This window comes from Frankia nepalensis (assembly GCF_016786325.1).
In the GTDB taxonomy this organism is placed as follows: domain Bacteria; phylum Actinomycetota; class Actinomycetes; order Frankiales; family Frankiaceae; genus Pseudofrankia; species Pseudofrankia nepalensis.
Genome location: NZ_JADWYU010000109.1, coordinates 1 through 45,083 on the forward strand (window position 1 = coordinate 1; position 45,083 = coordinate 45,083).

Consider the following 45,083-nt stretch of genomic DNA (forward strand, 5'->3'; position numbering starts at 1 on the left):
CTGGACGGGCCGACGTCGAACGAGGCCCCGCAGGGCGGCGTCGCGTTCCACTCGCTGCGCGACTACGTCCGCGGCGATGACCTGCGCCTGGTCCACTGGAAGTCGACCGCCCGCGTCGGGACGCTGAAGGTCCGGCACAACGTGGTGCCCAACGAGCCGACCATGATGGTCCTCCTCGACACCAGCGCCGCCCCCTACACCGACGACTCCTTCGAGGACGCCGTCCGGGTCGCCGCCTCGCTGACCGTCGCCGGCCGCACGCATGGCTTCCCCGTCGAGCTGTGGACCACCGGCGGCGAACGCGTCGCCGCTGGCCGGGGCACGGACTCCGCCGACGTCGCGCTCGACCTGCTCGCCGCGGTCCGGCCGCGCGCCGACGACCCGGGCTTGGCCGCGCTGGTCGGCATGTCGCCGAGTTCGGCTGGGGTGGCTCTCGGGGTGGTCACCGGCCAGGCGCCGGCCGACCAGCTCGCCGCCGTGACCGCCGTCCGCTCCCGCTACCAGATGGTCAGCGTCGTGCAGGTGGGCGAGCGGTTCGGCCGGCCCGCCTCGCCGCTGTCCGGCGCCATGGTGATCAATGTGCGGAACAGCGACGAGTTCGCCGCCGTCTGGACGTCCAAGGCACGTCGATGACCCGGCCGCCGACCCCCACCGGCGCGACGGCGCGGCCGTCGTCGTCCGCCGTGCCTCCGCCCGGCTCCGCCTATGCGCCGACCGCGCCCGTCGCGCCCACGCCGGTGCTGATCGTCGCGATCGCCCATCTGCCGGCGGCTTTCATGCTCGGCGCTTTGTTCGACGGCGCTGGCTACCTCGTGCCGGTCGCCGGCGCCGTGGCTGCCGCGGCCCTGACGGCGTGGTTCGCGGCGCGTCGCCTGGCGAGTCTCGAGCTCGTCGCATTCGTCGGCGTCGTGTCCGGCCTGGCCTACGGGACCATGACGAAGGCCGGCCGCGTCAGCCTGGTGGCGCGCGGGCTGCGCGACGGCTGGGGCGCGCTGCTGAGCGCGCCGGTGCCGGCCCAGCCGGAGGCCGCGCTGCTGATCGCGCCCGCGGCCGCGCTGTGGGCGGCGGCGTTCGCCGCCGTCGTGCTGGCGCTGCGTGCCCGGGCGGTGCTTGCGCCGGCGGTCCCCCCGCTGCTGGCGCTGGTCGCGGTGTTGGTGCTGGTCGGCGACGCGGGCGCGGGCGACGCCCGGACGCGCGTGCTCGCGACCGGTGGGTTCGTGGCCCTCGTGCTGGCGATGGCCGTTGCGCGCACCGCGCTGCCCGCGCCGGCATCCGGCCGCGGCCTGACGCGGCGCGGCCGGCCCACGCACGCCGCGACGGGACCGGTGGCCCCGGTAGCCCCGACGGCCGCGGCGGGCGGCGGGTCCGCGCCGCCGCGCGGCTCCGGCGCCCTGATGTTCGGCCTCCCGGTGGTCGTCGTGATCGCCGCGCTCGGCACGCTCGCCGGCACCGTCCTCCCGGTCGGGGACCATCGCCGCTTCGACCCGCGCGACCACTACCACCCGCCGGTCGGGGACGTCGCCGTGCTCAACCCGCTGGCGCGGGTGCGCTCCCAGCTGGAGACGTCGCCCCCGGCGACCCTGTTCACCATCCGGCTCGCGTCCGGCACCGGCAGCCTGCCGGTCGACCGGGTGCGCCTCGCCGCCCTCGGCGAGTTCGACGGCGCCAGCTGGCGCGACGACGGCCACTTCCTCCGCGTCGAGCGGACGCTGCCGGAGGCGGACGAGCCGCTGCCCACGCTCGTGGCCCGCGTCGACGTCCGCGCGGAGGTCACGGTCGGTGGCCTCGAGGGGGTCCTGCTGCCCTCGCTGGGCCGGCCCAGCTACTTCGACTACGCGGGCGACGGCCGCGGCGGCGCCTTCTCCCCGGCCTCTGGCGCGCTCGCCGCGCTCACGACGCCGCGCCAGGGCGACCGCTACGAGCTCGCCACCCGCGTGCCCGCGCCGAGCCGCGAGCAGTTGGCGGCGGCCAGGCCGGCGTCCGGCCCGGCCGCGGCGCCCTATCTCGGACTGCCGCCCGGCCTCCCGCCGGCACTGGTGGACATAGCCGCGCAGGTGACGGCGTCCGCCGAGCGGCCGTACGACAAGCTCGTCGCCCTCGAGCGGTTCCTGCGCGACGACACCCGCTTTCCCTACGACCTGTCTGCTGCCCCTGGGCACTCCTACGGCGTGCTGAGCCGGATGATGACCGGCACCGGTCCGGCCGACTCGCGGGCCTACGCGGAGCAGCGGGCCACGGCGTTCGCCGTGCTGGCGCGGACCAGCGGATTCGCCACCCGCATGAGCGTCGGCTACCTGCTCGACCAGGGCCGGGAGGACGACGGCACCTTCACCGTCACCACCCAGCAGGCGCATGCCTGGCCGGAGGTGCTGCTCGACGGCATCGGCTGGGTCGCCTTCGAGCCGACCGACGTCACCCAGCTCACCCGCACCCTGCCGCCTCCGTCGGTGCCGACCGCGCCGACGGGCGATGCCGGCGCCGGCAGGACCGTCACGCCCGAACCGGTTTCGCCGATCATCGTGCCGACGCTCGACGACTCGGGCGCGCCCGACCGGCGAGGCGCGACCGGCGGCGGTCTGGCCTGGCCGTGGACCGTGCTCATGGTCGTCGGCGGTGCGCTGCTGCTCCTGCCGTCGCTGGTGGTGGCGGAGAAGGCGCGCCGCCGCCGCGGCCGGCGCGGCGGCGCGGTGCCGGCGCGGGTGGTCGGCGCCTGGCTGGAGGCCCGCGACCGGCTGGCCGAGCGCGGCGTCGCCCGGTCCGACGCGCTGACCCAGCGGGAGGTCGTGGGCCTCGTCGTCGAGACGCCGCTGATCGCGCCGGCGGCGGGCCCGCTGCGCCAGTTGGCCGCCCTGGCCGACCGGGCGATGTTCGCGCCCGCCGGTCCGGGCGCGTCCGCCGGTGTCGACCCGGCCGAAGCGTGGCGGCTGCTCGACGAGATCCGCCGGGAGCTGCGGGCGAATGCCGGCCTCGGCACCCGGCTGCGCGCCGCGGTGGACCCGCGCCCGCTGCTGCCCCGGCCCCGCCCTGGCCGCCCGCCCGCGGCCGCCCGCCTGCCCCGCGGGCCGGCGCCGGCCCCTCTTGGCCTGCCCCCGCCCGTCATGGTGGCCGTCGGCGGCCAGCCGGCGGGGCAGCTCTACACAGCAACGATCACCATGAGAGTTTCGGAGTGAGTGCGCCGGTGCGGAATCAGGGGACGAGGCGGCCCGCGGCCCGAGGGGCGTGGCTGCCACGGGCGGCGCTGGCGCTGCTGGTGGTCGGGGCCGGCGCTGTCGTCACGGTAGTGGGCGAACCCGGCCAGCCACGGGCCCACTCGATCGGGCTCGACGAGGGCTCGGCCTGGCTGGTCTCGTCGGCCGTGGGGCAGGCCACGCTCGTCGACGGGACGACCGCGCAGGTCGTCACCCGGGTCGACGTCGGGCCCGGCCCGCTGTCCGGCGCGCAGTCGGGCGCCGACGTGTTCGTCGCCGCCGGCGACGGCACCGTGCGGCGCGTCGACGGGGCGACGTTCGAGCCGTCGACACCGGTGTCGTTCTCCGCGGCACGCGAGCCCGTGTCCGTGTACCCGGCGGGCGGCACGGTGTTCGCCGTGGACCGGACGACCGGCCGCGTGACAGCCGCCGACGCGGCGACCCTGCGCGTGCGCGACGCGTTCTCGCCGGTTGGCCGGGTGCCCGCGGGTGGCGCGCTCGCCGACGAGGACCCCGAGGCCCCGGGCGGTGCCCGGCTGTGGCTCGTCGACGGTGAGACGGGCGACGTCCTCGGCATCGACGGCGGCGGCGAGCGGGTGCTCGAACGCGCCGTCGACCCGGCGCGGACCGTCCTGGTGCCGGCCGGCGACCGCCCGGTCGCGGTCGACCTCTCGGCCCGCCGGGCGTGGCCGCTCGACTCCGCCGGTGGCCACGCCGCCTGCCTTGCCACGTCGCCAGGGGACGACACGGTGACGGTCGGCGGGTCGACCACCGCGCCGCGGGTGTATCTCGCCAGCGGCCGGGACGGCCGGCTCCTCGTCAGCGACCTCGCGACCGGGCGCTGCGACAACGCCGTGGCGGTGGCGGCGGCCGGTCACCGGCTGGGCCAGCCGCGGGAGGCGGCCGGCCGGGTGTTCGTCCCGGACCACAGCGCCGGCGACGTGATCGTCGTCGACGTGGCGGCCGGCCGGGTGGCCGCGCGGGCCCACGTGCTGCCCGACGACACCGAGTTCGAGCTGCGCGGCGACGGTCAGGCGGTGTTCTTCAACGATCCGGCCAGCGAGCGAGCGGGTGTCATCGGCCTCGACGGCACCCTGCGCATGGTGACGAAGTTCGACCCGGCGGGCGTTCTGGTGGCCGGCGGCGAGGGCCGCGTCGGCGCTGGTGACGAGGGCCCGGAAGGCGCCGGCCTCGACGGGCAGGCGGCTGGGCCGCTCGCCGGGCTGAACCTGCCGCTGCCGGCCGGGCCGACCGCCGGGCCAACCGCCGGGCCAACCGCCGGGCCGACCGCGGGGCCGACCGGGCCGACCGCCGGGCCGACCGCCGAGCCGACCGGGCCGCTCGCCGGGCCGGCGGCCCGGCCAGAGCCGGTCGGCTCGCCCGCCCAGCCCCAGGGGACCGTCGATCCCGTCTCCCTCCCTCCGGCAGGTGCCCCAGAGGCGCCCGCGTCGCGGGCGGCGCCGGCTCCCGGTGGGCCGGCCGGCGACGCTCCCCAGGAGCAGGCGGGGCGCCCGGACGCGCCGGCCGACGTGTCGATCGAGGTGTCGGCGGCCCAGGTGGCGGTCGGCGCGCCGGTCACCATGCGGGTCGTCGCCCGGGGAGCGGTCCCCGTCAGCGACGCGCGGTGGACGTTCGGCGACGGCCACAGTGCCGACGGCCTCCGGGTCACCCATGCCTGGTCCGAGCCGGGCGCCTACCAGGTGATCGCGTCCGCGCGGCTGGCGAACGGCCGGGTGGTGGCCCGGGCGGTCACGATCGCCGTCCTGGCCCAGGCCCCGCCAGCCCTGCCGGGGACCACGACGGGGCCTGGCGTCGACCCGCCGTCCGGAGTCGGGACCACCCCGCCCGTGGCAACGACGCCACCCGTACGGACGACGCCGCCGTCCGGAGTCGGGACCACCCCGCCCGTGGCAACGACGCCACCCGTACGGACGACGCCGCCGCCCACGACGCCGGGTTCCACCGGGCCAGCCGGCGACCCTTCCCCGAAGCCCACGGGGTACCAGTACGTCGCGGGCAGCTCAGGCAGCCTGATGGTCGAGCTGTCGACGCCCCGGACGGTGGTCGGCGCGCCGATCACGATGCGGGCCTACACGACGCGGATATCCCCAGTCAGCGACGCGCGGTGGACGTTCGGCGACGGCCGCGGCGCCGAGGGCATCCAGGTCGCCCATGCCTGGTCCGAGCCAGGCGTGTACCAGGTGGCCGTGTCCACACGGCTGGCGAACGGCCAGCAGATCGACGGGACGGTCGCGATCAGCGTCTCGGCGCCGGCTCCCCCGACCACGCCGCCGCCGACGGGGTCGGTCGTCGCGCCGACCGCGTCGCTCCGGGTCCTCACGGCTCCCGGAGATTCGACGACGCGGCAGGCCGGCGTGGACGCCTCCGGGTCGACCGGCGGCGGCCTGACCTACCGATACGACTTCGGCGACGGCGCGACGGCGGGACCAACCTCGAGCAACGTCACCTGGCACACATACGCTTCCGCCGGCACTTACACGGTGACGCTGACCGTTACCAATGCGGCCGGGTCGGCGACGGCCTCGGCCTCGGTGACGGTCAACGGGCGCGCGCCCGCGACGCCCGGCAACGTGGCGATCCTGGCGGTGAGCGCCTCGGAGGTCCGCCTGTCCTGGACGGATGGCGGCCTGGAGTCCGGCTACGAGGTGAGCGACGGCGCGCGCACCTGGACGCTGCCCGCCAACTCGTCGTCGTTCAGCAAGACTGGGCTCGCCGCGGGCACACGGGTCTGCCTGCGGGTGCGGGCGGTCAGCCCGTCGGGCGCGTCCGCCTGGGCACCGGAGCTGTGCGCGACGAGCGCGGACCCGCCGCCGCCGGCCCCCATGAAGCCCGGCACCCCGAGGGATGTCGCGGCGACCGTACTGGACCAGCACCGGATCCGGGTCACCTGGACGGACCCTGGGGACAACGAGACCAGCTTCGAGATCCGTAGCGGCGAACACCTTTGGGTGGTGGGCGCGAACACCACGTCGCACGTGATCAATGGGCTGAACCCCGGTGACGTGATCTGCCCGACGGTCACCGCGGTCAACCAGGCAGGCAGCTCGCCCGCGGCGTCCGGCAACTGCGCGATGATCGTCGAGACCGCGCAATAGCGCTCGAAGGACCGAAGGACCAGAGAGGGCAGCGGACGGAGCGGGCCCCGACCGCGGGCGATCGGTGCATGGGCTGTGGTGCTCGAGGAGGAGGTTTTCGGCACCATGGCGCCTGGGATCATGGTCGAGTACCCCACGGGTCATGGCCAGCCGCTCGTCGGGGCCACGCCGCTCACCGGTCACGAGGTTTCCTCCAGCCGGAGGGTCCCGTCATTGCCTGATCTGGCGCACGGGCCGGAACATTCCGGCCTGTGCGGCCAGCCCCGAAAACGGGAACGGCCCCGACCGAAGTCGGGGCCGTTCTGACGCGACCGTTCAGGTGTCGCGGGCCGTGCCGTCGTTATCCCGGTCCAGGCCGCTCCGGTATCCCGACCCGAGGAGCCCTGTCATGAGTGTCTCCGTTCCCACCATGTATGAGGTCCGGGTCGACGGCCATCTCGACGACCGCTGGTTCGGCGGGCTCGACGGCCTCGTCATCGCGCGGGACACCGGTCACACGAGCACCCTCGTCTGCCCCGTCGCGGACCAGGCGCAGCTCCACGGTCTGCTCGGACGTCTGCGGGATGTCGGGGTCACCCTCCTGTCTCTCCGTGTCATGCCACCAGTGGACGGTGCCACGGCGGTGGGTAGCCAGCCGGCGCTTGGGCGGCCGCTGCGGACTGACCGGCTCATTCTTCGGCCGGCCGGGATCGACGACGCCGACGTGACCTGGAGGTACCGGCGGTTGGAGTCGGTCACCGAGTGGACCACCAGTGCTCCCGCCGACCTCGACGCCTACCGCGGGATCTTCGGGAACCCCGCCCGCCTCGCGGCCACGGTGGTCGTCGAACTCCACCAGGGAGCACCCGTCGGCCAGGTCATCGGGGACCTCATGGTCAGGCGCGAGGACGCCTGGTCCCAGCGCGAGGTGGCCGGCCGGGCCAGGGGTGCCCAGGCGGAGCTCGGGTGGGCGCTCGACCCCGCCCACAGCGGGCACGGATACGCCACCGAAGCCATGCGGGAGCTGATCCGTCACTGTTTCGAGGATCTCGGTATCCGTCGGGTGGTCGCGAGCTGTTTCCTCGACAACGAGGCCTCGTGGCGGCTCATGGAGCGTCTCGGTATGCGCCGGGAGGTCCACGCGGTCCGTGAGTCGCTCCACCGCCGCGGACAGTGGCTCGACAGCGTCGGCTACGCGCTGCTCGCCGAGGAATGGCCGACGGCCCCGTGAGCCGCCGCGTCCAGCCAGGACGACGCGTGAACACCGCGCACTGCCGCCACGGTCGGCTGCCCAGCGCGGTGAGGACCGGTGATGTCGGTCATCGCACTGTCTGGGGTGAGAATCGATGGTGTGGCGGTTGACGGAGGGCCCCTTGAACGGGTCGTCAGGGAGCTGTGTGGCCGCCCTTCGGACCTGGCTGATGCCGCGATGCTTCCGGCCGAGCCTGGTCTCTACGCCTGGTGGGCGTCGGTCACCGTCTTCCCGGAGCTGCCTGGCCAGCCGAATCTGATCATCGGGGACGCGCGGCTGCTCTACCTTGGGATTGCGACCCGGCTGCGTACCAGGGTCGTGTCGAACCACCTCGCGCGTTCCGGGAGTTCGACCTTGCGCAGGACCCTCGCTGGCCTTCTCCTGGCCCAGGAGGGCTACCGCACGCGGTGGACCGACAGAGTCGTTCTCCTACCAGACGACGAAATCCGGCTCACCACCTGGATGCACCAGCACCTGCGCCTCACCACGGCCCTGCATCCCGAACCCCGCGCCATCGAACGGCAGCTCATCGAACGCCTGCGTCCACCCCTCAACATTGAGGGAACCGCCGCGGGCGCCACCCGGACGGTGATTCAGGCCGCCCGGAAGGCGTACAACGCGAGCGCGGGCCCCCGCCCCAAGAAACCGTAACCAGGCCGCGGAGCACAGCCGCGGGACAAGCGTTGCCGGCGGATCGGCGGCCGGCCGCCCAGGGCGCTCAGCTGGCCCGATGACACCGGCACATCAATGACGGCGCCGAATTGTCCGTGGTGGCCTGGACGGGGTCTGCCCGGCCGAGCGTGAAGCTCCGGGCGGGGATGGGACGATATGGATCGCTGGCCGTGCCTGTCACCGGTTCCGTGGAGCGGGAGGCTGTGGCTCGGCGGCGTCGGGGGATCTCATGGAGGCTGACGATGCGCGCTCGGGGGGCGTCATGGCCGGTCTGGCTGCGGCGGTCGCTGTCGGTATTGCTGCTGGTAGGCGTGGGCGCGGCATTCGCCGCGCTGGTGCCTGACCCGCCGGGCGTCCGGCCCGCGTCGGTGCGGCTGAACGACGGCGCGGCGTGGCTCGTGTCGTCGGCGGTGGGCCAGGCGGTTCTGGTGGACGGTTCGACGGGGCAGGTGGTGACGCGCGTCCGGGTGGGCGCCGACCATCCGTCCGGGGTGCAGTCGGGCGTGGACAGTTTCATTTCCGCCCAGGACGGGACGGTGCGTCGGGTCGACGGCGCGACCTACACGGTGTCGCGGCCGGCGTCGTTCGCGAAGGCGAGCCAGCGGCTGGCGGTGTACCCGGGCGGCTCTGCCCTGTTCGTGGTCAACCACACGACCGGCACCGTCACCGTCGCGGACCCGCATTCCCTCGCTCCGCGGGGGGAGTACTCGCTGGCGGCGCGGGTGCCCGTCGGGGCGGTGCTCGCCGACGAGAAGGCCAGTCTGTGGGTGGTTGACGGCGACAACGGCGATCTGATCCAGGTACGGGGCGAGGGCCGAAAGGTCCAGCCGCGTGCCGTCGACCCGACACTGACCAGGCTGGTGGCGGCCGCCGGCTGGCCGGTGGCCGTGGATCTCGCCGCCAGGCTGGCGCGGCCGATCGGCGGTGGTGGCGTGACCGGCGCCGGCGTCTGCGTCGACACCCAGGGCGGCGATGACACCGTCACGGTCACCGGCGCCGCGCTCGCGCCGGAGGTGTACGTGGTGAGCGGGCGGCGAGGTTTGCTGGTGTTCAGCGACCTCGAGACCGGCCGTTGCGACGAGATCGTGAACCTGGGCGTGGCCGGCCATCGCCTTGGACAGCCTGTGGAGGCCGGCGGCCGACTGTTCGTGCCTGACTTCAGCACAGGCCAGGTCCTCGTGCTCGACCTCGCCGCGCGTTCCGTCGTCTCGAGGCCCAAGGTGCTGCCACCGGACACCTCGTTCGAGTTGTCCGTCGAGGGGCCGTGGGTGTTCTTCAACGATCCCGCGAGCACCCGCGCCGGTGTCATCTGGTTCGACGGCACCTTCCGGTCGGTGGAGAAGTACGAGCCCGACCAGCGGGGTGACCTGACGCCGAGTGACCCGGGCGCGGGCCCCGCGCCAGCGGTGCCGGAACAGGAGGACGCCGGCCCGCCGGGATCCGGCTTCGAGCCGGAGCCCGTCGAGACGCCGGGGCCCAACGACGAGCCCGCGCCCGGGCCCGCGCCCGGGCCGGCCTCGCCGGCGTTTCCCCCGGGCGGTGACGACTCCACTCCGCCGGCCGGCGAGAACTCCACTCCGCCGGCCGTGGACGACTCCACTCCGCCGGTCGAGGATGATTCCACTCCGCCGGCCGTGGACGACTTCACTCCGCCGGCTGGGGATGACTCCACTCCGTCGGCCGACGAGGCAACTTCGCCGGTAGCGATCGAGGTGTCGGCGGCAAGGGTGGCCGTGGGCGAGAGCGTCTCGCTGCGCGCGGTCGCGACGCGGGCGGGCGAGGCGGTGACCGCGGCAACCTGGTCGTTCAGTGATGGTAGCGGCGCCGTGGGCATCCAGGTCAGCCACGCCTGGTCGGATCCGGGCACCTACCAGGTCGTTGCGTCGTCGCGCCTGGCCGACGGCCGGACCGCCCTGCCCGCCGTCGACATCGTCGTGACCGAGCGCCCGGAACCCGAGATCCCGTCCGTTCCCGGGCAGCAGCCGGACCAACCAGACCAACCAGATCAGCCGGACCAGCCGGATCAGCCGGATCAGCCGACCGACTCGGGGACCGGCTCGGAGAATGATCCGAACCTCCCCGGGTCGGCGAGACCCGTGGCCGCGCTCCAGGCCACGGCGGGGCAGGGAGCGGACTGGGCGCTGGTCACCGCGGACGCGGCCGGGTCGACGGGCGCGGCGCCGTTGACCTACCGGTTCGACTTCGGGGACGGGACGACCACGAGCGCGGCGCCCGGCGCGACCGCGAGCCACACCTTCCCCCGAGAGGGCACCTTCACCGTCACGGTGACGGTGACCGACACGGCCGGGCAGACCGACCAGGCGACCGCGAGCGTGACCGTCCAGATGCCGGTCCCGAGCTCCGATCTGCAGGTAGTCGTGAACACCAGCCACGAGGGCGGCAGCAGGGCTGAGTCCCCGCTGCCGGTCACGGCGGCGGTGACGGCGTCCGGCGGGGTCGGGGCGATGACCTACGAGTTCGACTTCGGCGACGGAAGTCCGACCGTCGGGCCGCAGTCCGCCGCCACGGCGACCCACACCTATACGCGGGCCAGCGCGAATCCGGACTCCCCAGGCGGTTACCAGGTGACCGTGACGGTACGGGACTCCACCGGGGCGACAGCCACCGCGACGGCCTGGGCGATCGTCTACCCACATCCGCCGGTCCCGCGGCTCACGGTGACGCCCCAGTCGGGTTCCGCGCCGCTGACGGTGACACTTGATGCCTCGGGGTCGACGCCTGGCGAGTACGGGATCGTGGGCTACAGCTTCACCGTCAACGTTTCGGGAAGCTTCGTCGAACCCGTGACGGTGCCGCGGCAGGCGTCGCCGACGGCGACGGTCCAGTTGCCGGTCTCCGGGACCTGGTACGCCACCGTTACGGTGTGGGACCCCTACCAGGGTGGAGACAATCTCGAGACGCCGGTGCCGATCACCGTGAGCAGTTCGGGACAGGAGCCCCGGATCACCGTGAGCTCGGCGACTCCCGTGACGCCCTGCGCCAGCGCCCGCTGCGGGCAGGTCGTCATTTCCAGTTCCGGCGGGATTCCGCTGGTAGTCAGCGAGATCATGGAGTTCGGCGAGGTCACCCTCATCGGTTCCGGGAACTGCGTGGGGACCCTGGCGCCGGGTGCTTCCTGCAGCTTCACGTTCTCCGACGACCGGAACTCGGGCAACATGATCAAAATTCGCCACAACGGCCCCGGCGGATTGGAGGACGTCGACCTCTCCACGGCCTAGTCCCATTAGGGCGCGTATCTGGTTGTCATCAATGGGAGGTTTTCCCGGGCTGCTTGACCCGGATCAAGGAGGCTCGGGGAGTGGAGACCGGCGAGGTGGCCGCGCGGGGTCTTGGCCTGGCTGGTCTGGGGCGAGTGGCGCGGGTGTTTTCGGAAGACCGACCGCGGCTGCGATGATCGACCGGTGAGGTGGACGACTGACGACTTCCGCGTCGGCTACAGCCAGTACTACCTGTGCGATTACAACGTGGTCCCCGAGGGTGCGGGCCTGAGCCAGGCCTTTCAGGGGAACTCGCTCGTCGGGGCGGGCGGAGGGCACCTGGCCGTGGTCTGCGGGACCGACTACGGGCGGATCCGGATCACCGTCGACGTCCGCGACGACGAGCCCGCCGCTGCCTTCGACGGCTGGCCCATGGTCGTGGACATCAGCCATCACAGCAACGCGGGCCGGACCTGGCTCGGCGACATGGACACGGGCGGGCCGCCCGAGCTGGGGAACCTGACGCCCGGCGGCCCTGGCTGGTACCGGGTCCGCGTGCGGGCGAGGGGTCGCGACGCCGCGCGAGCCGCCGGTATCGCCTGCGTCGACGCCGACCCGCCGCTCGAGGAACACGCGGTGAGCATCTGGCCGGCGCCGCCCGCGCCCGACGTCGTCCACCGCGCCGACGACGAGGTCGCCCGCGGGCCGCGGCCAGCCCCGGGCGGTCCACTGCCCGCTTTCTACCCGGAATGCCGCGCTGGCTGGGCGCCGCCGCCCGCCAGCGACGAGCCCACGGAACTGGTACCGCAACGCGTCGAGAAGATCATTGACTGGACCGTCGCCCACTATCCCGGGGCCCAGCTCGTCGGCGCGCGCCTCGCCGGCCGGGACCTGACGTTCGCCGACTTCATGGCGGCCCGTCTTACCGGCGCGGACCTCACGGGCGCGGTACTCGTCAAGACGAATCTCATCGCGATCGACCTCGCCGGGGCCCGCCTGTCCGGGGCCGACCTCGACGGCGCGGACCTCGCCAACGCCAACCTGACAGGTGCCCGGCTCGACGACGCCGTCCTGACCGGTGCCCATCTCAGCGAGGCCCGCCTCGTCGGCGCGATCCTCACGCGCGCGAACCTGCACCGGGCCGGTCTCGTCGGCGCGGACCTCACCGGCGCCGACCTGACCGGCGCGCGACTCGACGGCGTCCGCTGGTCGCGGTCCCCGGACTGGCCGGAGACGACCCGCTGGCCGACTCCAGCCCTGGCCCAGCACATCCGGGCCCATTCCGATGCGTCCCCGATCAAGCCCACCGACTTCACCGTCCGCGCGCTCACCCTCTGACAGCCGAGACCCCGCCTCCCGGATCACCGAGGCGGGCGCGCCGGCCGGCAGCTCCCACCCGGCCCCACCGTGGCCGAGTACTTCCCACTCATGGACGAACAGTGGGTTGGACGAACAGTGGGTGACCGCCGTCGGCGAGTCGGTCAGGGGCGGGGGCACCACGGCCGCGTCATCGGCGCGTGCCGGGGTCGGCGGGCCCCTCGGAACGGTCGGGAAAGAAGATTTCCTCGATGGTCAGGTTGAAGATGCCGGCGAGGGTGAACGCCAGGGGCAGGCCGGGGTCGTACCGTCCGGTCTCGATCGCGTTGATGGTCTGCCGGGATACCTGGCACCGGTCGGCCAGGTCGGCCTGACTCCACCGGCGCTCGGCTCGCAGCGTGCGTAGCCGGTTTCTCACCGATGCAGGCGGGTGCGCAGGTCCGCGATGACGAACCAGATCCCCACGCCTCCGATGACGATCGCCTCGCTGAGGGGGCGCAGCCCGACGATGTCGGTGGCATCGAGCAGGACGGCGATCTGAAGGCCCACGAGGACGACGGCGAAGGCGATCGCCATGCTCTCCAGCTGGATCTTGCGCTGATACTCGTCGGCGCGGTGGAAGGCCCGCACCAGGACCCACACGACGGAGAGCGTGAAGGCGCCGGTCACGCCGATCCACCAGGCCTTGTCGGCGGTGGACTGGTCGGGTGAACTGCCCAGCGCCAGCGCGATCGCCCCGAGGAGGGAGACCGGGATGCCGTCGATCATGATCGCCCTGCGGGCGTCGCGCGTCACGTTGTCCTGCCGAGTCTCGTCAACCACGAGCCCAATGTAAAGTTTGCTTTCCAGCTAGTCAAGGTTGCTTGTCATCCCGGCACGCCCAAGGCCTCGGACTTTCGCCTGGGAGGCTGACGGACGCCCGGCCTCGTGGCTGTCCCGCGAGGCCGGGCGCATGGAGCTACGGCCGCTCGCACTCGGGCACGGCGAGCGGGCACTCAGGGTCGTTCGCCGGCGGCGGTTCCTCGGTGGGCGGGTCGCCCGGGACCGGGTTCGGGAGCGGCTTGGCGACCTGTTCCGGCGGGGCGATGACCAGGTTGAAGTCGTAGCCCGCCGCGAACGAGCCGACCCCCGTGAGCCCCGGGATCTGGAGGGCAATCGGCTCGGTGAGCCACGGCGTGCCGAGGCCCAGCTGCCCCGACTTGTTGGAGCCCCACGACCACAGCGTTCCGTCCTGGCGCTTCGCGAGGCTGTGGTCCTCCCCGACCGCGAGGTCGACGAAGTCCTCCGGTGCCCAGACCGCCGCGGTCGGAGTGGCCGTGTCCTGGTAGGTGCCGATTCCGAGCTGCCCCAAGTCGTTGCAGCCCCAGCCGAGCACCTTGCCGACGGTGCCGCCGTCGGTCGACAGGACGAGGGTGAAGTCCCCGCCGGCCGCGGCCATGGTGACGTCGTGCAGCCCTTCGATGAGGACCGGCAGCGTCTCGAACGTCTCCTCCCGGCCGGGTATCAGTTGCCCGCACCGGTTCGTGCCCCAGGCCCAGACTGTGCCGTCCGCGCGCACCGCGACGCTGTGGTGGTAGCCCGCGGCGACCTGGACGACGTCGTCGAGGCCGTCGACGCGCACCGGCTCGAACCGGTTCTGCTGGTCGCCGGCGCCCAACTGGCCGTATTCGCCGTATCCCCAGGCCCAGACGGTGCCGTCGCTCCTGAGCGCGAGGGTGTGCCCCTGGTTGACGTCGATCTGGGTGACGTCGGTCAGGCCGGGCACCTGCACCGGGGTGAGGCTCTCGGTCGTGGCGCCGCCGTCGCCCAGCTGCCCGATGGTGTTGTTCCCCCAGGCCCAGACGGTGCCGTCCGCGCGCAGCGCGGCGCTGAACGCCCATCCGCCCTCGGCCTGGACGACGTTGTCAAGGCCGGCTACCTGGACCGGCGCGGTCCGGTGGGTCTTGGTCCCGTCGCCCAGCTGGCCGTGGTAGTTCTTGCCCCAGGCCCAGAGCTGGCCGGCGTCGTCCACCGCCAGGCTGTGCCGGCCCTCGGCGGCGAAGACCTTGTCCCACCCGCCGACCGTGCCGTCCACCTGCCTCGGGATGTCGGACGACGGCCCGCTGTATCCCCCGCCATACCCCCAGGCCGCCACGGCGCGGAGCTGGCCGGGAGCGTAGGTCGAGTCCGCCGCCGCCGGCCCGGCGAGAGCGACGGACGTGACCGCGACGGCCGCGGCGGACCAGACGGCAAGGCGCCGGCGCCGGGTCCCGGCCCGTGGCCGGGTCGCCTGGGACGCCGATGGCCCCGGTCGGGCCGACACAGGGGTAAGGGCCACCCCCGAGGGGCGTGATCGAAACACTGTCCATCTCCTCGCGCGCAACGCGGTCGCGGTCAAGGAGGCCGGCTGCCGTGCGCCAGCGCCGCCAGACCCGCGGCGTAGCGGGCGGAGGGGCGCCAGCCACCGCCCCGGCGCGTTGCCGGGGCGATCGCGACGTTACGGACAGCCCCCGTTTGATTCCCGTCAGCATCGCCACGGCGACAGCGCGCTCACACGGGGCCGGTGGCGGGGATGGCGTCACCGTGTCGTGCGGCGCTCGCCGTGCCGGCCGGGTCTGCCGGGTCGGCGTGGCGGTGGCGGGGCCAGCGGAAGCGGGGGGTCAGCGGAAGGCGCCGAGGTTGTCCCGAGCCCAGGCCGCGAACGCCCGGCCGGGGCGGCCGAGCACGGTGGTGAGGTCGGGGCCGACGGCGCTCTCCTCGGCCGTCGGGCTTCCGAGGATGGTCAGGGTGTCGTCGGCGACGGAGGCCGGCATCCACCCCACCATCTGCTCGCGGGCCTGCTCGCGGGAGATCTCGACGAAGGTCACCGGTTCGCCGAGGGCCACGCCGAGGGCCGTCGCCCGGTCGCGCGGCGAGGTCGAAGGCCCGGCCAGGACGTAGATCTGGCCGGCGTGGCGCGGGTCGAGCAGGGCCGCGGCCGCGACGTCGGCCAGGTCGGCCGGGTCGACGGACGGAAGCGCGACGTCGCCGTACGGCGCGAACACCGTCCGCTGCGCCTGCACCGAGGGTGCCCAGGCGAGCGCGTTGGAGTGAAAGCCGCCTGGTCGCAGGATGGTCCACTCCAGGCTCGACCCGGTCACGGCGTCCTCGAGCGCCCGGAACCCGTCGTAGGCCGACAGGTCCGGACGGGTGCCGGCGGCCACCGACGACAGGAGCACCACCCGGTGGACACCGGCGGCCTGGGCGGTGTCGAGGATCGCCGCCGCGTCGAGGCCGTCGCCGGAACCGTGGACGAGCAGGAACAGCGCGTCGGCTCCCCGCAGGGCGGGGGTGAGGCTCTCGGGTTCGGCGAGGTCGGCGCGGACGGCGGTGAGCCCGGCGCCGACCGGTAGGGGCGCCGAGGCGCCTCTCGACACGGCGGTCACTGTCTCGCCGGCGGCGAGCAGGTTCCTGGCGAGGTGGCGGCCGATGTTGCCGGTCGCGCCGGTCACGACGATCACGGGGTACCTCCGGGTCGGGTTCAGGCTGACCCGGGGCACGCTACATTCGTGTGGATAGTAGGTTCCCCATGGAAAGTATCGAGAGCAGGAGCCTGCATGACCGCCACCGCCGAGGCGTCGACCGGTGTCCGTCCCTGTCCCATCGGGCCGGTCGTCGAGCTGGTGTTCAGCCGCTGGACCACCCCGATCCTCTGGGCGCTGCACGAACGCGGCCCCCAGCGTTTCGTCGAACTCGAGCGAACGCTGGGCATCACGCCCAAGGTGCTGACCCAGCGGCTGCGGCAGATGGAGCGCGACGGGCTCGTGGTCCGCACCTACCACCCGGAAATGCCGCCCCGGGTGGAGTACGAGATCAGCGAACTCGGCGAGAGCCTCGCCCCCGTCTTCGCCGCCCTCACCCAGTGGTCCGAGCAGCACCTGCCAGCCGTGCACCAGGCACGGGCGGCGTACTCCGGGCCGCTGCCACGCTGAGCCCGGCCGCACGCCGGCCGCGCACCCGTGACGATCGCGAGTCCCGTGAACGCGCCGGCGCCGCACAGCCGACGCGGTCCTGGTCGCACCGGTGCCGTTGCCGCGACGCGCGCGCTTAGCTGTCGAGGCGAGTCCGCGGGCGGTCCGCGGCGGTCAAAGTCGTCCCCGTCGCCGGTCGGCCGTTTGAGGTGACGGTCCGGATCGTAGAGAGCGAGTAGCGAGGGTGTGATCCCCAGGGAGCGGAAGCCGTATTCCAGCTGCTGGTACCAGGCGCGTTCCCTCTCGAGTTCCTTCGACACCTGGACGGGAACACCGAACGGCTGGTCCTCCGCCGACGCCATGACCACGAAGGATTTCCCCGCGTCGGCCGGGTCGGACGGTCTGGGGAGCACGCTGAACTCCCAGGTCGCCGCGCCTGGAACTTCCAGGCCGGAGTGGAGATGCCGCAGGACGAAGGTCGGCTGTCGTAGCAGCACCACGGACTGGGCCCGGATCGCGAACGCTCGCCGTTGGACGACGCGCCAAGGCGGCTCCGGACGGAAGTGGTGGAGGTCGGAGAACAGCTGTTCGCGCAGCTCGGAATAGTCGGCCGCGGTCTTGGCCAGTCCTCTGGTGTCCTCGGCCAGCTCACGGCTCGTGTCGCAACTCGCAAAAGTCCCGGCGAGCGAGTCGAACCTGCCACGGATCCACGGTTTGAGGAAGCGGTCCAAGGCGCCCAGCCGGTAGGCGGACTCGGCGGACTCGGCGACCAGCGTCGCGCCGTGCATCAGGGCCTGATAGCGCTCCGCGAGATCCATGGGTTCCCTTCCGGATTGGCACCTGACCCAGCATCGCCGGCATGCCGTGGGCGTGAGCGCCTTATCGCGAAGGATTCAGGAACAGGGTGAACGGCGGGGCCGGCTGTCCGCGTGTCATCGGCCTGAACGGTCAGCTCCCGGCGCGACAGCAGCCGTGCTCTGCTACCGGACGGTTCGGCATACGCCACCTACGGGAGAGGGTCTCATGATCTTGAGGCGATCCTGGTGGAGGTCGGAGCCGCCAGACTGTCGGAGCAGGTAGACTAACGGATCCATCAGACCTCCAGTATGGAGCACGGGGTGCCGGAGAGCGACGCGAACATAAGGGCGGTTCTTCGGTACTACGACCGTACGGAGTCACGGCTGGGCTACCTGTATCTGCTGCGTGGGACGAAGCACTTCGGCTGGTACGAGGCCGGGGACTCCAGATGGCGGTTCTCGCCGGCGACGCGCCGCATGGAGCACCAGCTCGGACGCCGGCTCGGTCTCGACGCCGGCTCCCGGGTGCTCGACGCCGGCTGCGGCATGGGCGAGGTCGCGCGCACGATGGCGGCCGATTTCCACCTGGATGTCACCGGAATAGACATTCTCGATTTCAACCTCGACGAGGCCCGGCGTCGAAGCGAGAAATCCGGGCTCGCCGGCCGCACCCGGTTCGCCGAATGTGACTACCACGACCTCTCGCGGTTCGAGGACGGCCTGTTCGACGGGGCCTACACGATGGAGACGTTCGTGCACGCGGCCGAGCCCGAGCGGGTGCTGGCCGAGTTCCACCGGGTCCTGCGTCCCGGCGGGCGGCTCGTGATGTTCGAGTACTCGCGGACGCCGCAGGAGCGGTTGGAGCCGGCCGCGCGGGCGGCGCTCGACGCCGTGTGCGAACTTGGCGCGATGCCTTCCTGGCACCGCCTCAACCACGGCGACCTCGAAAGCCTCCTCGACTCGGCGTCGTTCAAGGTCGAGTCGGTGGAGGACGTGACGGCCCGCATGCTGCCGATGCTGCGCGCGTTCGCGGTCATCGGCCGGGTTCCCTACACAATCGCGCGACTACTGGGCAAGACAGAGAAGGCCGTCAACGCGATGAGCGGTGTGGAGATGTGGAAGCACCAGGAGGCCTGGCGCTACAACATCTACACCGCTGTCAAGAAGGCATAGACCTTCCGGGTCGGCATCGGCCGGGGCTCGCTGGTGAAGGAGCCCGAACGGCCCAGGCGGATCCAGCTGGGCCGCTCCCGTGCCCGCGGCCCCGGGTAGCCAGGAGATCAGTCCTCCTCGAAGCCCGATCGCGGGTCAGCTCGTCGGTCTCCGGGGCGACCCTTCAGCGGAACCTGTCGCTAGAGATCTTTAACCCAAAGACTTAAAGATCTCTAGCGAGCCTGGCCGGACCCGCCGCCGGGGTTCGATGCCGGCCGACGGCGGGCCCGCGCAGCCACGATCAGTGAGCCCAGTTAGCCGTTCCCAGCGACTCCTCGCCGACTCCCCACCGACCACCCGCCGTCCGACCCGCGCCCCGCGCCCGGCCCCGCACCAGCTGGCGGCTGTAGTACCGCGACAACGAGTTGACCGCATACGGCTGGCCGCAGTGCACGTAGGCCACCACCGCCCACGCCGCTGTCCCTCTGTCAGGTGGCTTGGCGCGGAAGGCTCGCGAGGTCGGCGAGGGTGAGGCGCGCTGCGGGGTCGGCGGTGCCGTTGGCGAAGGTGATGCCTTCCGATTCGAGGACCTGCTGGGGAGTTTCGGCGCGGGCCGGGTCCGACCACTTGAAGCCCGGGGCGACCTTGCCGTCGGCGTTCAGTACTCGCCAGGCGTACTGGCAGGACGGGCACCTGGCGATGTGCTGGCCGAGCGGCTGAGCCTTGGTGCCGACCACCTGGGCGAGATCGCCGTAGGTGGTCCACCGGCCGGCGGGCAGCGCGTCGAGATAGGCGTGCAGGTCGGACCAGTCGCGTCCGCTCTGTCCTGGGACGTCCTCGGCAAGCTCCGCCAGGCTGTGTCCAGCCTCGTCCTCCCACCACGTCGTTCCGCGCACCGCGCCGGGCGCCGATCCCGTGGCCTGGGTGAGGATGTGCAGGACGAGCCTGGTCGGCAGCCAGAAGCCGCCGTCACCCTCCCAGCGCAGCGGGCCCTTCGGGTCGTTGTGCCAGGTCGCCCGGCCGCGCGCCGGTTCCTGCTGCACCCACTGTTCGAGCTGGGCCCGCTGCGCGGCCGTCGCGGCCGAGAACGCGAGCCGGAGCGCGGTGCCGTCGGTGAGCGTCCCCGCGTCAACGAGCCTCCGCACCGCCGAGGCTGCCCGGGAACGCTGGACCTCCTTCTGAGTGACACGCTCGGCATCCGCCCGCGCCGCCGGGCTCAGGGTGAACTCCTCGGCACCAGGCGTAGGCCACAGCCGGTTGAAGCCCGCGAGGATTCCGTCAGCCGAGCGCCAGGCGGCCACCTCGACCAGTTCGACAATCAGGTCGAACTGCGCGAGCCAGACAGCGGTGTTGGTGACCTGCCGCGGGAACGCGCCGGCGATCAGCATGATCCGCGGTTTGCGAAGCAGCTCCGGATCGAACTCGCCCCCGCCGATGTGCTCGAGCAGCAGCGCCCGAGCGGTATCGCGGTCCGTCGGGGTCCCACGCCTGGTCAGCCAGGCCGCGTGCGCGTCGGCGAGCGTGTCCAGCGTGAAGCCCGAGACCATCGCCGCATAGGTGATCGCCTGCAGATGGGTGTCCCCAGGCGCCGCGTCACGCTTGAGCTCCACGACCACGAGCCGGCCGGCGGCACTGAGCCCGAGAATGTCGAGCCGGTCCCGGGCGCGCACACCGTCGCCGCCGGTCCACTGGTCGTATTCGCTGGTCACGACCAGGACGTCGTCGCCGAGGATCGCGGGATTGGCGAGCACCCATTCCTGCAGGTGGGCCCGCTCACTCAGCCCTGCCTCGGCCAGCGAGACGCCGGACAGGGCTGTCGCCCTGCCGCCGTCGACCTTGAACAGCAACGTCATCGCCGTCTTCACCCCGCCGTCCGGCGCCCCGACCACCACGCGCCGCCCGCGGCCATTCCACCACGACTGCGACGAAGCGCTGTCTACCAGTTATCCGAGGCCTCGAGACTCAGGAGCCGGTGAGTCCGAACTCTGCGCGTAGGGCGTCGACCGCGAGTCGGCGGTGGGAGACGAGGTTCTTCTGCTCGGTGGGCATCTCGGCGAAGGTCAGGTCCCCGCCCGCTGGGACGAAGATTTCGTCGTAGCTGAAGCCGTTGGTGCCGCGCCGTTCGGTGGCCAGCGTGCCTTGGACGGTTCCGGTGAAGATCCGGATGCCGTTGGCGTCGGCATAGCCGAGGGCGGTCGTGACGGTCGCGGCCCGGTCGGTCAGGCCGGCGGCCATGTCGAGGATGCCCTGGGTGCCGACGGAGCCGAGGAACCAGGCGACGAGCGCGCCGGGAAGGCCGTTCCACGCGTTCACCGCCAAGCCTGTGTCGTCGACGAGCACGGGGACCCCGAGCTTGGCGTAGGCATCGGCGACTTTCCGCTCGACTACTGCCACCACGTCGAGGGACTGGATCTCGATCAGATCTTCCTTGACGGCTCGTACGTCGATGCCCAGCAGGGTGGCATACTCGGCCGCCTTGCCTTCGTTCCCTGTGATCAGTGAGGCGCGCTCGATCATCTGGGCATTCCTTTGGGGAGGTGATGTCATCTCTTGCTGTGAAGCCAATACTGGGAGACGTTGGTGAGGCGAACAACGTCGGCGTGCTCAAGCGGAACGACGCTACTCCAGAGGGACACCAGTTCTCCGCCCCGTACCGGAGCGGAGAACTTCCACCAGAGTACGTAGACGTCGAGGCGCCCGGACCAGAAGGTGATGGCCCGAGAAGGGGCTCGCGATGACCTCGCGCATCCGCCTTCCCCTTCCTCTGGCTACGGCCAGGACAGCACGATGCGGCTGTGGCGTCTGTCGATGACCCGGCCGGTGGGTAGTTCGCTGTCCGGGGTGGTTCTGGGGTGCACGGTGACGCGGGGGCCGGGGCCGTCGCGGTGGGCGTGGTTCCAGTGGCGGACCTGCGCGGCGAACGCCTCGGCAAGCGTGGCGGCGTCCGGGCCGAAGCCGTGGACCTTGAAGCGGAACATGTCGTCGTCGACCTTGTGCCCGCCGAGGTAGGCCAGACTGGCGCCGTCGACCGCGGCGTGGCCCATGCCGACGGTCGGCGGAATCCGGCCGGCCGCCTTCTCCTTGTCGACGGTGAGGTGGCAGTAGCCGTCGAACGCGGTCGCCAGCCACAGTTGCAGCGTCTCGAACGACACCATGTTCGGGAAGATCACCCCGGTGTCGACGTCGGCCCGGGGCATGTCGAGGACACCCGCGAGCTGATCAGCGCTCTCGGGAAGGTCGTCGTCGAAGACCAGCGCGATCCGCTCCCCGTCGAGCGGCAGCCTCGGCTTGTCGTGCGCGCCGGCTCCGCGCATCGGGACGAACCCGGAGAACAGCACCGATGTGCTTTCCAGCCAGCCGCCACGGGACTCGAAGGTGACGGTCCGGTTCAGCCCTCGCAGGCGCAGCGGCACGACGAGGCGCCCGCCCTCGACCAGCTGGCCTGTCCACGCCGGTGGGATGTCCCAGGCCTGGGCGGTGACCAGGATGACGTCATAGGCAGCCGACGCGGGCACGCCGTCCTCGGCGTCGGCGAGCACGACCCGTACCTGGTCGTAGCCCGCCGCGGCCAAGCGACGGCGGGCCCGGTCGATCACCTCCGAGTCGATGTCGACGGTCGTCACGTCGCCGGTCGGCCCGACGAGTTCGGCCATCAGCGCCGCGTTGTATCCGCCAGAGCCGACCTCCAGGCAGCGCATACCCGGGCCAACACGCGCCGACTCAAGCATCCTGGCCTGCAACCAGGGCGCGGACACCGAACTGAGCACCACACCGTGCTCGTCCCGCTTGGTCCGCACGACGTCATCGGCGTACGCGGCTTCCAGCGACACCTCCGGTGTGAACAGATGCCGCGGCACCGCGCGGAAGGCCGCCTCGACCTTCGGTGTTGTGATCATCTTGCCCGCGAGCAGCTTGTCAACCAGCCCGCCGCGGGCCTCCGCCGCGCGTTGGGCGTCACCCAGGACACTGGCGATCTCCGTCATTCCAGCCACGCACGACCTCCCTTCCAAGGCCATGGTTCCGCTGGGCATTGTGGGAAGGAAGCACTTGGTTGTCCGCGGACACCAGCGGACACGCGTTGCCGCGGCTACACCGGGTCAGCGCCGCGGCCGCGGGCGGGCACGGTCACCGGCGACCAGGCTCCCTGGCGTATACCGACGTTGCCGAGACACAAGCACAGGCGCCATGATCGGCCCACTGTTTCATCAGAGGAGTCAGGAATGCGTTATGTCGATCTCAAACCAGCGGATGACAGAGTATGCGTTTCTGCGATCGCTGTACGAAGACGACTATTTCCCAGGCCACGTCCTCGACATGGGAAAAGCGATCCTGCTGCGCCTGTGCGAGCGGATTGAGGCAGAGCAGCCGTCGGACCTGGCGGACCTCTACCTGCTCACCCAGGCGGCGACGGAGGAGTTCAACCTCCTGGAGGAGGAGTTCGACGCCGCCGGAAGCGAGATCGAGACCGTGGCGCGGGAGGCGATCGGTGAGGACTTCTGGTTCGTCGCGCAGGCCTACGGCTTCACGGACGCGGACCACGAGGAGCTGATCGGCAACCGGAACTGGTAGCGGCAGACGGAAAGCGGTCGTCGGCCGGCTGGGCGACCCGGCGCTCTGTCAAGAGACGCCGTTGCCCTGTGGAGGGAGACGGGGCTGACCTCAGCCCCGATCGCGCTGGTCATGTCAGGTGAGCCAGGACGGTGGACATGGCTGGGTAGCTGTCGCGGACGCCGGCGCCGTTGCCGAGGCGGTGCCGCTCGAGCCTGACCGCCCCCAGGTGCCGGGCCTCGTAGATCTGCTGGCGCAGCTGGGCGGCGGACGAGGCGTCGCGGGGGCCGTAGCTGTCCCAGAACGCGGTCCGCTCGTCCTGCTTCGCCAGCGCCATCCGGATGGTCCAGTCGGCGGCGCTGTCGCCGAACCAGGTCCGGTCCAGGTCGAACACCCCGGTGATCGTGGGCTCCGGGGCGGTCGCGTGGAGCAGCACGTTCACCGTCCACAGGTCACCGGCCAGCAGCCGGGGCTCGGTCACCTCGTCCAGAACAGCCCGCCTCTCGGCGGCCACGGCGATCACCTCGCGCAGGTCAGCCGCGTCCAGGCCGGCGCCGTCGAGATCCGCCGCGATGGCCTCCAGCGAAGCGATCACCGCCTCGCCCCACGAGCCGTAGCCGGGACCGACGACCGGGCCGAAACGCGGGCCGCGCACCCCGTGGACCCGCCGCGTGATGGCGCCCAGGTCGCGGAAGAAGACCGGCCACAGCGCACGCGGGTAGTCCCCGAGGCGGTTCGGCGCCGGCACGCCGTCCAGGAGGGTCTGGACCATCCAGTCCCGGCCGACCAGCTCCTGCGACCAGTCCGCGGCGATCACCTGCGGCAGCAGCGGCGCGATCACCGCCAGATAGGGCAAGGAGGCGTACTCGTTGCGCATCAGCTGCCACTCCGAGGCGAACTGCCGGCCCCGCTCGGGAGCCACCCGCAGGATCACCGGCCGGTCCCGCCCCGCCACCGCCACCCGGTACGTCGTGTTGTACAGACCCGCCCCGAGCTCCTCCGCCGCGGCAACCCGGACCCCGGAACCGAAGACCCGGCCACAGATCGCCCGGATGTCGTCCGCCGTCAGCGGCTGCTGAAAGGCCCCAGCCGAGCGCTTGACCTGCCGCAACCGCATACCGCCTCCTCGCCCGACGAGAACCACGGTCCTCCGCCTGGTGGCGTCCGCCGCACGGTAGCCCCGGCTCGCAAGGAGCGCGGCCCTACGGGTCAGTCCTCCCCACGGCCATCGCGCAGGGCATCACGAGCGACATCGCCGGCCGTACCGCCCAGCCCCGGTAGCAGTAGCCACCGGGCGGCACCGGCGAGGCCAGCGGGGACGGGGAGTGGACCTGCTCCGCGGCGCCGGGCAGGCCGCTGCCGAGAAGGTCGCGAAGGCGGTGCCGCGCCGAGTGGTGCGGCCTCACGCCCACCTGACGCCCACAAAGATCAACGAGGGCCTGGAGACGGTCCCCGAGGAGCCGGACATGCCGCCTGACCTGGGGTTTGCGGGTGGGCCGTCAGGGACTCGAACCCTGAACTCGCCGGTTAAAAGCCGGCTGCTCTGCCAATTGAGCTAACGGCCCGCTGGCTGATCGTACCCGGGCCCGCGTGGAGCTGGTGGCTTCCCGTAGGTCGTGGCCTGGAGAGGCCCGCCGGTGGGGTGAGCGCCCTCACCCCACCGGTGGGCCGGGCCGGGCGCGGCAGGGTTCCTGGTGCGCCGGTGCCGAGGACGACCGGGCCGTGGATCCGGCCTCGACGGTGGGCGGGGTCACGTTTGGCACCTGGAAGGTCACCCGTTCCGGGTGGATCCGGTTAGTGGGCAGGATCTGGGGCACCGATCGACTGAATCGTCACGCGGAGGGAGCCGACCCAATGACCCTCACGGGAGAATCCAAAATCAACCTTTCCAGAGGCACCTGGCGGATACCACGCAGCCGCGGCGCGCTGGCGGGTCTGCTGCTGATGGCTCTGGGCGTGTGGGGCACGCTCATCCCGTTCGTCGGGCCCGCGTTCAACTTCGGGTTCGGCGGTGCCCAGACCTGGAACTGGTCCGCGGCGCGGTTCTGGCTGGAAGTGCTGCCCGGAATCGCCACGTTTGTCGGCGGTCTGCTGCTGACGGCGAGCGCGAACCGGGGCACCGCGATGATCGGAGCCTGGCTGGCCATCGCGGCCGGCGCCTGGTTCGTCATCGGCCCGACGCTCGCCGGCCCGTGGCACCTGGGTGACCTGGGCACCCCGATGGGGAGCTCCGGTCGGCAGGCGATGACCTGGCTGCTGTTCTTCTACGCCCTCGGCGCGGTGATCCTCTACCTGGCGTCGACCGCGCAGGGCCGGCTCAGCGTGCGTAGCCTCCGCGACATCGAGCACGCCCAGATGCGCGCGCAGCGCAAGATGGCCGCGCGTGGCGCCCATGGCGGGCTGTTCGGCGGCGGTCGGGCGCGTAAGGAGGAGCCGGCCCGGGTCGGCGGCGGCGACGACCGGGACTACCGCGACGAGCGGGCCACCCGGTCCGCGCGTGACGAGCGCGCGGACCGCGCCGACCGGTCGGCCGGCCGCGACGTGTACCCGAGCGACACCCGGGCGGATCGCGCCGAGCCGACGACCCGTCGCGGCACCGCCCCGGCGGACAGCGCGGACCGGGACGCCGGGCACGATGTCTACCCGAGCGACACCGCCCGCGCCAGCGACAACGGCCACGGCCGGCACGAGGCTCAGCACGAGGGCCTCGGCGGGAAGATCGGCCGGACGCTCGCCAAGCACGGGATCGGCGGCCGGCACTAGCTCGCCCGCGTAGGACGCGCCCTGGCCTTACGAGCCAGAGGGTGCCGTCGGCGGCCCCGGGATGGTCAGCGAGGAATCTCTCGCTGGCTCGTCCCGGGGCCGCCGACGTTTGGGTCCTGGCCAGTCTGGGGCGGCGCCGGCGGCCGAAGAGGCACTCGGCGCCGCGCCAGTGCCATGCCCGGCGACGTTCGGCCCTGTGTCCGCGTGCGGCGGCGTGCTCGTCCTGTCCGACGTCAGAGGGGATCGTGTCAGACGCCAGAGCCAGGACCGGCACCGTTTCGTGACCCTGGCGTCTGCCAGGACGTCCGGGTCCCCTGGTGTCTGCCGCGACGTGGGACTGACGTGGGACTGGTGTCTGCCGCGACGTGGGAGAGGAGTGGTGGGGGCCGCCGCTCCGCCCAGCCGTCGACCGGGGCAGACACTGCCTGAGGCGGCGCTAGAGGCGGGTGCCGAGGTTGTCGAGGACGGCGTTCCACAGCTTGCGCACGCCGATCGGCGCGAAGATCCGCTCGAAGAAGCCGCCGACGCCGCCCGCGCCGGTCCAGGTCGTCGTCACGGTGACGTGGCTGCCGTCCCCCTGGGGGAGCACCCGCCAGACCGTGCGCAGGGTCGAGTTCTGGTCGGCCTCGACCAGCGTCGACTCGTCGGGGGCGGTCACCTCGGCGGTGACGTCGCGAATCCGCTTCTTGGTCGCGTGCAGGCGGTACCCGATGCGGGTGCCCGCGCCTTTGCCGCCGGCGAGCACGCGGTAGCCGGTGATGTTCTCCGGCCACAGCTGAGCGCGCGTTTCGGCATAGTCGGCCACCAACTCGAGCACCTGGCCAGGCGGGGCGGCGAACTCCCTCTCCGCCACGACGTTGATCTGACCCATCCGTTCCGTCCTCCGATCGGTTCCCGCCGCCGTCGGCCGCGGGGCGGGCCATCCGCTCTGGGCGCAGACGTTAACGAGCCACCCGGATCGTCGCGCGGGCGGGCGGTCGCGATCCTTCCTCGATGTCGACTGAAAGTCATCATGCAAATGCCGAGAGTGACAGGTACGGCTAAGGTGCCGGCATGGACTCCGGGGGTGAGCGGTTGCGTGGCGGTGACCTCGTCGAGGTTCCCCCTGGTTCGTCCGCGTCTGGTTCACCCGCGTCGCCGGGTCATTTGCGGGAAGGCACGCCGGAGCCGAACCCTGGCCCCGATCCACTCCACGAGGCCCCCGATCCCCTCGACGAGGAGTACGACGAGTACGGAGGCGAGTACGGAAAGGACGACGTCGCCAATACTGTCGATACCACCAATACCGACGACGTCAACGGCGTCGACGGCAACGACGGCGAGGTCTACGACGTCGACGACGCCGACGGGCGGGAGCGCGCCAGGCGCGACCCACACGAGTACCGCGACCCACGCGAGTATGACGGCTTCCCGGAGCACGACAACTTCCAGAAATATGACGACTTCCAGGAATACGAGGAGTACCAGACCGACGGGCTCCACGAAGCCGGCGGATACCGGGCGGGCGGCGGATATGAGGCCGAAGGTTCCGACCCCCACCGCTACCGGGCAACCGAACCGAACGGCTACGGCCACGGCTACGACGATGGCCACGGCTACGACGATGGCCACGGCAACGACGACGGCCACGGCAACGACGACGGCTACGGCAACGACGACGGCTACGGCTACGGCGATGGCCACGGCCATGGCGGCGCCGCTGGCCAGGACCCGGACGGGCCCGGCCGCCGGGACTCTCGCCGGGCTTCTCGCCGGGAGGCACGCCGGCAGGCGCGCCGGCCGAGGACCGACCCGCGCCGGGTGCCGGTCAACCTGCTGATCGGCTGCACGGGGGCTGACCATCGGGCGGTCGCCGAGCGGGATCGGTCGCGGTTCGCGAGCGCCGGCGCGCTCATGCTGCTGACCGCTGGGCTTGCCACCTATGCGGGCGCGTCGGTCGCCGCGTTCGGGTTCGGCATCTCGACCCTGGCGGCGCTGCCATATGGGGTGTTCTACGCGGCCTTCATCTTCTTCATCGACCGTTCGGTGTTGCTGACGATTCGGCCGCTGCGGGTCGTCGGTAAGGGGGACAACGAGCGCATCCGGCCGCGCCGCTGGTTGACGACCGGGGTCCTGCGCATCTTCATCGCGGTGTGCGGCGCGATCCTGGTCGGCGAGTCGTTGCTGCTGCGGTTCTTCGACTCGTCGATTCAGCCGCGGGTGGCTGAGCTTCGGCAGGAGGAGCTCGGCGGCATGCTGGCCGCCTGGGACCAGGGGCAGCGAACCACCGAGGACCGGCTCGTGGCGGACGTCGCCGACCGGCGCGCGCAGCTGGACACGGCCGAGAAACTGGTGTCCACCAAGACCCAGGAGGTGGGCTGCCAGCTCACCGGCGGCGACGGCTGCATCGAGGGCCGGGGGCCGATCTACCAGGTCAAGCTGGACGAGCTGCGCGCCGCGACGGCCCAGGTACCGAGGCTGCGCGCCGACCGTGACGCGGCCCAGGCCAGGCTCGACGCCTTCCGCGCCGGCAGGGACGAACGGCGCGCCGAGTACGCCGCCGCGGCCTGGAACCAGGTCGAGGAAGCCAACGACCTGCTGATGCGCGAGAAGGCCTTCTGGAGGCTGACGGCCGACGACAACTCGGTCAAGGCGTGGCGCATCCTGATCAGTCTGCTGATTCTCGGCATCGACCTGGCCCCACTGCTGTTCAAGCGCAGCCTGGACCGGACGTCGTATGCCCGCGCCGAACGCGCTGCCCTCTGGGAAGGGGAGACCAACGAGTTCGTCGACGCCTACCAGTTGAACCGTAACGCCCGGGCCCGCCGTGGCCAGGCCGGCGACGTGGCCGACCGGATGGCCGCACGCTACGCGGACTACGCGCTCACCCGCGAGGAACTGCGGCTGGCCACGTCCCTGGACGAGGACACCGCGGCCGCCACGCTGCGCCGGGACGAACGGTGGCTGGGCACCGAACACCAGGCCGCCGACCTGCGCCGGGCCCACCGGCTGCCGGTCGTCCCGCCCCCCACCTCGCCGCCGCCTGGGCCGCCCTCGGCCGTGTACGAACCGTCCGCCACCTCACCGGTCGTGCCGGCGGCCTCCGCTCCGGCTGTGCCGCCGGCTTCGGCTCCGGTCGCGCCGCCGGGACCGTCGCCGGCCACGCGGCGGCCGCCGGCTCCGCCGCCGGGCGGGTACCCGTCCCCGGACGTTCCCGGCTCACCCGGCCCCGGTTAATCCCGCACGTGCCGGGCATCGACCACGCGCCCGTCTCCGCAGGCTCTCACGACGCAAGGAGGCAGCATGACGAGGTCGCGACGGTCCGGCTCGATGCCTCCAGACCTTGACGAGCGCACCTACTCCGAGGAGCGCGTCTACCCCGAGGAACACGGTGGCGCGGCCCGGACACCGAAGAAGACCGACATCACCGGCACGACGGTCCGCGATGACCGTCAGGCGGCCGAGCGCCCGGCCAAGGGCGCGTTCCCGGAGACCTCCAGATCGGCCGTGCCTGTCTCGACGGCCTCGGCGGGCAGCGAGCCGACGGTGGCCAGTGGATCGACGCTGGGCAGCGGATCGACGCTGTCCAGCGGGTCGACCATGGGCAGTGGATCGACCGGCGGCACCTGGTCGGCGGAGGAACCGGTCATCACCCCGGCCGGGGTCATGCCGGACGACATCCGTGCCTCGGCGGGCGACACCGCCACCGCCGTGGCGCACGCGCGCGCCACGGGTACCCGGATGGAACCCGGGCGGGACACGTTCCGGGACGACCGGCGGGTGGACGACCGTTTCGTCGGCGGCTCCCAGGCCGTCGCCGACCGGACCTCGCACGACCGGATTTCGCGCGACCGGGGCGTGAACGGGCGGGTCAACGGCCACGGTAAGGCCGGCCGGCTGTCCGCGGGGGAGCTCATGTCCGGGGTCGCCACCGACATGTCGACCCTCTTCCGCAAAGAGGTGCAGCTCGCCAAGGCGGAGTTCCGCCAGTCGGCGACCCGGGCCGGCAAGGGCGCTGGAATGTTCGGCGGCGCCGCCGGAGCGGGCTTCTTCGCGGCGCTGTTCGTGCTGCTCGCCGTGATGTTCGGCCTGGCGGAGGTGATGGCGCTCGGTTGGGCCGCGCTCATCGTGGGCGTCATCCTCGCGATTGTGGCCGCGGTGCTCGGCCTCGCCGGACGGCGAACGGTCAAGACGGTGCATCCGACACCCGAACAGACCGTCGAGACACTGAAGGAGGACATGCGGTGGGCGCACGGCCTGAGGAAATAAGGTCCGAGATCGAAGAGACCCGGGACCGGATCAGCGCCGAGATCGACGAGCTGACCGACCGCTACAGCCCGGGCCGCGTCGCCGGCAGGAAGGTCCACGGGGCCCGGGACGCCGCGGCATCCATGCGGGGGAAGGTCAGCCGCGGCGCCGGCTGGCGGTGGATGAGCCCGCGGTCGAGCGGTCATCTCGGCGAGGGCCACACCGGCAATGGCGAGGCGCACGCGGCCGGCGCCCGCTACGCCGCTGAGCAGGGCGGCGACAAGCGCGGCGGCGACAAGCCTCGCGGTGCCAGGTACGGCGGCGCCGAGCCTGGTGGCGATGAGCGGCGGCGCGCCGCCGCTGAGCGTTACCGCGGCCTGCTGCACCGGCGGCCGCGGGGAAAGAAGGCGGAGACGCCCGCCGGGCAGTCCTTTATCATCGGGAAGACCGGCCCGCCGATGCCGGGCGTTCCCGGCGGTCCCGAAGATTCCGCTCGATCGGGTAAGTCGGTGTACGGCACATCGAGGACCGCTAGTTATCCGTATGAGGCCGACCCCTACCCCGAAGAGGGCGGAGAGCCGATTTACCGCGACACCGAGCGAGCCTTCGGGCCGAGGGATCCCGGCCGATTCACGCAGGGTTCCGCCGGGGCGCCCGGTCCGGCCGCGGTGGCGTCGACGGGCTCCGCGTACCGGTCCACCGACCCGGCCCGTCAGCCGAGTGGGCCGGGGTATGACACCACGTTCCAGGCCGACGCGCCGGAGCATGGCCAGCGGGCCTGGACCACGACGACGGCCCAGTCGGGCGGCCGGACGGCCGAGGCTACGCGGCGGCGGCGCGAGGACGCCTGGGCTGAGGACGTTCGGGGCCAGGACGTTCGGGACCAGGAGGTTCGGGGCGAGGAGGTTCGGGGCGACCAGGCTGAGGCCGCGCACGGCGCCCGGGAACGGGAGGCCAAGCGCGGGCACCGCCGCGAGATCGGCATCGCGGGAGCTTCCGTCGCGGTGGGCGCGGTCGGCGCGCGCCTGGTGCGGCACCCGGGCAAGCGGGAGGCCGTCCTGCTCGCGGCCGCGGACCGCAAGCGGGCCTACTGGCGCCCGGACGCCGGCGAGTGACCGGAGACTGATCCGCCGACCGGTCTCGTGCCGACCCAGCACCGCCGGTTCCACAGGATTCCTGTGGAACCGGCGGTTTCGTCTGGTGGTCGGACCGAGGGGATCTCGGGGCCGGTTCGCGCCGTTCTCAGGCCGCGGCGAGCGAGCGGGTCGCGGTCTGTAGCGTGGCGCCGGTCTCGGCGTCGAACAGGTGCAGCCGGTCGGCCGAAACGTAGAACGGAACCCGGGCACCGGTGCTGACCAGCGTGCGCGGGTCGAGCGCCGCCGTGAACCGCCGCTTCTCGGAGTCCGTCTGGATCTCGTCGTCGGCGGCGATGATCGCCTGCGCTGCCTGGGCCGCGGCGCCGCTGACGGCGCCGGCGACCATCTCGCCGTGCGTGAGCGTCTCGGTGCCGAGGCGTTCGACCAGGTCGACGTCCACTTCGAGGATCAGCGCCGCGTCGTCCGGCGGCTTGATCTCGACGTCGTGCGGCCGGACGCCGACCAGGACGTCGGGTGTGCTGGACGCGCCGACCGCGTCGGCGATGCGCGGCGGCAGGACGAGCGTCTGGCCGCCGACCCGCAGCGCGGTCTGGCCGTCGGCGGTGGTGAGGGTGCCGGGGATCAGGTTGGTCGGCGGGCTGCCGATGAAGGCCGCGACGAACACGTTCGCCGGCCGGGAGAACAGGTCGTCGGGGGTGCCGAGCTGCTGGAGCCGGCCCTCGTGCAGGACGGCGATCCGGTCGGCCATCGTCATGGCCTCGATCTGGTCGTGCGTGACGTACAGCGTGGTGATCCCGAGGTCGCGCTGGATGCGGGCGATCTGGGCGCGGACCTGGGTCCGCAGCTTGGCGTCCAGGTTCGACAGCGGTTCGTCCATCAGGAACGCCTGTGGCTCGCGGACGATCGCGCGCCCCATCGCGACCCGCTGGCGCTGCCCGCCGGACAGCGCCTTGGGCCGGCGGTCCAGGAGGTCGGTGAGGCCGAGGATCTCGGCGGCGCGCTCGACCCGCGCGTCCCGTTCCTTGCGGTGGACCCCGCCGAGCCGCAGGCCGAACGCCATGTTGTTGCGGACCGTCATGTGTGGGTACAGCGCGTAGCTCTGGAAGACCATCGCGAGGTCGCGGTCCGCCGGCGGGACCTTCGTGACGTCCCGGCCGCCCACCAGCACCTGGCCGGAGGTCGGCCTGAGCAGGCCGGCGACGATGCGCAGCGCGGTCGTCTTCCCGCTGCCGGAGGGCCCGACGAGTACCAGGAACTCGCCGTCGTCGACGGCGAGGTCGATGTGGTCGAGGACCGGCCGGACGTCGTAGGTAAGCGTGACGTCGTGAAGCTCGATCGTGGACATGGGCTCCCTCTTCCCTTCCACCGTGCTGGATCAGCTCCTGGGGGCGGCGCTCGGGTAGCCCGCGGGCGTCGTTCCCTGGCCGAGCGAGACTCGGCGGAGGCTTGACACCGGAATCCGGCGGTCGCCGGAGCGGACAGCGCGGGCTGCTGGAGGCAGACCCCAGGCCGGCGGACACGGTTGGCTGCCTCGGGGGAGGGAGTCCCCGGACATCCGTGGGTGCGGCGCCGTGCCGACAAGGGTTGCATGGCGTACCCGTTCACGTCCAGTGCCGGCCCTGGAGGCCCGCCAGAGGCGGCCGAACCAGGGAAGGCATCGGAGGGTAGTCGGGAGAACCCGTTACGTACCTGGAAATCGCGGAGCAACTAACCCTTGACAGCGACGCAACGGACATACACAGTTTCGAAGCCATGAGAGCGCTCACACGCGATCAGTGCGGTGAGCGTGAAGCCAGAGGGAGGGCTTCATGAGGGCACATCGCGGTCGCTTCGCGGCCATGGCCGGGGTCGTCGCCCTGGTCACGGCCTTAACGGCGACGGCCTGTGGCGACGGAGACGACGACAGCGGAGGGGGCGGCGGAGGCACCACCACTCTTACGATCAACACCTTCGGCACGTTCGGCTACAAGGAAGCCGGCCTGTACGCGGCGTTCGAGGCCGCCCACCCCGGCGTCAAGATCGTCGAGAACGTCGCCGAGTACAACGACCACCACAACAACCTGGTCCAGCACCTCGCGGCCGGCTCCGGCGCGGCCGACGTCGAGGGCGTCGACGAGGGCTTCATGGCCCAGTTCATCGCGACGCCGGACCAGTTCGTCAACCTGCTGGACCACGGCGCCGGCGCGCGTGAGGCCGACTACGCGAAGTTCAAGTGGAGCGGCGCGCTGTCGGCCGACGGCAAGTCCCTCATCGGGCTCGGCACCGACGTGGGCGGCCTGGCGATGTGCTACCGGGTCGACCTGTTCGAGAAGGCCGGCCTGCCGACCGCCCCGGACCAGGTCGGCGCGCTCTGGCCGACGTGGGACCAGTACTTCGCGACCGGCCTGAAGTTCCGGGACGCCAACACCGGCGCCACGTTCTTCGACGCCGGCACCAACGTCTACAACGCCCAGGTCTTCCAGCTCGCCGAGAGCTACTACAAGCCCGGCACCGAGGATCTCCAGGTCGGCACCAACCCGGGCGTGCGGGCCGCGTTCGACACGACCGCGAAGGCCATCCAGGACGGCCTGTCCGGCAAGATGGTCGCCTTCACGGACGACTGGAGCAACGCGCTGAAGAACGGCACGTTCGCGACGCTGACCTGCCCGGCCTGGATGGTCGGTTACCTCAAGACCAACGCGCCGGACACCGCGGGCAAGTGGAACATGACCTCGGTTCCGGGTAGCGGCGGCAACTGGGGAGGCTCCTGGCTGGTCGTGCCGTCCCAGAGCAAGAACAAGGATCTGGCCGCCGAACTGGTGGACTTCCTGACGCTGCCGGAGAACCAGATCAAGGTCTTCAAGGCGATCGGCAACATGCCGTCGACGGTCGAGGCGATCAACGACCCGTCGGTCCAGTCGTTCACCGAGCCCTTCCTGAACGACGCGCCCACCGGCAAGATCTTCGGCGAGTCGGCGCTCGAACTGACCCCGCAGTTCCAGGGGCCGAAGCACGGCCCGATCCGCCAGGCGATCGAGCACGGCATCCAGGCGATCGAGCAGGAGAACACCGACCCCGCCAAGGCCTGGGAGGACGCCCTGGCCGAAGCGGAACGGGCCGCGCGCTGACCCGGCCGGCGGCCTGACCGCCTGACCGCCTGACCGCCTGCCGGGCACCCACCTCGCCGCGCCGTCGCCTCCTCGGCGGCGCGGCGAGGCGCACCGGACCGGGCTGCCCGGGGTCACCGGCCCCGGATGGGGCCGCCCAGCCACCTCCCAGGTGCGCCGACGCGGATCCCGCGCCTCCCGGCTCGGTTCCCGGACCCGCCCGATCGCCGACGGGCCGCATCCGCGGCAGGGGCTCCGTCGCCGATCGGGCGGGAGCCGGCGGGAACCCGGTGGCCCCGGGCAGCCTTCGCCTCCCGATCTCCGCCCGGCCCGCCGTCTCAGGATCGCCCGGGCCCTGCGGCCCTCGAGAGCTCGGCCCGCCGGCCGGCTCGCCAGTCCGTACCACCACCGACCCACCCCGTGACCACCGGCGCCACCAGTGCGAGCGGGCAGGAGGAGACCCGGTGACCACCCTCGCACCCACGGCGTCCTCGGTGGACGCCTCGCCGCCACCAGCTGGAGCGCGGCGCCGCCGGAACGCCGCGATCCGGCGGGTGACCGGCGTCACGGCGCCCTATGGCTTCGTCGCCCCGTTCTTCCTGATCTTCCTGGTCTTCGGTCTCTTCCCGATGCTCTACACCTTCTGGGTGTCGATGCACGACCGGAGCATGCTCAGCCGGACGTCCGGGGAATGGGTCGGCCTACAGAACTACCGCGACCTGCTGGGCGACAAGTTCTTCTGGAACGCGGTCCAGAACACGTTCGAGCTGATGCTGCTGTGTACCGTGCCGCAGCTCGTCCTGGCGCTCGTCATGGCGCACATCCTGAACGCCCGGCTGCGCGGCCGGACCCTGTTCCGGATGGGCATCCTGCTGCCCAACATCACCTCGATCGTCGCCGTGACGATCGTCTTCGGGCAGCTCTTCAGCAAGGACTACGGCCTGATCAACTGGGCGCTCGGCCTGTTCGGCGTCGACAAGATCAATTGGCAGGCCGGCGACTGGACCTCGAAGATCGCCATCGCGTCGATGGTCATCTGGCGCTGGACCGGCTACAACGCCCTGATCTACCTGGCCGCGATGCAGGCCATCCCGAAGGAACAGTTCGAGGCCGCCGCGATCGACGGCGCGGGAACCTGGCGCCAGCTGTGGCACGTCACGCTGCCGGCGCTGCGCCCGACGATCGCCTTCACCGCCCTCGTCTCGATCATCGGCCAGATCCAGCTGTTCACCGAGCCGCTGCTGTTCGACACCGGTCCGGGCAGCGTGACCGGCGGCACCAGCCGCCAGTTCCAGACGCTCGCGCTGCTGCTCTACGAGGAGGGCTTCCGGCTCTTCCACTTCGGCTACGCGTCGGCGATCGCCTGGTTGATGTTCCTGCTCACGGTGCTGCTGGCCCTGCTCGCCTATCTGGTCACGCGCAGCGGCGCGCTGGTCGGGGGCGTCCGGCACGCGGGCGCCGGCCGGGGCCGCTGGTTCCGCGCCGGCCGCGGCCGGACGGTCGGCGCGCGCCCGGCGGCGGCGCGGGCAACCCGGCGGACCTCCCGGTCCGACGGGGCGGCCGAGCCGGCGGGAACGCCGAGTGTGGCCACGGCGGCGGCAACGCCGAGCGTCGCCACGGCGGCGGGGACCCCGGACCTGGTCAAGCGCGCGGGGACTCCTGGCTCCCCCGAGTCGGTGGGAACCCCGCCGACCACCCAGCCCACCCCACCCCCCTCGGGCGGTACGCCGGGAGGAACGTCATGAGCGTCGCGATCGAGAAGTCTCCCGGCCCCGCGGCGGCCGGGCCGCCGGCCGGCTCGGACGGCTCCGACGGGCCGGGCGGGCGGCGCCGTAAGCGGACCGGCCGGAGCCCGGACACCGAGCGCACCGGGTTGCTGCGCTACCCGTTCATCATCATCGTCCTGCTGTTCTCGGCGTTCCCGGTCTACTGGACCTTCCTGATCCCGTCCCGGACGAACGCCGAGGTGAGCCAGGTCCCGCCGCCGTTCATCCCGGGTGGGCACTTCTTCGAGAACGTCCGGCGGGTCTTCGACACCGTCGACTTCGGGAAGGCGCTGCTCAACTCGTTCCTCGTGGCCGGGTCGATCACCTTCACCACGCTGCTGTTCTGCTCGCTGGCCGGGTTCGCGTTCGCGAAGCTGCAGTTCCGGGGGCGTGGCGCGCTGCTGCTCCTGGTGATCGGAACCATGATGGTTCCGGTCCAGCTGGGGATCATTCCGCTCTACATCGAGATGCAGCAGTTCGGCTGGACGAACCACCTCATCTCGGTGATCGTGCCGACGGCGGTGACCGCGTTCGGCGTGGTGTTCATGCGGCAGTACGCCATGCAGGCCGTTCCGGACGAACTGCTCGAGGCGGGCCGGATGGACGGCTGCTCGACGATCGGCCTGTACTGGCACGTCGTCCTGCCGGCGCTGCGCCCGGCGATGGCCGTCCTGGGCCTGCTCACCTTCATGCAGGCCTGGAACGACTTCATGTGGCCGCTGATCGCGCTCAATCCGCAAAACCCGACGGTTCAGGTCGCCCTCAGCACGCTGTCGTCCGGCTTCTACCGCGACAACACGCTGGTGCTCGCTGGCACCGCGATCGGCACGCTTCCCGTTCTCATCATCTTCGCCATCTTCGGTCGTCAGATCATCAGCGGAATCATGGAAGGCGCGGTCAAGGGATGACTATCAGCACCGAATCGGTCACCGGAGCGATTCCCTCGACCGATGAGCTGGCGGCGCGGATTGCCGCCGACCTGCCCAGGAACTTCGTCTGGGGTGCCGCGACCTCGTCCTACCAGATCGAGGGCGCGACCACCGAGGACGGCCGAGGGCCGTGCATCTGGGACACGTTCGCGAGCACCAGGGGCAAGACCCGCGACGGGGAGAGCGGCGCGGTCGCCGTCGACCACTACCACCGCTACCGCGATGACGTGGCGTTGATGGCCGAGCTCGGCCTCCAGGCCTACCGGTTCTCGGTGGCCTGGCCGCGGATCGTCCCGACCGGGTCCGGCCCGGTCAACCCCGCCGGCCTCGCCTTCTACGACCGGCTGGTCGACGAGTTGCTCGCCGCCGGCATCGACCCCTGGATCACCCTGTACCACTGGGACCTGCCGCAGCCTCTGCAGGACCTGGGTGGCTGGGCCAACCGGGAGACCTCCTACCGGTTCGCCGAGTACGCCGAGCACGTCTCGACCGCCCTGGGCGACCGGGTGAAGCACTGGTCGACGCTCAACGAGCCCTGGTGCTCGGCGTTCGAAGGGCATCTCACCGGCCGGCACGCTCCCGGCGTGCAGAGCGCGCACGCCGCCGTCCGCTCCGTGCACCACCTGCTGCTGGCGCACGCGCTCGGCACCGAGGCGCTGCGGGCCCGTGGCGTCGCCGACGTGGGCATCACGCTCAACCTCATCCCGGCGGAGTCGCCGGAGGACTCGCCGGCGGCCGCCGACGCGGTCCGCCTGGTCGACGGCCAGTCGATCCGGCTCTGGCTCGACCCGCTGCTGCGCGGTAGCTACCCGGCGGACGTCGTCGCGGACTTCGCCAAGGTCGGCGCCGAGCTGCCGATCCAGGACGGCGACCTCGCCCGGATCGCGGCGCCGCTCGACTGGATCGGGGTGAACTACTACGCGCCGCACATCGTCGTCTCCGGGCCCGACCCCGATCCGACGCCGATTCCGTTCGTCGCCGCGGACGACCTGACCAGGGTCAAGTCGACGGAGAACGTGACCGCGCTGGCCTGGCCGATTCGGCCGCGCAGCTTCGCCGGCCTGCTGCGTCGCCTCGACGCGGACTATCCGGGCGTCACGTGGTACATGCACGAGAACGGCGCCGCCTACCTTGACGAGCCGGTGGCCGACGGCAGTGTGCCCGATCCGGAGCGGCTCAGCTACGTTGCTCAGCATCTCGACGTTGTGCGGGAAGTCGTCCAAGAGGGCGTGGACCTGCGGGGATACTTCGTGTGGTCCCTGATGGACAACTACGAGTGGGCTGAGGGATACAAGATGCGATTCGGCGTGATCCATGTCGACTTCGACACCCTTGTGCGCACTCCGAAGTCGAGCGCGCTGTGGTACTCCCGCCTGATCCGAGACCACCGAGCGGCGAACGGAAACCTGTGACTCCTGCCGAGACTCATCCCGCTGACCGGTCCGTCGCGCCGGCGCCCGAACCCCGGACCTCCCAGCAGGCCTCGGGCATCGACGTCCGGACCGCCCCGATCGCCGACCTCCCAGATCCCCTACCTCCCAGATCGGCTCCGCCGATCCGGCAGGAACCCTGTCGCGGATCCGGCAGGAACCCTGCCGCCGACCGGCCAGGGGCCCCGGATCCAGCGGACACCCCAGAGAACCTCGACACCCCAGAGAACCTGGACTCTCGCGAGACCCCGGACACCCCGGATACCCCGGCGGGCGCCGGGAACGGCGCGGCGGCCGAGGGCGACGAGACGCCCGGCGCGGTGGTGGCGCAGCGCCGCGCGCCGACCCTGGAGGAGGTCGCCGAGCTGGCCGGGGTGTCGCGGGCGACCGTCTCCCGGGTGGTGAACGGGTCGTCGCGGGTGTCGCCCGAGGCACAGGCGGCGGTCAACGCCGCGATCGCCCAGCTCGGTTACGTGCCGAACCGGGCGGCGCGCAGCCTGGTGACCCGCCGGACGGACACGCTGGTGCTGATCGTGCACGAGCGGCCGGACACGGTGTTCTCCGACCCGTTCTTCGCCAGCGTGCTGCGCGGCGTCAACCAGGCGCTCAGCCCGACCGACCTGCAGCTCGTGTTACTGCAGGCCCAGGGCGAGGCGCAGCGCGACCGGGCGCTGCGCTACGTCGGCAACGGGCACGTCGACGGCGTGCTGCTGATCTCGCTGCACGGCGACGACATCATGCCGACGGCGATCTCGGCGGCCGGGGTGCCGCTGGTGATGGCCGGGCGGCTGCTGACCGGCGGACCGCTGGACTATGTCGACGCCGACAACGTCGGCGGCGCCCGCGACGCGGTCCGTTACCTGATCGCCGCCGGCCGGCGCCGGCTCGCGACCGTCGCCGGGCCGGGAGACATGAGCGTCGGCGTGGACCGGCTCCGCGGCTACAGGGAGGCGGTCCGAGAAGCCGGTGACCAGGCGTCCGCGGGGCGCGTCGCGGTCGGCGACTTCACCGAGGAGAGCGGGCGGCGGGCGACCACCCAACTGCTCGCCGACCATCCGGACCTCGACGCGGTGTTCGCGGCCTCGGACCTCATGGCGCTCGGCGCCCTGCGCGCCCTGCGCGAGGCCGGCCGGCGGGTGCCCGAGGACGTCGCCGTCGTCGGCTTCGACGACGCGGCGCTCGCCGCCTACGCCGACCCGCCGCTGACCACGATCCGCCAGCCCGTCGAGCTGATGGGCCAGGAGATGGTGCGCCTGCTGCTGGCCCGGATCGCGGACCCCTACGCCGACCCGACGGAGGTCGTCCTCCCCACCGAACTGGTCGTCCGCGCCTCCGCGTGACCGGCCGGAACGGGCGAGGGGCCGTGCGCGGCCGCGCCGCGGGTCGACCGGCGCCGGTCCCGGCACCCCGGGCACCCTGCTTTCGTGCCTCTACGGCCCGCTCAGCCGTGTGTGCTTGATAACTGAATGTAGCTATGGCGTCGATGGCGGGCTGGGGTGCCACTCCGGCGAGACCAGGGTTCCGTCGATGGTCGTGCTCCCTTCCCTGACGCACAGAACGGGCGTGTCCGGACGGGGCGTACTAGCCTCCGAGAAGTGCAGCCTGTGACATCCACGGTCGAACCGGGCGCCGCGTCGGCGGTGGAGCATTCCTCGTGCCGTTATCGGGCCAGGGCGTGGTGGGGGGACCGGCTGGTGGCCGAGTCGACCGCCGCGGTGCGCGCCCAGGAACCGGGCCAGGCGCCGGCACTGTACTTCCCGCGCACGGACGTCCGGCTCGACCTGCTCCAGGACGAGGGCCGGCAGGTCACCTGCCCGGTCAAGGGCGCGGGGGAGCTGTGGACCCTCGACGGGAAGGCGCCCGCGCCGGTCCCCGAATGGCACGCGCCCGGGCACGGCGGCGAGGACGACGGCCTGGTCGACGGCCGGGACGCGGTGTGGAGCTTCGCCGAACCGGCCGCCGGCCTCGAGTGGCTCGCGGGACTCGTCGCGTTCGACCATGACCGGGTACGCGTCGAGTTGGTCGACCTCGTCGATGGCGAGGAGCCCCGTGAGGCGTCCATCAAGAGGTTCCCGACCTGGGGCGATGCCGCGGATCTGATCGACATCATGGACGTGCGACCGGCCGGCGAGCTGCGCTACGTCAGCGCCATCCGGCCGAGCCACACGCGGTCGGTCGTCGAGGCCAGCCAGATCCTCGGCCAGGCCATCGTGGCCGCGATGCGGCACACCGCCGGGCGGCGGGCGGTGTCCGCCCATCTGGTCATGTACCGGGTGGCCGACACGAACCATCCACTCGAGTTCGACCTCGAGGAGCTCAGCTCCGGGCGGACCTTCAGCGCGCTGCTCGTGCACGTCAGCCAGGGCGGGCGGCGCCGGGCCACCGTCAACCTGCTGCTCGACGTGACCGCGCCCGGCGTCGTCGCGCACGCGGCCCCGCCGCCGCCGTGCGCCGGGCCCTACGACAGCGAGCCCTACGACATGTCGGTCACCGGGCGCGACCTGCGGTTCGTCGACGCCGCCTACGACAACGACTCGGCGGCGCCGGTCGGGCCGCCGGTCATCGACTCCTGGCTCCGGTTCCGCGAGGTGCCCGCCGACCCGGCCCTGCACGCCGGCCTGCTGGCCCAGTTCACCGGGCACATCTCGATCGCCGCCGCGCTGCGCCCGCACGCCGGCGTCGGCCAGGACCAGGCCCACCGCACGCTGTCCATGGGCATCAACGCGATCGCGATCTCGCTGCACGCGGACGTCCGCGCGGACCGGTGGATGCGTTACCACCACCACTCGACGTTCGCCGGCGACGGCATGACCCATTCCGAGTGCCGGGTGTACACGGAGGCGGGCGAACTGGTCGCGTCGTTCACCGTGGACGCGACGCTGCGCGGCGTGGCCGGCCGCGTTCTCGACGACCGGACGGCGATCTGAGCATGGCGGACCGAAGCCCAGCGGCCGTGCGCACCTCCTACGCGAGCGTCGACGGGCTGCGGATCGCCTACCAGCTGATCGGCGACGACCGCGGCGACGGCCGGCTGTGGGTGATCACCACCGGTGGCCGCTTCACCAAGGAGACCCCGGGGGTGCGCGCGCTCGCCGAGGCGCTGGCGGTGGACGGCGACCGGGTGCTCGTCTGGGACCGGCCCAACTGCGGCGAGTCCGACGTGCGCTTCGCCGGCGAGACCGAGCCCGAGATGCAGGCCGACGCCCTGGCGGCGCTGCTGGCGCATCTCGACCTCGGCCCGGCGGTGCTCGCCGGGGCGACGGTCGGCACCCGCGTCTCGCTGCTGACCGCCGCCCGCCACCCCGAGGTGGCCGCTGGCCTTGCGCTCTGGTGGCTCAGCGGCGGCCCGATGGGGCTGATGATCCTGGGAAACGTCTACTACACCGCCAGCATCACCGCCGCCTGGACACGGGACATGGCCGCCGTCGCCGACCTGCCCGACTGGGCCGGCTCGATCGCCGGCAACCCGGCCAACCGGCAGCGGATCCTCGACCAGGATCGCGACGAGTTCCTCGCGACGCTGCAGCGCTGGATGCAGGCCTACTGCCCGCGGCCGGCCGAGCAGGTCCCCGGCCTCTCCGATGACGCCGCCCGGGCCATCACGGTCCCCACCCTGGTTTTCCGGGGTGGCGCCAGCGATCCCTTCCACCCGCGCCTGACCTCCGAGGCCGTGGCCGCGCTCCTCCCGAACGCCAGTCTCGTGGAGCCGCCGTGGGGTGACCGCGAGTACCTCGAACGACAGGCCGAGGCGCAGACGGCCGGCGGCCTGTTCGTCCGCTGGCCGCTGCTCGCGCCCACCCTGCGGAAGTGGGCCGCCGAGGCCCTCGGCGGCTGATCGGTCGGCTAGTGCCGCATCAGCGAAAGTCTGCCCGCGCCGTGGGCCGGTGCCGTGGGCCGGTGCCGGTGAAGTGTCCGCGGTAGCGCGGTCCCTGGCTCGCGTTCTGGCGGACACTTCGGGGCCGCCACTCACGGATGGGTGGCCAGCGGCGCCTTAGTCGGTGCGCTCCTGCGGGGAGGAGTGCTCCCAGTCGGCCAGGATCGTGCGGATGCCGGTGACCAGCAGCAGCGGCTGGTCGAGCAGCACATGGTGGCCGGCCAGCGGGATCTCGATCACCGGCGCGACCCGGCCGAGCAGGTTGTACATCTGGCCGCCGATGTCGGGGGTGACCAGGCCGTGCTCCGCGCGGAACAGGGCGACCCGGCAGTGCACCTTGTGGAGCAGCTCGGGCGACGGGGCGGTGCGGCTGCTGAAGACGTTCGGGTCGAACTTCCAGGTCCAGCCGCCCTCGACCGAGCCGATCGAGCCGCGGGCGATGTGCTCGATCGCGTAGGGCAGGGTGTGCGGCTGCGGCGGGACGATCCGGAACCGGGCCAGGGCGTCGGAGGCGGTCGGGTACACCCGCAGCGGGCCGAACGCGGTTCGTTCGCGGGCGGCCAGCTCCTCCGGGGTGAACTCGGTGACCGGCGAGTCGATGAGCACGATCCCGGCGACCCGGTCGGGGTGCTCGGCCGCCGTCGTCGCCACGACCCAGCCGCCCAGGCTGTGCCCGATGACGATCGGCGGTGAGGCGATCCCCGCGTCGTCGATCACGGCGATCACCTCGGCCGCCCAGGTGGACAGCGAGTACTCGTCGCGACGGGCGCTGTCGCCGTGGCCGGACAGGTCCAGCGCGACGACCCGGTACTCGTCCGGGACCATCGGCGCGATGTGGTCCCACCAGCCGGCGTGCGCCGCGCCGCCGTGCACGAGCACGATCGCCGGCAGGTCCGGCGCTCCACCCCAGCACCGGTAGCTGATCCGCGCGCCGTCCACGTCGACCTCGAAATGCTCGGGCCGGTCGTCCAGCGCGGCGTCGAACCAGGTCGGCGCTTCCTCGTTCATCTCCCGTTGTCCGCCATTCGGCTTGTCGGCTGCCCGCGTGGCCTCGCCTGCCCGCGGGTGGTGGCTGCCCCGCGGGCGGGCGCCCGCGGATGCCCCCGGTTGGGTCGGTTCCGTCCCCGGTGGTCCGGTGATCCGTGGGTTCGGACCGACCCATCCTGCCTGGTGAGCGTAACCCCGCACGGGCGCCCTCAACAGGGTCGTGGAAGGTGGTCGGGCCCGCCTCGCGGAGGCGCGGTCGGTCCGTCGGGCGCCGGCCCGCCGGCCGCCGGTCCGTCGGGCGCCGGCCCGCCGAGCCCGGCGTCCTGGTCGCGTCGCGTTGGCCACGTCGTAACAGCCTAGTACGTTTTGATCACAGGTCATCCGGCTGCGGACTTGTTTCCGGTATTTACGGCCCCGGCCGCGACGCGGCGAGGACACGCCGTCCAGCCTGGATGCTTTAGGTGATGATCGTTATACGATCCGTCGTGCTGCCCCGCTGATCTGCGCCACAACGCGGCCCGGCATGTCCGGCCCGAACTGGTGAAGGCGGACCGGCGGTGGCCCACGCATGGGGACGGCCTTTTCGATCAATTTTGGGGAAGATTCTGTCGGCTCCGGCGGCAATGGCTGGACGGATCGCTCGGTATCCGCGGTCCGGTCGTCAGCCGCCGGCGAGCGGTGGCCCGGTACGCACCCGGCCGCCGGGACTGGGGACGGCATGGACCTGTCGAAGTCAACGGTCGTGGTGACGGGCGGAACGGGTTTTCTCGGGCGGCACGTGGCGGACGAGATCGGCCGTGCCGGCGCCCGGGTACGCGCCCTGGGCCGGAAGGACTATGACCTGCGCCAGCGTCACAACGTCCAGGAGATGCTGCGGCGGCTGCGGCCCGACGCCCTGGTGCACCTGGCGGCGTCCGTCGGCGGAATCGGCGCGAACCTGGCCGAGCCCGGCCGGTTCTTCTACGAGAACACCGTCATGGGCGTCGAGGTGCTGGAGGCGTGCCGGGCGGCGGGGGTGGCCAAGGTGCTGGTCGCGGGCACGGTCTGTGCCTATCCCAAGCACACGCCGGTCCCGTTCCGGGAGGAGGACCTCTGGGCGGGTTTTCCGGAGGAGACCAATGCTCCGTACGGCATAGCCAAGAAAGCGTTGCTGGTGCAGTGCCAGGCTTACCGCGAACAGTACGAGATGAACTCGATCTACCTTCTCCCGGTGAATCTCTACGGACCACACGACAATTTCGACCTGAATTCCAGCCATGTCATACCGGCCATGGTGCGCAGGTTCTCCGAGGCGCGGCGCGCGGGTCTCGGCTCGGTCACGCTGTGGGGGGACGGCTCACCCACCCGGGAGTTCCTGCACGTGCGGGACGCGGCCCGGGCGTTCCGGCTGGCGCTGGAGCGTTACGACGAGGGCGAGCCGGTCAACGTCGGCAGCGGCCAGGAGATCAGCATCAGGCGGCTGGCCGGGCTGGTCGCCGACGCGGTCGGCTTCTCCGGCGAGATCGTGTGGGACTCCTCCAGGCCGAACGGCCAGCCGCGCCGCCGCCTCGCCACCGACCGGGCGAAGGCGGCCTTCGGCTTCGAGGCCGAGGTCGACCTGGCCGCCGGGATCCGTCAGGTGGCCGAGTGGTACGAGCGCACCCAGGCGGCCCAGCCCGAGCCCTACACCGCCGGGGCGGCCCCGGGCGCGGGGCTGGCGGACCTGCCAGCCCGGTGACGGGCGGCCGGGACGTCCGCGGCGAAGCCCTGGGATGGC

Annotated in this window: 33 protein-coding genes, 1 tRNA gene and 1 pseudogene; 22 read left to right on the top strand and 13 right to left on the bottom strand. The window is 72.2% G+C overall.

The features are described from left to right. The 7 genes from I6A81_RS13555 to I6A81_RS13585 all read left to right on the top strand — a co-directional run. Positions 1–633, top strand: a 633-nt coding sequence (locus I6A81_RS13555) for a DUF58 domain-containing protein (protein ID WP_203003804.1), incomplete at its 5' end; no start/stop codon positions are given. Then, positions 630–3,170, top strand: coding sequence for a transglutaminase family protein (locus I6A81_RS13560; protein WP_203003803.1), 2,541 nt, complete (start codon positions 630–632; stop codon positions 3,168–3,170). The genes I6A81_RS13555 and I6A81_RS13560, both read left to right, overlap by 4 nt. 8 nt (positions 3,171–3,178) lie before the next feature. Continuing rightward, on the top strand, positions 3,179–6,304 hold the full coding sequence (locus I6A81_RS45545; protein WP_203003802.1) for a PKD domain-containing protein: 3,126 nt from the start codon (positions 3,179–3,181) through the stop codon (positions 6,302–6,304). Between the two features lie 388 nt (positions 6,305–6,692). Continuing rightward, positions 6,693–7,514, top strand: a complete 822-nt coding sequence (locus I6A81_RS13570) for a GNAT family N-acetyltransferase (RefSeq protein ID WP_203003801.1) — start codon at positions 6,693–6,695, stop codon at positions 7,512–7,514. A gap of 198 nt (positions 7,515–7,712) precedes the next feature. Then, complete coding sequence (locus I6A81_RS13575) at positions 7,713–8,186, top strand: GIY-YIG nuclease family protein (protein WP_203003800.1); 474 nt, start codon at positions 7,713–7,715, stop codon at positions 8,184–8,186. 263 nt (positions 8,187–8,449) lie between these two features. Continuing rightward, positions 8,450–11,446 (top strand): PKD domain-containing protein, encoded by a 2,997-nt coding sequence (locus tag I6A81_RS13580; RefSeq protein ID WP_203003799.1) that lies wholly within the window; start codon positions 8,450–8,452, stop codon positions 11,444–11,446. 183 nt (positions 11,447–11,629) lie between these two features. Beyond that, a complete protein-coding gene (locus I6A81_RS13585; RefSeq protein WP_203003798.1) occupies positions 11,630–12,763 on the top strand; it encodes a pentapeptide repeat-containing protein in 1,134 nt (377 codons plus the stop codon). Between the two features lie 169 nt (positions 12,764–12,932). On the opposite strand, the gene I6A81_RS13590 is transcribed toward I6A81_RS13585, so the two are convergent. From I6A81_RS13590 to I6A81_RS13605, 4 genes are all read right to left on the bottom strand, one after another. Continuing rightward, positions 12,933–13,160, bottom strand: a complete 228-nt coding sequence (locus I6A81_RS13590; protein ID WP_203003797.1) for a helix-turn-helix transcriptional regulator — start codon at positions 13,158–13,160, stop codon at positions 12,933–12,935. Continuing rightward, the gene (locus tag I6A81_RS13595; protein ID WP_307874647.1) at positions 13,157–13,564 is read right to left on the bottom strand and encodes a hypothetical protein; all 408 of its coding nucleotides are present in this window, start codon (positions 13,562–13,564) and stop codon (positions 13,157–13,159) included. The genes I6A81_RS13590 and I6A81_RS13595 overlap by 4 nt, the downstream gene beginning before the upstream one ends. A 136-nt stretch (positions 13,565–13,700) precedes the next feature. Then, complete coding sequence (locus I6A81_RS13600) at positions 13,701–15,044, bottom strand: RCC1 domain-containing protein (protein ID WP_203003796.1); 1,344 nt, start codon at positions 15,042–15,044, stop codon at positions 13,701–13,703. Between the two features lie 337 nt (positions 15,045–15,381). Beyond that, complete coding sequence (locus tag I6A81_RS13605; protein ID WP_203003795.1) at positions 15,382–16,221, bottom strand: SDR family oxidoreductase; 840 nt, start codon at positions 16,219–16,221, stop codon at positions 15,382–15,384. 96 nt (positions 16,222–16,317) lie between these two features. Between I6A81_RS13605 and I6A81_RS13610 the strand changes: the two genes are divergently transcribed. Both I6A81_RS13610 and I6A81_RS13615 read left to right on the top strand, forming a co-directional pair. Further along, positions 16,318–16,692 carry a winged helix-turn-helix transcriptional regulator gene (locus I6A81_RS13610; protein WP_203003794.1) on the top strand — a complete coding sequence of 125 codons (375 nt, stop codon included), beginning with the start codon at positions 16,318–16,320 and terminating at the stop codon, positions 16,690–16,692. A gap of 1,097 nt (positions 16,693–17,789) precedes the next feature. After that, a complete protein-coding gene (locus tag I6A81_RS13615; protein WP_203003793.1) occupies positions 17,790–18,641 on the top strand; it encodes a class I SAM-dependent methyltransferase in 852 nt (283 codons plus the stop codon). A gap of 467 nt (positions 18,642–19,108) precedes the next feature. Here I6A81_RS13615 and I6A81_RS13620 read toward each other — a convergent pair whose 3' ends face one another. The 3 genes from I6A81_RS13620 to fxlM form a co-directional block, all read right to left on the bottom strand. Beyond that, positions 19,109–20,473, bottom strand: a complete 1,365-nt coding sequence (locus tag I6A81_RS13620; RefSeq protein ID WP_203003792.1) for an MGMT family protein — start codon at positions 20,471–20,473, stop codon at positions 19,109–19,111. A 109-nt stretch (positions 20,474–20,582) separates the two neighbouring features. Further along, positions 20,583–21,137 (bottom strand): non-canonical purine NTP pyrophosphatase, encoded by a 555-nt coding sequence (locus tag I6A81_RS13625; RefSeq protein WP_203003791.1) that lies wholly within the window; start codon positions 21,135–21,137, stop codon positions 20,583–20,585. A gap of 251 nt (positions 21,138–21,388) precedes the next feature. Next, on the bottom strand, positions 21,389–22,603 hold the full coding sequence (fxlM, locus tag I6A81_RS13630) for a methyltransferase, FxLD system (RefSeq protein WP_203003806.1): 1,215 nt from the start codon (positions 22,601–22,603) through the stop codon (positions 21,389–21,391). Positions 22,604–22,847: 244 nt separating this feature from the next. Between fxlM and I6A81_RS13635 the strand changes: the two genes are divergently transcribed. Then, positions 22,848–23,189 (top strand): DUF5713 family protein, encoded by a 342-nt coding sequence (locus tag I6A81_RS13635; RefSeq protein ID WP_203003790.1) that lies wholly within the window; start codon positions 22,848–22,850, stop codon positions 23,187–23,189. A 109-nt stretch (positions 23,190–23,298) separates the two neighbouring features. On the opposite strand, the gene I6A81_RS13640 is transcribed toward I6A81_RS13635, so the two are convergent. The 3 genes from I6A81_RS13640 to I6A81_RS13650 form a co-directional block, all read right to left on the bottom strand. After that, positions 23,299–24,285, bottom strand: coding sequence for a phosphotransferase family protein (locus I6A81_RS13640; RefSeq protein WP_203003789.1), 987 nt, complete (start codon positions 24,283–24,285; stop codon positions 23,299–23,301). Positions 24,286–24,370: 85 nt separating this feature from the next. Further along, on the bottom strand, positions 24,371–24,574 hold the full coding sequence (locus tag I6A81_RS13645; protein WP_203003788.1) for a hypothetical protein: 204 nt from the start codon (positions 24,572–24,574) through the stop codon (positions 24,371–24,373). Positions 24,575–24,660: 86 nt separating this feature from the next. Then, a tRNA-Lys gene (locus tag I6A81_RS13650) sits at positions 24,661–24,733 on the bottom strand. Positions 24,734–25,022: 289 nt separating this feature from the next. On the opposite strand from I6A81_RS13650, the gene I6A81_RS13655 reads away from it, so the two are divergent. After that, positions 25,023–25,931 carry an MFS transporter gene (locus I6A81_RS13655; protein ID WP_203003787.1) on the top strand — a complete coding sequence of 303 codons (909 nt, stop codon included), beginning with the start codon at positions 25,023–25,025 and terminating at the stop codon, positions 25,929–25,931. A gap of 436 nt (positions 25,932–26,367) precedes the next feature. Here the strand turns inward: I6A81_RS13655 and I6A81_RS13660 are convergent, their stop codons facing one another. Continuing rightward, positions 26,368–26,802: an SRPBCC family protein gene (locus I6A81_RS13660; RefSeq protein WP_203003786.1), complete on the bottom strand. Its 435-nt coding sequence runs from the start codon at positions 26,800–26,802 to the stop codon at positions 26,368–26,370. A 182-nt stretch (positions 26,803–26,984) separates the two neighbouring features. Between I6A81_RS13660 and I6A81_RS44850 the strand changes: the two genes are divergently transcribed. From I6A81_RS44850 to I6A81_RS13675, 3 genes are all read left to right on the top strand, one after another. Next, positions 26,985–29,147, top strand: coding sequence for a DUF4407 domain-containing protein (locus I6A81_RS44850; RefSeq protein WP_285222925.1), 2,163 nt, complete (start codon positions 26,985–26,987; stop codon positions 29,145–29,147). A 66-nt stretch (positions 29,148–29,213) separates the two neighbouring features. Next, a complete protein-coding gene (locus I6A81_RS43345) occupies positions 29,214–30,179 on the top strand; it encodes a phage holin family protein (RefSeq protein ID WP_238429350.1) in 966 nt (321 codons plus the stop codon). After that, positions 30,155–31,273 carry a DUF3618 domain-containing protein gene (locus I6A81_RS13675; RefSeq protein ID WP_203003785.1) on the top strand — a complete coding sequence of 373 codons (1,119 nt, stop codon included), beginning with the start codon at positions 30,155–30,157 and terminating at the stop codon, positions 31,271–31,273. Before I6A81_RS43345 ends, I6A81_RS13675 begins: the two co-directional genes overlap by 25 nt. Before the next feature lie 127 nt (positions 31,274–31,400). Here the strand turns inward: I6A81_RS13675 and I6A81_RS13680 are convergent, their stop codons facing one another. Next, on the bottom strand, positions 31,401–32,600 hold the full coding sequence (locus I6A81_RS13680) for an ABC transporter ATP-binding protein (protein ID WP_203003784.1): 1,200 nt from the start codon (positions 32,598–32,600) through the stop codon (positions 31,401–31,403). A 463-nt stretch (positions 32,601–33,063) separates the two neighbouring features. Between I6A81_RS13680 and I6A81_RS13685 the strand changes: the two genes are divergently transcribed. The 7 genes and pseudogenes from I6A81_RS13685 (at position 33,064) to I6A81_RS13715 (ending at position 42,301) form a co-directional block, all read left to right on the top strand. Continuing rightward, a complete protein-coding gene (locus tag I6A81_RS13685) occupies positions 33,064–34,362 on the top strand; it encodes an ABC transporter substrate-binding protein (protein ID WP_203003783.1) in 1,299 nt (432 codons plus the stop codon). A 443-nt stretch (positions 34,363–34,805) separates the two neighbouring features. Further along, a pseudogene (locus tag I6A81_RS13690) lies at positions 34,806–35,789 on the top strand (carbohydrate ABC transporter permease); the annotation flags it as partial. Between the two features lie 293 nt (positions 35,790–36,082). Beyond that, positions 36,083–37,015: a carbohydrate ABC transporter permease gene (locus I6A81_RS13695; protein WP_203007132.1), complete on the top strand. Its 933-nt coding sequence runs from the start codon at positions 36,083–36,085 to the stop codon at positions 37,013–37,015. Continuing rightward, complete coding sequence (locus I6A81_RS13700) at positions 37,012–38,448, top strand: GH1 family beta-glucosidase (RefSeq protein WP_203007133.1); 1,437 nt, start codon at positions 37,012–37,014, stop codon at positions 38,446–38,448. The genes I6A81_RS13695 and I6A81_RS13700 overlap by 4 nt, the downstream gene beginning before the upstream one ends. A gap of 341 nt (positions 38,449–38,789) precedes the next feature. Next, positions 38,790–39,806, top strand: a complete 1,017-nt coding sequence (locus I6A81_RS13705) for a LacI family DNA-binding transcriptional regulator (protein WP_407661296.1) — start codon at positions 38,790–38,792, stop codon at positions 39,804–39,806. A gap of 255 nt (positions 39,807–40,061) precedes the next feature. Next, positions 40,062–41,393 carry a DUF427 domain-containing protein gene (locus tag I6A81_RS13710; RefSeq protein ID WP_307874648.1) on the top strand — a complete coding sequence of 444 codons (1,332 nt, stop codon included), beginning with the start codon at positions 40,062–40,064 and terminating at the stop codon, positions 41,391–41,393. Between the two features lie 2 nt (positions 41,394–41,395). Next, on the top strand, positions 41,396–42,301 hold the full coding sequence (locus tag I6A81_RS13715) for an alpha/beta fold hydrolase (protein ID WP_203007135.1): 906 nt from the start codon (positions 41,396–41,398) through the stop codon (positions 42,299–42,301). A gap of 156 nt (positions 42,302–42,457) precedes the next feature. Here I6A81_RS13715 and I6A81_RS13720 read toward each other — a convergent pair whose 3' ends face one another. Beyond that, positions 42,458–43,348: an alpha/beta fold hydrolase gene (locus tag I6A81_RS13720; protein WP_203007136.1), complete on the bottom strand. Its 891-nt coding sequence runs from the start codon at positions 43,346–43,348 to the stop codon at positions 42,458–42,460. Positions 43,349–44,045: 697 nt separating this feature from the next. On the opposite strand from I6A81_RS13720, the gene I6A81_RS13725 reads away from it, so the two are divergent. After that, positions 44,046–45,044, top strand: a complete 999-nt coding sequence (locus tag I6A81_RS13725; protein ID WP_203007137.1) for a GDP-L-fucose synthase family protein — start codon at positions 44,046–44,048, stop codon at positions 45,042–45,044. Positions 45,045–45,083: the final 39 nt, after the last annotated feature.

Excerpts from the sequence above, each read along its gene's own strand:
- I6A81_RS13560 (WP_203003803.1), top strand. The coding sequence starts at position 630 with ATGACCCGGCCGCCGACCCCCACCGGCGCGACGGCGCGGCCGTCGTCG.
- I6A81_RS13570 (WP_203003801.1), top strand. The coding sequence starts at position 6,693 with ATGAGTGTCTCCGTTCCCACCATGTATGAGGTCCGGGTCGACGGCCAT.
- I6A81_RS13575 (WP_203003800.1), top strand. The coding sequence starts at position 7,713 with ATGCTTCCGGCCGAGCCTGGTCTCTACGCCTGGTGGGCGTCGGTCACC.
- I6A81_RS13580 (WP_203003799.1), top strand. The coding sequence starts at position 8,450 with ATGCGCGCTCGGGGGGCGTCATGGCCGGTCTGGCTGCGGCGGTCGCTG.
- I6A81_RS13610 (WP_203003794.1), top strand. The coding sequence starts at position 16,318 with ATGACCGCCACCGCCGAGGCGTCGACCGGTGTCCGTCCCTGTCCCATC.
- I6A81_RS13620 (WP_203003792.1), bottom strand. The coding sequence starts at position 20,473 with ATGACGTTGCTGTTCAAGGTCGACGGCGGCAGGGCGACAGCCCTGTCC.
- I6A81_RS13625 (WP_203003791.1), bottom strand. The coding sequence starts at position 21,137 with ATGATCGAGCGCGCCTCACTGATCACAGGGAACGAAGGCAAGGCGGCC.
- fxlM (WP_203003806.1), bottom strand. The coding sequence starts at position 22,603 with ATGACGGAGATCGCCAGTGTCCTGGGTGACGCCCAACGCGCGGCGGAG.
- I6A81_RS13635 (WP_203003790.1), top strand. The coding sequence starts at position 22,848 with ATGTCGATCTCAAACCAGCGGATGACAGAGTATGCGTTTCTGCGATCG.
- I6A81_RS13640 (WP_203003789.1), bottom strand. The coding sequence starts at position 24,285 with ATGCGGTTGCGGCAGGTCAAGCGCTCGGCTGGGGCCTTTCAGCAGCCG.
- I6A81_RS13655 (WP_203003787.1), top strand. The coding sequence starts at position 25,023 with ATGACCCTCACGGGAGAATCCAAAATCAACCTTTCCAGAGGCACCTGG.
- I6A81_RS13660 (WP_203003786.1), bottom strand. The coding sequence starts at position 26,802 with ATGGGTCAGATCAACGTCGTGGCGGAGAGGGAGTTCGCCGCCCCGCCT.
- I6A81_RS44850 (WP_285222925.1), top strand. The coding sequence starts at position 26,985 with ATGGACTCCGGGGGTGAGCGGTTGCGTGGCGGTGACCTCGTCGAGGTT.
- I6A81_RS43345 (WP_238429350.1), top strand. The coding sequence starts at position 29,214 with ATGACGAGGTCGCGACGGTCCGGCTCGATGCCTCCAGACCTTGACGAG.
- I6A81_RS13680 (WP_203003784.1), bottom strand. The coding sequence starts at position 32,600 with ATGTCCACGATCGAGCTTCACGACGTCACGCTTACCTACGACGTCCGG.
- I6A81_RS13685 (WP_203003783.1), top strand. The coding sequence starts at position 33,064 with ATGAGGGCACATCGCGGTCGCTTCGCGGCCATGGCCGGGGTCGTCGCC.
- I6A81_RS13695 (WP_203007132.1), top strand. The coding sequence starts at position 36,083 with ATGAGCGTCGCGATCGAGAAGTCTCCCGGCCCCGCGGCGGCCGGGCCG.
- I6A81_RS13700 (WP_203007133.1), top strand. The coding sequence starts at position 37,012 with ATGACTATCAGCACCGAATCGGTCACCGGAGCGATTCCCTCGACCGAT.
- I6A81_RS13715 (WP_203007135.1), top strand. The coding sequence starts at position 41,396 with ATGGCGGACCGAAGCCCAGCGGCCGTGCGCACCTCCTACGCGAGCGTC.
- I6A81_RS13720 (WP_203007136.1), bottom strand. The coding sequence starts at position 43,348 with ATGAACGAGGAAGCGCCGACCTGGTTCGACGCCGCGCTGGACGACCGG.
- I6A81_RS13725 (WP_203007137.1), top strand. The coding sequence starts at position 44,046 with ATGGACCTGTCGAAGTCAACGGTCGTGGTGACGGGCGGAACGGGTTTT.